The following is a 57,671-nucleotide window of genomic DNA, read 5'->3' on the forward strand; positions in this document are numbered from 1 at the left end:
GGTGCGCGAGCACTCCCTCCAATGGATCTGGAATGAGGCACCATTGTTTCAGCAGTACCGCGGGACCGATTGGATGCCGGATCCGTGCCGAAGCTGTGACCGGAAGGAAATCGACTTCGGCGGCTGCCGCTGCCAGGCCTTTGCGCTCACCGGTGACGCTGCCCGGACTGACCCCGTCTGTCATCTGTCTCCCGATCACGGAATTGTCGAGGCGGCAGTGGAGGCAGCCAACGACCCGCTGCGGCCGCACAACGGACCGTTGATTCCCCGCGCGAAGGTGAGCCGCGCCAAGCGCGCTGCCACAGCCACGCAGGAAAGGCCGGCGCGAACTTCGCTGTCCCTGTCCCCCACCAGATTGAAGGATTAGTCATGGGACATCTGGAGATACGCTGCGTCGATCCGGACGGGGCGCGGTTCTGATGCCGGACACCGATGTCAGCGGCCGGAGAAACGACAGCAAGCGTCCGCCGTGCTACCAGTGCGGTGAGGCCTACACGCCGGAGGACGCGGACCGGCACCTGGAACCGGTCAATTGCACCCGGTGTCCGCGCTGCAAGATGATGCCCGCGTGCTACACGTGCCGAAACATGTACTGCTCGTGTGAAGTGCACCAGCTCTGAGAACCTCGCAGGGCCATGCGTCTTGGTGTGATGCGGATTCGGAATAAGTGGTCTGTTCAGTCCACTGAGCGGCGTGGTCCCGGGATCGGGCGGTTGCCCCTCGTTCTCAGCCTTGAGCGGGGCTACCGTGTCCAGTGGGAGACCAATGACGAAACCATGGCCGCAAACGGAACAGCGGAACCGCCCGGCCCCTTTGATTCCTGCCCATCAATAAGGAGAAAGGAAACCAGAATATGACTGCTAACAACGATCTGCAGAAGTGGGAAGCCCCCACCCTCGCGGAAATCCGCGTGTCGGCCGAGGTAACCGCCTACGTCGCCACCAAGTAAGTGACACAGGCGTTCCACCGGGCCGGATGGCCCGGCGGAACGCCTGCCAAAAGGAGCAGCCATGTCGGGGAACCCGGACGCCTACGTCCACCGAACCTACGATCAGACCGTGAAAGCCCGGCGGCCGGCCACACGCCGGGGACTGCCGGTGGCGGAAAGCGGAAATCCGCAGGACGGCTCAACCCGGACGCTTGATTTGACGTCTCTGGCTCGACCCGGCCGTGCCGCAAATCCGTTGGACAAAGACTTCGACTATGCCACGGAATTCCGCTCCCTGAACCTCGACGATCTGGCACGCGATGTGGACGAGGTCTTGACGACGTCGCAGGACTGGTGGCCCGCCGACTTTGGGCACTATGGACCGCTTGTGCTGCGGATGGCCTGGCACAGCGCCGGCACCTACCGGGTTGGCGACGGACGGGGAGGCGCCGGTGCCGGGATGCAGCGTTTCGCTCCCTTGAACGGCTGGCCGGATAACCGCAACCTCGACAAGGCGCGGCGCCTCCTGTGGCCGGTCAAGAAGAAATACGGCAACAAGCTCTCCTGGGCCGACCTGATGATTTTCGCAGGGAATCGTGCACTGGAGACGATGGGTTTCAAGACGTTCGGGTTTGGCGGGGGCCGTGAGGATGCATGGTCTGCCGACGAGACCTACTGGGGTCCGGAGTCACGGTGGCTCACCGACGAGCGGCACAGCGGCATCCGGGATCTCGACGAGCCCCTTGCTGCCAGCGAGATGGGACTGATCTACGTCGATCCGCAGGGCCCTGCCACGGTGCCCGACCCTAAAGCCTCGGCCCGCGACATCCGTCAAACGTATGCCCGCATGGGGTTGAACGACGAGGAGACCGTCGCCCTGAACGCGGGCGGGCACACCTTCGGCAAGAGCCACGGCGTGGCCGATCCTGCCATCTATCTCGGAAAGCAACCTGATGCCGCACCGCTCGAGCAGCATGGCCTGGGCTGGGCCAACCACTTTGGAACCGGCAAGGGCGCCGATACCATCAGCAGCGGGCTTGAAGGGATCTGGACGGCCACCCCCATCACATGGGACAACAGCTTCCTGGAGACATTATTTGGCTATGAATGGGAAGTAGCACTCAGCCCCGCCGGGCTATGGCAGTGGATCCCCAAGGATGGCGGCGGTGCCGGCACCGTACCGGACGCCCATGACCCTTCCAAGACCCATGTTCCCACCATGCTCACCACGGACCTCGCGTTGCAGGCGGATCCGGCCTACGAAGCGATAGCGCGGCGATTCCTCGAGAATCCGGACCAGTTGGCTGATGCCTTCGCCCGGGCATGGTTCAAACTTACGCATATCGACATGGGGCCAACTCAGCGCTATCTGGGGTCATGGGTTCCATCCGAACCCCTGATCTGGCAGGACCCGGTACCGGACGTGGACCATGACCTCGTTAGTGCCGGCGATATCACTGAGCTAAAGAGCCGGCTGCTCGATTCGGGGCTGACGGTAGGCCAACTTGTTTCAACCGCATGGGCTTCTGCCTCCACGTTCCGGGACAGCGACAAGCGCGGTGGAGCGAACGGCGCCCGCATCAGTCTCGAACCGCAGCGGAGCTGGGCTGTCAACGAGCCCGACGCCCTGGCAGCGGTACTGGACGTACTTGGGAAAATCCGCGATCAGTTCAATGCTTCCCGACGCGGCGGCACGCAAATTTCCCTCGCCGACCTGATCGTGCTTGGAGGGTGCGCGGCAGTAGAACGTGCCGCGGCCGGAGCTGGTCATACCATCGAGGTCCCGTTCCGGCCCGGACGCAATGATGCGACACAGGAGTGGACCGATCCTGAACGATTCGCCGTGCTCGAACCTGCCGCCGACGCCTTCCGCAGTTACCCCGGCGACGGCAACGGGCCGCCGGCCGAGGTTCTCCTCATCGAGCGTGCAGGCCAGCTGACGCTCAGCGCACCGGAAATGGCGGTGCTGCTCGGCGGTCTGCACGTGATCGGCGCCAACTACGGCGGTTCCCGCCTCGGGGTGCTCACCTCAACGCCGGGCCTGCTGACGAACGACTTCTTCGTCAACATCCTTGATATGGACACTGTGTGGGTGCCGGTGGCGGACGATGCCACGGCTGAGATCACCTACGAGGGCCGCGACCGCCACACGGGTGAACCTAAGTGGGCCGCAAGCCGCGTCGACCTCTTTTTTGCCAACAATTCCGAACTGCGTGCACTCTCTGAGGTCTACGCCAGCCAAGACGCGGAAAAGAAATTCCTACGCGATTTCGTGTCCGCGTGGCACAAGGTCATGAACCTGGACCGGTTCGGCCGCTGGTGATTTCGCAGCCGCGGTTCCGCCCTGCCCGCTGACGCAGGCAGGGCGGAACCGCGCAGGTGCCGGTGTCAGAGGGCTTTGACGCCTGCTTCTGCAACGTCCTGGTCCTGGTTGCCGGAACCGCCGCTGACGCCGATGGCGCCAACCACTTCCCCGTCACGGATGAGCGGGATGCCGCCGGCAAAGATCATGATCCGGCCGTTGTTGCTGGCAGCAATGCCGTAGAACTGCTGGTTGGGCTGGGAGTTCTCGGCCAGGTCCTTGGTTTGGATATCGAAGGCCCGGGACGTGAAAGCCTTGTTGATGGAGATGTCGATGCCGCCAAGCCAGGCACCGTCCATCCGGACATGAGAGATGACGTTGCCACCGACGTCGACGACGGCAATGTTCATGGGCTGGCCTATCTCGGTGGCTTTGGCCTCGGCGGCGCTAATGATGTTACGGGCGTCCTCAAGAGTCAGTGCCATAACGTTCTCCTCGATCTAGTGGGCAGGCAGACGTCGTCGTTAATGCCAGCCCATTGAGTTGGAAATTCATGCCGCCGTCCGGGCGGCACTGGTTGGCAGGGTACGGGTTTGACCGTTGGTTTGCCTGCGTAATTGACGGATTATTTATGCGTTCCCAAGCATCCCGGCTTCTCCATTTCCTTGTGATGTAACAGGAGTTACACTTCGAAATGTGATGCAACATATCGACTGGGTCCTGATCCTGCCGCAGCTTCCTTCCGAACCCTCCCGGCACCGGGTCGCCGTATGGCGCCAGCTGCGCAAGGCGGGCGCCGTGCCGGTCTCACCCGGCGTTTGGGCACTCCCTGCCGGACCGGCGTTCCAATCGGAACTGGACCGCGCCGGAGAATTGTGCCGCAAGGGCGGCGGAACTTTGGCCGTTGTTGATGCAACGCCGCGGGACGAGGCCTCGGCCACGATGATCCGGAATGCTTTCACTGCGGTACGCATCGATGAATGGGCTGAGTTCACCGCTGACTGCGGCAAGTTCGAGGTGAAAATTGCCCGGGAAATCCAGAAGCGGAAGTTCACGTTCGCTGAGCTGGAGGAGGAAGAGCAGAGCCTGGATCGGCTGCGGCGCTGGTACCGGGACCTGAAAAGGCGGGACATACTGGAGCTGCCTGAGGCGAGGGCCGCCGATGTGCGGCTGCGTGCCTGTGCAGCCGCCTTGGAGGACTACGCAGAGCAGGTATATCAGGCCGTTCATGGTGCATCCGGAGACGGCGGCCGCCGCCTGGCCGAGCCGACACTGTTGGAGGCTCCGCAGGAACAGGCCGGTTCCCGCTCATGAACGCCCGGCAGAGGCGCAGCAAAGCCGCCGGGGCAACTCCTCCGGCGGTCCCAAAGCCCTCTGCCCGCATCCTGGCACCCCTTTACGCCGCTGGATTCACCACGGCCTTCGGAGCCCACAGCATAGCTGCCGGGCTCGGTGCCGAAAGCGGCGGCATAGGAATGGGGATGCTCACCCTCGGTGTGCTCCTTGCCATTTACGACGTCGCCGAAGTGGTCATCAAGCCCGTCTTCGGTTACCTGAGCGACAGGATCGGCGCCAAGCCGATCATTGTGGCCGGGTTGTTCGGTTTCGCCCTCGCCTCTTTGTTGGGTACGACGTCGGCCACCCCCCTCATGCTTGGGCTTGCCCGGCTGGGGCAGGGCATAGCCGCAGCAGCCTTTTCCCCGGCGTCGTCAGCGGCTGTTGCCCGATTGGCCGGGACGGCCGCGGCGGGCAGCTACTTCGGCAAGTATGGTTCGTGGAAGGGCCTGGGCTACGTGCTCGGCCCCCTGCTGGGCGCCGTGCTTATCTGGGCCGGGGGCTTCCGCGCCCTGTTCCTGTCAATGGCCATTGCCTCGGCCGCGGCCGCTGTATGGGTTTGGATCGCCATGCCTGCGCTGCAGGTTCTCGCCCGCCCGCGCTACACCGTAACCGAACTGGTGCGCCAAAGCACCCGGCGTTCCTTCCTGGTGCCCACGCTGGCACTGGCAAGCACTACGGGAGCTCTCGGCGCCTCCGTCGGCTTCCTGCCGCTGCTGGGCAACAACCTGCACTTGAACCTGTTCGCGAGCATAGCCGTGGTGTCCCTCCTCGCCTTGTCTTCCGCCCTGATCCAGCCGCTGGTGGGCCGATGGTCGGATCAGGGCCGCATCACAGCCCCCGCCGGCATGGGTCTGGGCCTGGCCATGATCGCAGCTGGAGTTACGCTCCTTGCCCTGCTGCCGGTGCCGGTAACGCTGTACCTGGCCGCGGTGGTCATTGGCTGCGGCATTGGCATTACTACGCCTCTGGGATTCGCGTACCTTGCCGTCACCACCCCCGAAGAACGGATGGGCCGCACCATGGGCGCCGCGGAAATCGGCAGGGAAGTGGGAGAAATCGGCGGACCACTGATCGTAGGAGCAGTTGCAACCGCTGCGAGCGTGGCAGCGGGTCTTGGAATGCTGGGACTGATCGTGGCCGGCACATCCGTGCTGTGTCTTGCTTTCCTGCGCAACCATTCCCAACGCTGAATGCTGAATCCAATATTTTGGAAACCCCATATATTTTGGCCATATTCCGTTGCCAGAAGCGCTGCCGCACCATAGAGTCCGTTACCAATTGGACAGTCCGTGACCACGTACAATCCGATGAGCAACCCCAAAGGGGTGATTTCCGATTTTAGCTGAGCAACGGCGCCAGCAGATGCTCCCCCAATCCGCCAAGGATGAGGTGAGAGGCGCATGGGAACGGTTCGTGCAGGGCGACGACGACATCTATGGCGTGCGGCCGGAAGTCGCCATTTCCTGGCAGCGGTCCCGGGATCGCTACCGGGTTGACCCTTTTCTGTCCGAGGTGCCCAACGCTGTCTCGCAGGTGGCCCACTCACCCAATCAGGATGCTGTCTTTGCGGAGCTGGGGTTCTGCGCCGCAGCAATGGCAAACGAGGTGGCCAGTGCCGGGGGCATTGTGACCATTGCGGACGCCTATGGGCGGGTGCTGTCCGCCTGGGGCGATAAAAGCACCCGTTCGATCGCTACCGCGGGTGGACTCGCGCCGTGGCACTGCTGGTCCGAGGGTGCAGTAGGCACGAACAGCATGGGCACAGCACTCGAAACTCACCACGCGGTAATGATCAATCAGTCGGAACACTGGCTGCAGGCCTTCCACGACTGGTCCTGCGGGGCCATCGCGGTACGGGACGTAGTGAGCGGGGACCCCCTCGCCGTTCTGAACATTTCATGCTGGCGCAGTGACCTGCCGCTGTCCACCCGCAAATGGCTGGAGAACTCCGCCGCCCACACTCAGAACACCCTGCGCACCCGCGCGCGGGACAGCGGAAGCGAGTTGGTCGCCGCTTACGTCCAGGCCCGGGGGCGGACAAACGAGCCGCTGGTTGCCGTTGATCTCGCCGGCGGGGTGGTAATTGCAGACGACAGAGCGAGCGTCTTTCTCGGCGTACCCGGAAATGTCCCAGCAATTGACCCCGTGACGCGCTGGGCACCGCAGCTTCCGGCCTTCATCCACGCGGCAGGTTATGCGACGAAAAAGGCCAGCTCAGACCCTGGATGGACCGGGTCCACGAAGATCTTCACCGCTCTCTCCGACGAACCGCTATCGATCGGATTCCGTCCCGTCTTCCTTCACAAGTCTCTGATTGGGCATTTGATCTCGTTTGGTGCATCTTCAGGCGAGGAGTTCCCGCAGACGAAAAAAGGCAGCACGTCCCTAGGGCAATCCCGTCGGATAGTCGCGCTCCGCGGAGAGAACAGAATGGTTCTGCTGGCACCGTCAGAGGTCACAATGGCCGGTTCGGAAGGCAGTGACGTGTGGCTGCTCACGGATGAAGGCAAACTCCCGGCCGCCCAGTCCGGCTTGGAAAAGCTCGACCATGATCTGGCTGATACCGGTAACTTCCTGAGGGTACACCGTCAGTATCTGGTCAACCTCAGCCGTATCCGGGAGGTGGAACGCCGGGAGAAAGGGGAACTTGTTCTGATTATGGACGATGCAGAGAACACCCGCGTTCCGGTCTCCCGGCGTAACACCGGCGCGGTGCGCCGCGCACTGAGCATTTGAGCCTCTGAGTGCGCGGCAACCGGCTCAGTCCATCTCTACCGGTATCTCCCCGAACCCGAAGAAGGTGACCATCCAATAGACGGCGTAGAGACCCAGGAGGACAAAGCCGTGCCATCTGCGCAGGTGGCCTGTCCACAGGAAGTACGTCGCCAGCCAGGTCATCAGCGTCAGTGCCGGCAGGTGCCATGTGATCACCGAAGAGTCGACAATCACGCTGCCGAACAGCAGAAGCACGCCGAGTTTCGCCGTCACGGAGAAAACGGCGCTGCCGATCACGTTGGCGATGCCGATCTCGGGAGCGCCCCTCATTACCGGCCTGACCGTCAGGTACAGGTCTTCGAGAGTGAGCACCAGAGTGGCGATAGTAGCTCCGAAAACCGTCGCTTCCATGCCAAAGTCTTCCAGGATGCCTTCGGTTCCCTCGGCAACCAGATAGGCACCCAGGATCAGCCCGACGAGCGCGACGGCGGCCAGCGCCAGTGCAGGCCAGCCAGTGCGCCGATTTGCCTCCGGAAACGGCATTTCCTTGCCGAAGAACTTGTTGGTCCGGCCAGTTGCAGCTCCACCCTCGCCGCCGGTCAAGGTCAGCGTGTCAACGCTGGAACGGGCTCCGGTGCCGGAAGTGCGGGCGAGCTCATAAGCCTCAAACATCTCCGCATCGCGGAAGACCGGCCGGTTGGCCTTGGATTCCCGGCCGACAACGTAAACGAGGAATGCCAGGAACAGGCCCAGCAGAATGACTCCGTGGATAACAGTCATTGGCCCGGTTAGGAGGAACGGGATGAGGACGAGCGGCGTGAGTGCAAAAATGCTGAGGTAATCCCGCGGGATGCTAACCCGCGTCGGTGCCAGAATCGCCGCGATGGCGAGGACCAAGCCGCTGTACCCCACCGTGGTTCCAAACACGATGCCGACAGCAACCCCGTCCATTTCTTCTAAGTTGAAAACAACGCCAAGGGCTACATCGTCGAACTCAATCCCGGTGAAGATGATGGCGAGCAAAAAGATCGAGGCGGTCAGGCCCCTCGCTGCGCCGACCAGATGAGTGACGAGTTTGTCGGCAGCGTAGATCAGTATCGCGGCCCCAAGAACGAACGTGATCATTGAAACCATATGCCTCTGACCAGCCCTTCCGATATGTGAGTACAGATGGACGCTCTGCCGTGCAGAGCAGGCAGGCCCTCGCTCGTCCGAGCCAGTTGAGAGGTAACCGTATGCTGGCCATGGCAAGACAGCCAGAGACAACCGCCGAACCCCCGCACCGTGCCGCTCACCTGCCCTAACACGCCGTTCAGCCTCAAAACGGGACTGTTACCGGGGTGATCACACAGGTCAGAGTCCGTTGCTGTGTGCCAGGGCGATGGCTTCGGTGCGGGATCCGACGTCGAGCTTTTTGAAGAGGTTCCGCACATGGAACTTGACCGTGTTCTCGCTGATGCCCAGCGTTGACGCGATGGTGCGGTTACGGTGCCCCGCGACAAGCAGCTCAAGGACTTCCAGTTCCCGGGCAGCCAGGTTCCAGCCGGCCGCATCCCGGGCGGGACGGGTGGTCAGGTCCAGTGGAAGCGAGACGAAGACATCGGCACCCCACCCCGGCATGACTTCCATCCGCAACTGTCCGGTCAGCGCTTTTACCCGGCGTTCCAGACCCCTGACACTGGCTGAGTCGGCGGTCAGCACGCCGCCGCCGTCGTCGCGCACGTTGATCAGCAGGTTTTCACCGTCGCAGTCCCAGCGCGTGCGGATTCTGCTGATGTCGGTTTGCTCCATCATGGTCAGCACAAGTCCGCGGACAATGGCCCGTGCTGCGTGCGCGACCTCGCCGGGGAGCGCGCGCCCGTTAAGGGGAGGCTCGATGAACTGGATCTCAATACCGCTGAAGCGGGTGAGCGGCCGCAGCTCCTCCCGCAGGCGTTCAAAAGCCCTGGCTACGGGTTCTTCCACCGCAGTGGTGGTGCGGTCGCTGAGGGCACGGATGCTGATCAACGCCTTGCCGGCGAGGTCAGTGACGGTTGAACGGGCCGCGGCGTCGTTCAACGATGCAGAACGCAGGGCTGCCAGAAGGGTTTCCAGGGTTGTGGAGTGCATATCGGTGAGTTCTGCGGTTACGCGCAGGCGTTCAGCCGAGGCTGCGCGCGACTCCAGCAGGTACGACGGCGGCGCGTCGGCGATTTTTTCCTGAATCCGCCGGGCGGCGATACGCCACAGATACTTGACCACATCCAGCTCGGCACCGTAGCTGCCGGCGCCGGGATGAGGATCGGTAACCACGAGCATCGCACGGCTGGAAACGTGTTCCAGAGCCAGCACGGGCAGAATGCGGCCCGCGATCTCAGCCTCTGTGAAAACGGGATTCTCACCTGAAAGCGCTGGGCGAAGCTTTTCGAGCTCGGCGATGGAAACCCGGGAGATGATCGATTCCTCGCCGGCTTTCTTCTGCGGCCGTCCGGTGCAGTCCTCAGTAAAGATGACCAGCGCGCTGCTTTTTAGGTAGGGAAGCATAGCGTTTCGGAGCCGTTCCGCTATGTCGGTCAAAGGAGCATCCGCCAATGACGCGACTGCGCGCAGAAACAGCCACGGAAGGCTCGACAGAGACTCGGATTCTTCGTCCCGGGGCAGGCTGGTGACAGCACTCATGCGGTGAGTGTACGGGAGCGAAGCGTGTTTACAACCCTTAAGGGTAGTGAGAACCGTTCAAAAACAGTGTTACCCCTACCCGTAAGTTTCTCGATCATGAGTATCAGCCAAGGCATGTGGTGCCGCTACAGGCCCGATGACCGAATCAAGGGAGATACATCGTGAATCCGACAGCAAATGCAACGCTCAATGAGGAACCGGCAACACTGATCTGGACTGAACTCGATCAGCGGGCCGTGGATACGGCTCGCGTGCTGGCCGCTGACGCCGTGGAGAAAGCGGGCAACGGTCATCCGGGCACTGCGATGAGTCTGGCGCCGGCCGCCTACCTCCTGTTCCAAAAACTGATGCGGCATGACCCGTCGGATCCGGAGTGGACAGGACGTGACCGTTTCGTGCTCTCCCCCGGCCATACGTCGCTGACCCTGTACATCCAGCTCTTCCTCTCGGGTTACGGCCTGGAGCTCAACGATCTGCAGGCCCTGCGAGCCTGGGGCTCACTAACCCCGGGGCATCCCGAGTACCGGCACACCAAGGGGGTGGAGATCACCACGGGTCCGCTGGGCCAGGGACTGGCCACAGCGGTGGGCTTCGCCTACGGGCAGCGCCGCCAGCGCGGGATGTTCGACGCCGGTGCTGCGCAGGGTGAGAGCCCGTTTGATCACACGATTTGGGTCATCGCCTCTGACGGCGATCTCCAGGAAGGCGTGACAGCGGAAGCTTCCTCTTTGGCCGGGCACCAGGAGCTTGGGAATCTAGTGGTGCTCTACGACGAGAACCACATCTCCATTGAGGATGACACGAACATCTCCTTCACCGAGGACGTCCTGAAGCGCTACGAGGCGTACGGCTGGCACACGCAGCGTGTCGACTGGACCAGGACGGGCGAATACATCGAAGACATTGCCGAGCTGCACTCCGCGCTTCTGGCTGCCAAGGCAGAGACCTCCAAGCCGTCCATCATCTCGCTGCGCACCATCATCGGCTATCCGTCGCCGAAGAAGCAGAACACGGGCAAGATCCATGGATCCGCGCTCGGAAAGGACGAAGTCGCGGCGCTGAAGGAAGCCCTGGGCTTTGACCCGGAGAAGTCCTTCGAGGTCGCCCCGGACGTCCTGGCGCACGCCCGCGGTGTGCTCCAGCGGGGCATGGAAGCGCACAGCTCCTGGCAGAAGAGCTTCGATGCGTGGCAGGCATCGCATGTCAGGGAGGCTGCCGCGCTTGAACGCATTCAGGCCCGCACCCTGCCTGCGGGCTGGGACGCCGCCCTCCCGGTGTTCGAAGCGGGAAAGGACATGTCCACGCGGGCCGCCTCGGGCAAGGTGCTGAACGCCCTCGGCCCCGTGCTCCCCGAACTCTGGGGCGGCAGCGCCGACCTCGCTGAATCGAACAACACCACCATCGAGGGCGCCGCCTCCTTCATTCCGGCGTCCCGTTCCACCGGCGTCTGGAAGGGAAACCCGTACGGGCGGGTCCTGCACTTCGGCATTCGCGAGCATGCCGCCGCCGCGATCGTCAACGGCATCGTCATGCACAGCAGCACGCGCGCCTTCTCGGGAACCTTCCTGATCTTCAGCGACTACCAGAAGCCCGCCCTCCGCCTCGGCGCCCTCATGGGTGTTCCGGCGATCTACGTCTGGTCACACGACTCAATCGGCCTGGGAGAGGACGGTCCCACGCACCAGCCGGTGGAGCAGCTCGCCTCCCTGCGCAGCATTCCCGGGCTCGACGTCGTTCGCCCGGCGGATGCGAACGAGGTCGCCGTCGCCTGGCGCACCATTCTGGAGAACACGCAGAACCCGGCCGGCATCGTGCTCACCCGCCAGAATGTCTCTGTGTTCCAGCGCGGCGCAGGTGAGGCCCGGGGCGAGACATTCGGGGCGGCGGAGGGTACGGCGAAGGGCGGTTACATCCTTGCAGAAGCGAAGAACGGGCTTCCCGACGTCATCCTGATCGGCACAGGCTCCGAGGTCCAGCTCGCCGTGGAAGCCCGTGAGGGGCTCGAAGCGGAGGGAATCTCCACCCGCGTTGTGTCCATGCCGTGCCTGGAATGGTTCAACGCACAGGATTCGTCCTACCGCGACGCAGTCCTGCCGCGCACCGTGCGCGCCCGGGTCTCCGTCGAGGCAGGCGTCTCGCAGGGCTGGCACGGCGTCGTCGGTGATGCCGGACGCAGTGTCGCCCTTGAGCACTTCGGAGCCTCCGCCGACTATCAAACGCTTTACCGCCAGTTCGGTCTTACGGCAGACGCCGTCGTCGCGGCGGCGAGGGACTCCCTGGCAGCCGTGGCCGCCGAACCCCTGGCGCCCAACGGCACGCCGGCCATGCCGTCCGGCCACCGGGGCACCGAGACCGGCGACCAGCAGAAAAACGGAAAAGGAGCACACCATGACCTCATCACCCACAGCTGATCTCACGGCCGCCGGCGTCTCAATCTGGCTCGATGACCTCTCCCGGGAGCGCATCAATTCGGGCGCCTTCAAGCATCTCATCGAGGAGCGCAACGTCGTCGGCGTCACGACCAACCCCAGCATTTTTGCCGCAGCGCTGAAGAAGGGCGAGTCCTATGCCTCGCAAATCGGCGCTCTCGCACAAGCAGGAGCCAGCGTCGGCCAGGCCGTTTTCGACATCACTACGCACGATGTTGCCCAGGCCTGCGACATTTTTGCCGAAGCCGCCAAGCGCACCAACGGAGCCGATGGCCGCGTCTCCATCGAGGTTGACCCGGGACTGTCGCGAGACACCGCGGGAACGGTTGCCGAGGCCAAGCGGCTGCACGCGAAGGTGCAGCGCACCAATGTCCTGATCAAGATCCCGGCTACCCGCGAGGGCCTGCCTGCCATCTCCACGACACTTGCCGGGGGCATCAGCGTCAACGTCACGCTGATCTTCTCCCTGGAACGCTACCGTGACGTCGTTGACGCCTTCATGCTTGGTCTCGAACAGGCCAAGGAGAACGGCCACGACCTGTCGCAGATTCACTCCGTGGCCTCGTTCTTTGTCTCCCGTCTGGACACCGAAATCGATGCACTCCTCGATGCGGTCGGAACTGACGAGGCGAAGGCACTCAAGGGGCAGGCCGGCGTCGCCAATGCCTGTTTGGCCTACCGGATCTTCCAGGAGCAGTTCGCCACCGAGCGCTGGCAGGCCTTGGAGGCCGCCGGTGCCCATGCCCAGCGTCCCCTCTGGGCTTCAACCGGAGTGAAAGACCCGAACCTCCCGGACACGCTCTACGTCGCGGGCCTCGTCGCTCCCCATGTCGTCAACACGATGCCGGAGAAGACACTCGAGGCCGTGGCCGACCACGGTGTCGTGAGGTTCGATACCATCACCGGATCCTACGAGCAGTCCGAGAAAACCCTCAACGGCCTCGCGGCCGTCGGCATCTCCTACGACGAGGTAGTCCAGCAGCTCGAGACCGAGGGTCTCGACAAATTCGTTGCCAGCTGGGCGGAACTGCTGGCCGACGTCGAAGCTGCCCTCACACACGCCGCTCCCGAAAGGCAGACGCCATGCCCGGTTTCCCTCTGAAATGCTGCATCAACCCAAGCATCCTCTCGGCTGACTTCGCGAACCTGGAGTCCGAGCTCGCGCTCATAAGCAACGCCGATGCCGTTCACGTGGATGTCATGGACAACCACTTTGTTCCGAACCTGACCATTGGCCTGCCCGTGGTGGAGCGGCTGCAAAAGGTCAGTCCCGTACCGTTGGACGCCCATCTGATGATCTCCAACGCAGACCGCTGGGCACCGCAATATGCCGACGCCGGTTTAAACTCGGTCACTTTCCATGTCGAAGCATCGGACGCCCCCATCAAACTCGCCCGCGAACTGCGTGCCAGAGGCACCAGGGCAGGTATGGCCCTGCGCCCGGCCACTGCGGTGGAACCGTACCTGGATATGCTGCCGGAACTGGACATGCTGTTGATCATGACGGTGGAACCGGGCTTTGGGGGCCAGGCATTCCTGGACGTAATGCTGCCCAAGATTCGCCGTGCCCGCGCGGCTGTAGAGGGTTCCGGAGTGGACGTCGCCATCCAGGTGGACGGTGGCATCACGGAAGAAACAATCACCCGGGCTGCGGAAGCCGGAGCCAACGTCTTCGTGGCCGGTTCTGCCGTCTACGGCAGGCCGTCGCCGGCGGAAGCCATCGAGTCACTGCGGGCAAACGGCCAGCGCGCCCTGACCCGTCCTTAAGGGTAGTCAAAACCGTTCAAAAACAGTGTTACCCCTGCCCGGAGTGCTCACCATCATGGATATCAGCCACAAGCGGCCGCAAGGCCGCTACAGGTCGATGACTGCTTTGAAAGGACAAACAGTGAATCCGACAACAGATGCACCGGCCATTGCGCCCGCCACTGAGAGTGACGTGCTCCGCAATATCTCCCTCGTCAGGGACGAAATCACCAACACTGCAGCCAAACTGGATGCCCGCGAGCTGGCCGGCCTCGCGGCTCATCTCAGCCAGGGCGGACGGGTGTTCGTTGCCGGGGCGGGCCGAAGCGGCCTGGTTCTTCGGATGGCCGCCATGAGGCTGATGCATCTGGGACTGACGGTTCATATCGCCGGTGACACCACTACCCCGGCTATCACATCCGGCGACCTGCTGCTGGTAGCTTCCGGGTCCGGAACCACGTCGGGGGTGGTCAAGTCGGCGGAAACCGCGGCGAAGGCCGGAGCGCGGATTGCAGCGTTCACGACCAACCCGGATTCACCGCTGGCCGGGCTCGCCGACGCCCTGGTCATTATTCCGGCCGCACAAAAAACTGATCACGGCTCGAGCGTGAGCCGCCAGTACTCCGGTTCGCTGTTTGAACAGGTCCTCTTTCTCGCCACCGAAGCCATCTTCCAGTCCCTGTGGGACAACACCGATGAACCCGCCGAGGACCTCTGGCTCCGGCACGCCAACCTCGAGTAAGCACAACGTCCGCCGTCACAGCCCAACGCAGTCCCCTACAGAAAGAAGCAGCTCGTGAAACTTCAAGTAGCCATGGACCTCCTCACCACCAAGGACGCCCTCGAACTGGCAGGCCGGGTGGCCGAGTACGTCGACATCATCGAACTCGGCACTCCCCTGATCAAGGCCGCGGGGCTTTCCGTTGTCACAGCAGTCAAGGAAGCCCATCCGGACAAGCTTGTCTTCGCTGACATGAAGACCATGGACGCCGGCGAGCTTGAAGCCGACATCGCCTTCAAAGCCGGTGCAGACCTGATGACCGTGCTCGGTGTCGCCGATGATTCCACCATTGCCGGCGCCGTCAAGGCAGCCAAAGCGCACAACAAGGGCGTCGTGGTCGACCTCATCGGAGTTGCGGACAAGGTCACCCGCGCCAAAGAGGTCCGTGCGCTCGGTGCGGAGTTCGTTGAGATGCACGCGGGTCTGGACGAGCAGGCCCAGCCCGGTTTCGATCTGCAGGGGCTTCTCACCGCAGGCGCCGAAGCCCGCGTTCCGTTCTCCGTTGCCGGCGGGGTGAAGGTGAGCACCATTGGAGCGGTTCAGCAGGCCGGAGCCGACGTAGCTGTAGCCGGCGGCGCCATCTATGGTGCAGCCGATCCGGCCCTGGCCGCCAAGGAACTGCGCGAGGCCATCGCCTAGCTCCCGAAGGGCGCCCCCGTCGAGTGTCCGGGACACTCGACGGGGCGCCCCGGAGCGCTTCGGCATGGGCCCGCCGCTCCGGCGGCACAACAAGCACCAAAGCCTCCCGTTGCCGCCTACCGCCCGGTAACCATAATGTGGGGGAATGGAAAACTGCGTGCAACCCGCCCGAACTCTCCGCTGGCAGGGTCTGGAAGACACCGCACGCCATGACACCGCAGCCGTATCGTTCCGGGACCGGGAGCTGGCTGCCGGCGGCACCTCGGTCGCCGAGGAGTACACCGCCTCGTGGACCCTTTCCACCTCGCCGGGCTGGGTAACCACCCGCTTCTGCATCCGGGTCGAAGCACCTAGCTGGTCGCGTTCCCTGGAGCTCACGCGCTCCCCCGAAGGAAAATGGACTGCCGACACGCAGGTATCAGGGAACTCCGGGCTGCCTGCTCCCGGCATCGAGGACGCCGGCTCGCTGGACAACGCCCAGGACGTTGACCTTGACCTGTGTCCTCTGACCAACACCATGCCCATCCTCCGCCTGGACCTGCTGAACGCCTCAGCTCCTGCGGATGACACCAAACTCACCATGGCCCGGGTGGAAATGCCAAGCTTGCGGGTGCTCCCCAGCGATCAGGTCTATTCCCAGGTTTCGGCCTACGGCGAGGAACGGGGTTACGGTGTGGTCCTCTTCAGTTCCACTTCCCGCGGGTTCACCGCCGAGCTGACCGTGGATTCTGACGGTGTGGTCATCGACTATCCGGGCCTTGCCCGCCGCCTGCCCTAACCCTGCCTTCCCTGGCCCCGGCTTCCGGGTGCACCGGGCTGCCTCCTCCCGCGGCTAGGATTGAAGTACACCATCCGCAATTTTGGAGACCCCATTGAGCCAAATGTTCCTGGACAAATTCAAAGCCCTGGTCCCCAAGTATCTTGAGGACGACTGGCGCGAAGAAGAAGACGGCATCCCCGCCGACATCCTCAATGAGATGCTCGACGCCCACGATTTCGCCATTCCCCTGGTGCTGCGGGAGTTCTACCTTGCCCTGGGCAACAGTGAAGACCTCATGGAGGCCTACCACTTCTTCTGGGATCCGGACGAGCTGGAAATCGAAGACGGTTATCTGCTCTTCCTCGAAGACGAGGACGAGAAGTTTGTCTGGGGCTTCCGTGTGGATCAGCTGGACGTGCCGGACCCGATCGTGTGGCGGCGCAACAACGCCCGCGGCGACTGGCAAAGCGAAGAGGGCACCTTCAGCGAATACGTCTTTGACATGTTCGAGTGGGTCTTCGAGGAAGATCCCAACTAACCCTTCCCGGAAGGAGCCACGCATGCAGCAGCCCGGCACCGTCGATGAGGTGTGGCCCAGCCACGCGCCGGAGAACTACCAGTGCCCGTTCTGCGACATGGCGTCCGGAGAGTTCGCGTTCCCGGACAACCTTTGCGAGCCCGGAGACCTGGTGTATTCCGACGAGCTGGTACTGGCGTTCATCGCGTCCCACGGCTTCGATCCGGAGCCGGGCCACGTCCTGGTGACGCCCCGGGAACATTTTGAGCTGCTGTATGAACTGCCCGACGACGTCGCTGCCCGCCTCATGATTGTCACCCGGGACATGGCTGTGGCCATCAAAAGGGCGTGGCATCCCGACGGCGTCACCACCCGGCAGCACAACGAGCCCGCCGGCAGTCAGCACGTCTGGCACTACCACCAGCACGTGCTCCCCCGCTGGAACAATGACGGGCTCTATTTCACGCCCAAGCGCCCGATTGTGGACCCCGCGGTGCGGGCCCGGAAGGCCGCCGAACTTCGCGCCGTCCTAGAGGGCGGACCGACCCGGCATTGATGCTGCTGCGCCGCGAGTATCTCCGGCTCCGGCCCTACGGCCGTGACCTGTCAGTCTTCTTGGGTTCATGGTCCTGGGTCCAGGCTTGGGAGTAAAGGCCAAGCGCGGCTTCCTCCGGTGGAGTAATGCCAAACCTGTTGAGCAACCTTCTGCTCTGATAAATGGTCAGGAACTCCGCGCTGCGGCTGATTCGGGCCTTATCCGCCTGGTACAGGTAAGAATCCACGGCGCGGCTCCAGCGCTTACGGCAGTTGTCGACGGACGGCTCGGAAGCGATGGCGGACATGATACTGAGTGCGGGAACCACCTGTGTTGCCGTCCGCAATGTCAGGGCTTGGCGTGCGCGTTCTGCCTGGGGTCCAAAAGATTCCGTGCAGCTGCGCAGATGCCTCGTCCAGTAGTAGTCCCAGCTAAGCGCCCGGCGATCCGGCCACAATGCCGAACGGGGTCCGCGCATCATGGCATAAGCCGTGTCGTGGAGAAGCAGGGCCGCAAACGCCGAGCGGGTGCCGGCGGCGGCAAAACGGCCCAGCCCCCAAGCCGCGAGCTCCGAGGAGAGTTCCGCCACTTCGCAGGTGAGCGCAATACCCTTTATACCTCCGAAGGAAGCCATGACTGCCTCGATGTGCGGCGTGGCTGGCCCGCCCTGGGGTGGCGGGTATTCACCGCGGTGTTTCTCGGAAAGGTGCAGCTCCCCCAGCTGGGGCGAGGACTGGAGCGCGAGAGCCTGTGCAAAGCGCTTCAGTCGGCCCGCGATCTCGCCTCGGACCAAAAAATGCACCTGCACGCTCGGTTCCGTGGCATCCAGATGCCGTAAGTAGAAACTCCGCTCGGCCCCCCAAGTTCTGGCTTGAGTAATCAGTGGCGTGACCACATGCCGAACGACGGCGTCACACACCTCTGCACGCGCTGGCTGCACCGTCAGCACCCACCAGCCCGTCATATCAGCCTTCTGCGGCAAGGACCTGGCTGACACCGCCCCGACCTGGTGCACTTCACGGCGTGTGGCCACAACTTGGCTCATGGGCTCTCCCCTGGAATGTACTACAACGTAGTGGTTCACAGCGTGGCACAAACCCGGAAAGCGCCCTCTGACCTGCAGATAATCATAGAAAGTATGCTTACTATGATTGCCGGGGGCGGCGGCGTCCGCTAGGGTGCGCCCTAGACGTCCCGTTCCACCACGGCCACGGCAAAGCTGGCCAGCGCCTGCTTCACCACGGTGTCCGGCAGCGGTTCCAGCGCGGCAACTGCCTCATCGGACCACTGTCGGGCTACCGCCCAGGCTTCTGACGTGGCCCGGTTCTCCCGCAGTGCCTGCACGGCTGCGGCCAGCGCTGCATCGGAGCTCAGGTCCCCGTCCACCAGCTCAAGTACGGCGGCGGCATCGGCGTCGCCCGCAGCAGCGTTGCGGCGCAGCAGCAGCACCGGCAGGGTTGGCACGCCTTCACGCAGGTCAGTACCCGGTGTCTTGCCGGACTTAGCCTGAAGTCCGGTGACGTCTATGACGTCGTCGGCCAGCTGGAACGCGGTGCCCACCTTCTCGCCGTACTCCACCATGACGTCGACGGCCCGGCGGTCTGCACCGGAGAAGAGCGAGCCGAACTCGCCGGCGGCGGCGATCAGCGACGCTGTCTTACCGGAAATGACGGACAGGTAGTGTTCCAGCGGATCCTGTTCCTCGCGCGGTCCCACCGTTTCATGCAGCTGGCCCATGCAGAGCCGTTCAAAGGTGCGGGCCTGAATGCCCAGGGCTTCGCCGCCGAGCTCGGACACCAGTGAGGAGGCACGGGCAAAAATCAGGTCTCCGGTCAGCACAGCCACCGAGTTGCCCCACACCTCGTGGGCCGTGGGCGCACCGCGGCGCAGGGGCGCGGAATCCATGACGTCGTCGTGATAGAGCGTGGCCAGATGCGTCAGTTCAACGACGACGGCGGTCTGGATGACGTCGTCGTTGACCGGGTTGGGGCCCAGATGTGAGGCCAGCAGCGCCAGCAGCGGGCGGATTCGCTTGCCGCCGGCCTGCGCCAGATGCCGTGAGGTGGCGTTGGCAAAGGGATCCGAGTTGGAGATTGCTTCAAGGAGCCGGGCTTCCACCAGCTCCAGGGCGGCGGCAATGGAAGGGCCCAGCTGGGGGTCTTCGGCGATAAGCGCGAATCCTGCCGGCAGTGCGGGCGCGGCGTCGTCAGCGGCAGTATCCGGGCTGGTGTTCGAGGATTCAGTCACGGTGTGAACTAACTTTTCGTCGGAGCGGTTTGGACAGCGGGCGGGATGGATCGTCTTGGTTCGAGGCTGCCGGGACAAGGGCTTCCAGCACGGCAATAACTCTATCCTCCAAACCCTTGTTGCTGCGGTCCGTGAGGTTGGCCAGCATCCGCACCACAAATTTCATCAGCACCGGCAGCGGCATTCCGGTGCGCAGCGCGAGCTTCATGATGGCGGGTTTGCCGATCAGTCCGGCGAAGATCCGGCCCAGGGTGAAGTGGCTTCCCCACTCTGCACGGATATGGTCGGCGTAGCCCGAGAGACGGTAATCAAAGGCTGCCGGGGCAGACAGGATTCCCGGAGTGCGTGCCTCAGCCTCGGCTGCCACGATAAAGTCGGCGGCGAACCGCGCGGATTCCATGGCGTAGGAAATACCCTCGCCGTTGAACGGCGAGACCATGCCGCCGGCGTCGCCCAGCAGCAGGAGCCCCGGTGAGTAGTGCGGGGTGCGGTTGAAGCCCATCGGCAGCGCCGCACCGCGGATCTCCCCCACCTGGTTCTCCGGAGAAAAACCCCACTCGGCGGGCATACCCGCGGTCCAGTCGCGCAGGACCTTGCGGTAGTCCAGCTTTCCGAATTCCTTGGACGAGTTCAGGATGCCCAGGCCCACATTGGACGTTCCGTCGCCCACCCCGAAGACCCAGCCGTAGCCGGGGAGCGGATTTCCGGCGGCGTCGGGAAGTTCCAGCCAGCCTTCCATCCAGTCATCGTTGCTGCGCGGGCTTTCGAAGTAGGTGCGCACGGCCACGCCCAGCGGCCGGTCGTCGCGCTTTTCGATGCCCAGGCTCAGCGCGGTGCGGCTGGAGTTGCCGTCCGCCGCCAGCACCACGTCGGCGAAGAATTCGCGGGTTTCACCGGTGCGCCGGCCGGCGTCGTCGAGCACGTTGGCCACTGCCCCGGTAACCCGGCCGTCATCGCTGCGCAGCGCGGAGGTGACCGAGTGCCGCTCCAGAATGAGCGCCCCGGCCGCCTGCGCGTGGCGGGCCAGCGCCTCGTCAAAGCCCAGGCGGGTGCGGATCAGTCCGTAATCGGGGAAATCGGAGAGCACCGGCCAGGGAAGTTCAACGGTGCGTCCCCCTGCAATGAGGCGAAGGCCCTTGTTGCGGCGCCAGCCCTCTGATTCTTCATGGGGCAGGCCGAGGAGCTGGATCTCACGGACGGCGCGGGGCGTCAGGCCGTCGCCGCAGACCTTCTCCCGGGGGAAGGAGGTCTTTTCCAGGACGGTAACGTCCACTCCGGCGCGGGCCAGGTAGTAGGCAGCGGTGGAACCGGCGGGCCCGGCACCGACAATAAGGACCTTCACTTAGATGGCTGTCCTCCCCGGCTTTACAGCACGGTGGATGGCCACGATGCCGCCGGAGAGGTTGCGGTAGGCCACGTCGTCCCAGCCGGTCTCCGAAATCCAGGCCGCCAGTCCGTCCTGGTTGGGCCAGGCGCGGATGGACTCGGCGAGGTAAACGTAAGCATCGGGGTTGGAGGCAACCTTGCGGGCGATAGGCGGAAGGGCCCGCATCAGGTATTCGGTGTACATGGTCCGCCACACGGGAACGGTGGGAGAGGAGAACTCGGCGATGACCAGACGGCCGCCGGGCTTGGTGACCCGCAGCATTTCGGAGAGCGCCTTTTTCGGCTCGTTCACGTTGCGCAGACCAAAGGAGATGGTGGAGGCGTCAAAGGAGTTGTCCTCGAACGGCAGATTGGTGGCGTCGCCGGCCACGAAGTCGATGTCCGGACGGCGCCGCTTGCCCACCTTGAGCATCCCCAGGGAGAAGTCGCAGGCAACTACGTTGATGCCGGCGTCTGCGTAGGGTTCGCTGGAGGTGCCGGTGCCGGCGGCCAGGTCAAGGACCCGCTGGCCTGGCTGGGCGCCAACGGCGTCCACCACCAGACGACGCCAACGGCGCGTCTGTCCCAAGGACAGCACGTCATTCACGACGTCGTATTTCGGTGCCACGTCGTCAAACATGGCAGCGACTTCATCAGGGCGTTTTTCCAACGATGCGCGCTTCACTCGATCATTGTCTCAAAGAATGTCCACGGGACCGAACGCGCAGTTGCAGGTGTCTTCCGCCTCACGGAGGATGGCCCCGTGCCCTCAGCGGCGTGGAACGCCGCCCGGGACACATCCGCGCGAGGAGTAGGCTGGAGTCATTATGACCACCCTGCGTTCCCTGACCGTGCCCATTGGTGAGCTGTCCGCCACAATCGGGCTGCTGGAGTATCTGGTCCTTAATGACCAGCTTGCCTGGATCCGCAGCGGAGAAGGGCTGGTGGGCTTCGGTGAAAGTGCCCGTTTCACCTCCAGCGGCCCCGAACGCTTCGCGGACGCGCAACAGTGGTGGCTAAAGCTGGCGGACGACGCCGAGATCGAGAATCCGCTGTCGGTTCCCGGCAGCGGCCTGGCCGCTTTCGGATCCTTCGGATTCTCCAAACGCTCTCCTTTTGAATCCCGGCTCATTGTGCCGGAGATCGTGGTGGGTTCACGCGACGGTGTCACCTGGATTACGCAGACCACAGCAGATCCCGATGCCGAGCTGAGCCCGGCCTCCGCCAGGTCGGCCCTGGACCTGTATCTGGATGAAGTTCCGGTTGCGCGCGAGCCGGACCCGGAGGACCGCATCCTGCCCGGTATCCTCAGCGAGGCCGAGTGGAAGAACGCCGTGGCCCGCTCGGTGGCGCACATCAACGCCGGGGACCTCAGCAAGATTGTCCTGGCCCGCGACATTGTGGCGTCCCTCGGTTCGCCCGTGTCTGCGGCGCAGGTGCTGCGCGAGCTGGCTTTGCGGTACCGCAGCTGCTGGACCTATTCGGTGGACGGCCTGATCGGCTCCACGCCCGAAATGCTGATCAAGGTGGAGAACGGAGTCGCCCGCGCCCGCGTCCTGGCCGGCACCCTGGACCGTGCCACGGCGCCGGCGGATGATCCGCACTATCCGCAGCGGGTGCTGGCCGGATCCGACAAACAGCGTCATGAACACCAGATCGCGATTGATTCGCTCACCCGCCAGCTGCAGCCCTTCACCTCCTCCATGACCTCGCACAGCGAGCCGTTTGTCTTGGAACTGCCCAACGTCTGGCACCTCGCGTCCGACGTGGCCGCCGACTTGGCGCCCGGCGCCGACGGCGGAATCCCGACGTCGCTTGCCCTGGTGGAGGCGCTGCATCCCACCGCGGCAGTCTGCGGCTTCCCCACCAGCGTTGCCGGCGAACTGATCAGTGAACTTGAACACATGGACCGCGGACCCTATGCCGGCCCCGTGGGCTGGATGGACGCCGCAGGCAACGGCGAATGGGGCATCGCCCTGCGCGGAGCCGTCATTGAGGACCCCCGCACGGTGCGGCTGTATGCAGGCTGCGGCATTGTGGCCGGATCCAATCCGGCCGCGGAACTGGCGGAAACCTGGAGCAAGTTCCGCCCCATGCTCGAAGCACTGGAACTGGACCGCGCCCGCGGTGCCGTGGCCGGATCCCGGGCTTAGCACTCAGGGCCGCCTGCTCCTAAACTTTAAGCGCCTCCCTTGACGGTGTGACGAAGGTTGTGTATCGCACCGCTTCGGAGTGCGTATAATTGAGTGATCGTGCATATTTATGCATAGCTCAGGCAGCAGCACCGGCCCCTCCGGCCGGTCCCGTCCCTTTCCGATTTCGAGGTTGTAATTCCCATGCTGTACAAAACACGCACCGCCTTGGCCGCCGTCCTGGCTGTCGGCGCCCTGACCGCCACTGCCTGCAGCGGCGGCAGCGGTTCTGCGGAAACGGAATCCGGGATTCCGATCGTGAACGACGGCGCACTGACGGTTTGCTCCAACGTTCCGTTTGAGCCCTTTGAATATGTAGGCGAGGACGGCGAGTACACCGGCTTCGACATGGACCTCAGCCGTGAGATCGCCGCCGGCATGGGCCTGGAGTTGGAAGTGCAGAACGCCAGTTTCGACGGCCTGCAGAGCGGCACCGTCCTGGCCGCCAACCAGTGCGACCTGATCGCCGCGGCCATGACCATCACCCCGGAGCGCGAAGCAAACCTCGCGTTCTCCGATCCGTACTACGACTCGCTGCAGTCACTGCTGGTTCCTGCGGACTCTCCGGCAAAGTCGCTGGAGGACATGTCCGGCAAGAGAATCGGCATTCAGCAGGGCACCACCGGCGAAACCTATGCCCGTGACAATGCACCTTCCGACACCGAGGTTATCGCCTACCAGACGGACGCGGATCTGTTCCAAGCGCTGCAGGCCGGCAACATTGACGGCGTCTTCCAAGACCTGCCGGTAAACCTCAAGCACGCGGATGACAAGAATTTCAGCCTCGCCGGAACTTATTCCACCGGTGAATCCTATGGTCTGGCTGCAAAGAAGGACGGCAGCGAAAAGCTGATCACTGAGATCAACGCCCAGCTCGCCGAGATGCACAGCAACGGCAAGTACCAGGAGATTTACGACAAGTACTTCACCGAATAACGCGTAGGCGGAGCCCAATACGCGAACGGCGCCGTCGTGTTCAGTACCCCGATGAAATGTGACATGCGTAGAATCTAGAGTGCTTTCATCTGTTTATAAAGGGGCAATCGCCACTGGGTCCGTCCATGAAAAGGTTGTAAATCCATGCTGAACAACGCACGCCGAACCGCCCTCGCCACAGTGGCGCTAACCGCCTTGGCCCTGACCGCCTGCGGTGGTGACGATTCATCCGCCGACGGTGCCGCTGACTCGGGACTCGGCCTGGTTTCGGAAGGAACCCTGAAGGTCTGCTCTGAAATCCCCTACGTGCCGTTCGAATATGTCGAGGACGGAGAATATACCGGCTTTGACATTGATTTGATCCGGGAAATCGCCACCGGCATGGGTTTGGAAACAGAGATCCAGCAGTCGGCCTTTGAAGCAATTCAGGGCGGTACGGCTGTCAGCGCGGGAATGTGCGACCTCAGCGCCAGCGCAGTCACCATTACGCCCGAACGCTCGGAGAATCTGCTCTTCAGTGATCCCTACTATGACTCGCTGCAGACGCTCATGGTTCCCGAAGGCTCGGACATTACGGGCATCGACGATTTGGCCGGAAAGCGCGTAGGTGTGCAGCAGTCCACCACCGGTGCCGCATATGCACAGGAAAACGTCGAGGGCGCCGAGATCCTTGAGTACCCCGGCGACGGCGAGCTGTTTCAGGCCATTCAGGCCGGGAGCATCGACGCCATCCTCCAGGACATCGCCGTGAACACGAACCACACGAAGGAGGGCGAGTACGACATCGTAGAAGAATACGAGACGGACGAGTCCTACGGCTTCGCCACCAAAAAGGAAAACACTGCCCTGATCGAAGAGGTCAACGCCCAGTTGGCCGACCTCCGGGAGAACGGCAAATACACCGAAATTTACGACAAGTACTTTGCCGAATAAGCCCTGACAAGCATTGAACGTTCCGCCGTCCCGGTTTGTGACCCACTCCGGGGCGGCGCCACACATATCTTCCGCGGAAGGCTCCACCTTGAAACCCTCCACCCGCAGACGCCTCTTCCGGGGCGTCCTGTACGTCGTCTTCATCCTGGCCGTTCTGGCCATCGTCCTGCTTGCGGACTGGAAAGCTATCGGGGTGAACTTCTTTGACGCCGAAGTGGCCAAGAAGGCTTTCCCGACGATCATCACCGTGGCCGTCAAGAACACCATCATCTACACCGCCATCGCCTTTGCCGGCGGCCTGGCACTTGGCCTGATCCTGGCCCTGATGAAGCTCTCCCCCGTGGCACCCTACCGCTGGGCCGCGACGGCCTACATTGAACTATTCCGCGGGCTCCCGGCTCTGCTGGTCATCTTCGCGTTTGCCTTCGCCGTGCCGATCGCTTTCTCCTGGCAGTGGCCCGGAGGAAATGCCGGAGGCGGCCTCATTGCCTTGATCGTGGTCTCGGCCGCGTATATTGCCGAGACCATCCGCGCGGGCATCCAGGCGGTACCGGCCGGCCAGATCGAAGCGGCCCGTTCCCTGGGCATGGGCCCGGCCTGGACCATGGTGTCCGTGACCCTGCCGCAGGCGTTCCGCATCATCACCCCGCCGCTGACCAACGAACTCGTCATCCTGATCAAGGACACCTCGCTGCTGTTCATTGCCGGAATGGCGCTGGCGGACCGTGAACTGACAACGTTCGCCCGCGACGCAGTGTCCCAAAACGCCAATTCCACTCCGCTGGTGCTGGCTGCACTGATGTACCTCATCATCACGCTGCCGCTGACGCAGCTGGTAGCCAAGCTTGAGCGCCACAACCAGAGAGGCCGGTGACTGCCATGAGTACTGCAGCATCCAGCTCCCCCGCCGCCGCCAGCAAAGCGGTTCCCGCCATCCAGGTTCAGAACCTGCACAAGAGCTTCGGTTCCAAAGAGGTGCTCAAGGGCATCGACTTCCACGTGGACCAGGGCGAGGTGGTGTGCGTGATCGGCCCGTCCGGTTCCGGCAAGTCCACCCTGCTGCGCTGCGTCAACCGCTTGGAGGAGCCCACCAGCGGCACCATCCTGGTGGAAGGCGTGGACATCACCGATCCCGAGACGGATCTGGACAAGGTCCGCACCCGGATCGGTATCGTGTTCCAGCAGTTCAACCTCTTCCCGCACCTGAACGTGCTGAAAAACCTCACTCTCGCCCAGCGCCGGGCCAAGAAGCGCGGCAAAGTCGAGGCTGAGGAAATCGCCAGAACGAACCTGGCCAAGGTGGGCCTGGCCGACCGCGGCGACTCGTTCCCCGCGCAGCTTTCCGGCGGCCAGCAGCAGCGTGTGGCCATTGCCCGGGCGTTGTCCATGGATCCGGACATGATGCTCTTTGACGAGCCGACCTCCGCCCTGGACCCCGAACTGGTGGGCGACGTCCTCGCGGTCATGCGGAAGCTGGCCGAAGAGGGCATGACCATGATGGTGGTGACCCACGAGATCGGTTTTGCCCGGGAAGTCGGTGACCGCGTGGTGTTCATGGACGGCGGCGTCGTCGTCGAGCAGGGCCGCCCCAGCGACGTGCTGGATAACCCGCAGCACCCGCGCACCCGTGAGTTCCTCTCCAAGGTGCTCTAGCGTTCCACAGCAAAGCAGCCCTCCCGCACGCCACGTGCGGGAGGGCTGCTTTTGTTGGTGCCCTGGAAAGTTACCTGAGCACGTTCTGCACGGCGCCCTTGACCGCCGCGTGCAGTTCCCGGAGGGCGTCCCGGCGCACCGGAACCTCCAGGATGGAGCGGCCCGTGACGGGGGCGTCCAGGGCGGCGTCGAGCTCGTCCGCCGTGCGGACCAGCGTGTGCGGCACACCGTAGGCGGCGGCCAGGGCGGCCATGTCCACGGTGTGCGGGGTGCCGAAAAAGCGCTCGACGACGGCGGCATACTCTTCGCGCTCCCCCAGTGCCCCGTGCTCAAGCGTGGAGAAGATGCCGCCGCCGCCGTCGTTCAGCACCACCAACTGCAGGTCCGGCTCAGGTTCGTCGGGGCCGAGCAGGAGGGCGCCGGCGTCGTGCAGGAAGGTGAGATCGCCCAGCAGCACCCGGGTGGGGATGCCGTTGGCCAGCGCAATGCCGGCCGCCGTCGCAATGGTGCCGTCAATGCCGGCCAGGCCGCGGTTGGCGTAGACGTCCAGCGGATGCCAGTCCGGGGCCGCCACCAGGTCCATGTCCCGGATGGGGTTGGAAGAGCCCAGCACCAGGTTGCCGTCCGTGTGGTCCCACACCAGATCCGCCACGTGCAGGCCGTTTAGTTCGCTCTCCCCGTCGAGCAGCGAGGATACCGCGGCCATCGCCGCGGCGGAGGCGGTTTGCCAGCGCTCCAGCCAGCCGGGAGTGCCTCCGCCGACAAAGTCGAACAGTCCGGCCAAGTCGGTGATGAGAGTTTCGGGGCGGCGTCCGGCGGTAAACCAGTTCACCGGGCGCGGTACGTAAATGGCCTTCTCCACGTCCCTGCGGGCGAGCAGTCCGGCGACGGGTCGGGACAGGGTTGGCCTGCCGAAGACCACCACGCGCTCGACCTCCGGACCCAGTTCCTCCAGCAGCAGGCGGTAGGCGCCAATCGCGTTCGGGCCGAAACGGGCGTTCGAGGACGGTTCGGCCAGCAGAGGCAATCCTGCGCGGCGGGCAAACAGTGCGGCAATCTCGCCGGCGCCGTCGCCGGCGATGACCACGGCGCGGTGAGTTCCGGGGTGGTTGGCCAGGGCCGCTGCCTCGCGGCCGGTGGCGACGGGTTCTGCCGGGAGTTCGGCTGGAGTTTCGGCGTCGGGGACTGCCAGTTCGGCGGTGTCGCTGTCCTGCGGGATCAGCGGGTCACGGAACTGCAGGTTGATGTGGATCGGCCCCACCGGGCTGCCGGCGCCGACCGCCGCTAAGGCTGCACCGATGGCTCCGGCAGGGTCATCTCCCGCGCGGACGTTCGCCGTGGAGGCCGGAAACTCGGCGAAGATCCCGGGCTGGACGGTGGTCTGGTTGGCGCCGGTCCCGTGCAGCTCCGCGGGCCGGTCGGCGGAGAGCACCACCAGCGGCACGCCGGCGTGGTGGGCTTCCATGACGGCGGGCATCAGTTCGCCCACCGCCGTGCCGGAGGTGGTGACGACGGCGGCCGGACGGTGTCCGCCGCGGGCCAGGCCCAGCGCAGTGAACCCGGCAACGCGTTCGTCGATCCGCACGTGCACCTTCACCCGTCCCTGCACCTCGGCCTCCGCCAGCGCGTAGGCCAGCGGGGCGCTGCGCGATCCCGGGGCAATGACGACGTCGGTCACCCCTGCCGCGGTGAGTGCGGCCACCGCGGAGCGGGCGGCCTGCAGCGAACTGAGATTGCTTCCCGCCTTCGGGTCGGAGGATGCGGCGGAGGCCGACGGGCTGGGAGATTTCGAGGTTCCGGTCACCTCTCCATCCTAGGGTTCGGGGGCTGGTGTGTATCGTCAGCCGGTCGATACCGGCTTGAAAGGCAGGCAGCCGTCGTCGTCTGCTCCGGTTTGGGAAATCCCCTCCGTTTTGGGAGATCCCTGCCGTTCCGCAGCGGCAGCAAAATCCCAAACCGGTCGCCTTTTCCCCAAGTAGAGGGATTTGGCAGGGCGCAGCCGCAGCGAGATAGCCGCGGACAGCCGACCCCTTCCTCAGTACGCTCAGTACGCCTTCACGCGCTGCTCGACAACCAGGTGGATGAGCGCAAAGGTCTTGTCCTCATCGATAGCCTTCAGCGCAGCCTCGATGGCCGCGGGAATATCGGCGTCGTTCTCCACTTTGATGCCGAAGCCCCCAAAGGCCTGGGCCATGAGTGCAAACTCGGGGTTTTTCAGCTGGGTGCCGGAGACCCGCTCGGGGTAGTGGCGCTCCTGATGGGTTCGAATGGTGCCATATTCCTGGTTATCCATGACGATCACCAGCGGGGTGGCCCCGTACTGGGCGGCCGTGGCCAGCTCCTGGCCGTTCATCAGGAACTCGCCGTCGCCGGCGATGGTCACCACGCGCCGGCCCGGGTAGGTCAGCGACGCAGCCACCGCCGACGGCACGGAATAGCCCATGGAACCGTTACGGGCGCTGACCATGGAGGCGTATCGCTTCGTGGGGAAATAGCGGTGGGCCCAGTTGGTGTGCTCGCCTGCGCCCAGGGTGACCATGGCGTCATCCGGCAGCGTCGGCACCAGATGCGCCATCAGGGTGTCCATCCGTGCCTGCCCGGTCTGCGGTCCGGCGGGCGGCAGGGCGGCGAACGATTCCTGCTCACCGCGCATGCGGGAGGTCCAGGCCTTCCACTCGTCCTTCACCGGCAGATCCATCAGCACCAGGTCACGGACAAAGACATCCGGCTTGGCGACGATCTGGTAGGAAACCGGACCGGAACGGCCGCGCAGCGAGGGATCGATCGTGACGAGGAAGTTCTTCTTGCCCCAGTCCTGCCTGGCGACAAAACCATCGGTGAGCACGTCACCGGGCACGGTACCGACAAAGACCAGCAGGTCCGTCTCTTCGAGCAGGTCGTACGTGGGCTTCGGCCTGCCGTACCCGATCGGCCCGACGTAGGAGGGTGAGTCGAAGGGTACGATTCCCTCGCAGCGCCACTCAGCGGCGGCGGGGAGGTGGTGTTCCTCCAGCCACCGGGTCAGGGCGTCTGCTCCTTCCTGCGTCCAGTCATTGCCGCCGGTGACAAACAGCGGTTTGTCCGCTTCCTTTAGCGCAGCCTGCAGCGCTTTCCAGTCCGTCACTGTCATGCCGCCGGGGGCAACCGGAATCGGCGGATGCAGGTCGGCGCTGATTTCCTTGCGGATAATGTCCTCGGGAAGGCCGACGACGACGGGGCCCGGACGGCCGCTCATCGCGGCAAAGATCGCCTCGGCCACAATCTCGGACGCCCGCTCGGCGTGGTCCAGGACCATCACCCGTTTGGCGCCGGTGTCGAACCAGGCCTTGATATCGAATTCCTGAAACGCCTCACGGTCCCGGTGCTCGAACGGAATCAGGCCCACAAAAAGCACCATGGGCGTGGAATCCTGCCAGGCCGTGTGCAGGCCGACGTGCGCGTTTGCCGCACCCGGACCGCGGGTAACCATGGCGATGCCCGGAAGCTGCTGCATCTTGCCTGCGGCCTCGGCCATGTAGGCGGCCCCGCCTTCATGCCGGCATACGACGGTTTCAATCGCTGACTGGTGCAGTCCGTCCAGCACATCCAGAAAACTTTCGCCGGGCACCACGTAGGCCCGCTCCACCCCGTGAGCAGCCAGCGAATCAACAATCACGTGGCCGGCGGACTTGGTCGCGGAACTGGTTGCTGCCGTGGAGGGAGCGGATACTCGGGGAAAGGAGGATGCCTGAGGCAGCTCTGACGTCGTTGTCATCTATTCACTTTCGTTGCTCGGATTCATCAATGCGCCGTCGGACTGTCAATGTCCGTTCGATTTCCGTTAGCAAAGCACTTGCTTGGTTTCGAGGTGGGATCATCCTAACCGCACCGGGCCGATATGCGGCGTAGTGTGACGAGATCCGGTCCCCGTGTCCGGAGCGATACCTTCCGAGGCACCGTTAACCGCGGAAGCGGGAACCAAGATGGCTCCCGCTTCCCTTTCACCCGGGCAGCAACGGCTCACCCCGGTCCAGGCGCTAGTCGGCGGTGGCGGCTTTTACCTTGTCCGGCTGCTCCTCCGGACCCTCCACGACGTCCGGATCCTGCACGGCCTCCGTGTACCACTCGGTGAGCGCGGGGTCATCGCTCTCAAAGTCGGCGCCGGCTCCTTCGTCCTCCGACACGGGAGCGGCACCGAAGACAAAGTCGTCACCGTGCTCACCGATACCCCGGCGCACTCCTCCCCTAATGGCCTCCAGTGCATACCGGCGGCGAATCATGTAGGGATCATTGCGCAGCTCCTTGCCCCACGACACCATCACGCCGATCAGGATGATGGTGAAGGGCAGGGCACAGGTCACCATGATGGACTGCAGCCCCGAGAGTGCGTTGCGTCCGCCGGCCAGCAGCAGGGCCATGGAGATCAGTCCAAGCGCGGAAGCCCACACGATGGTCACCGATTTCGAGGGGACCGGCCGCCCCGACTGGGACATGGACCCCATGACGTTGGCTGCGGAGTCCGCGGCGGTGACAAAGAAGACCAGAATGGCCACCAGGCAGACAACCGATGTCACGGTACTGAAGGGGAGATTGCCCAGCAAATCGAACATGACGTTCTCCCCGGCACCCACCACCGTCATGTCCCTGCCCTCCAGGTTCATCCAGATGGCGCTGCCGCCGAAGACCGTGAACCAGACGATGGAGATGGCCGAGGGAACAAACACCACCACGGTGACGAACTGTCGCAGGGTCCGGCCCTTGGAAATCTTCGCAATGAACATTCCCACGAACGGGGACCACGAAATCCACCAGGCCCAGTACAGCGTCGTCCAGGCCGTCAGATACGCCTCCTCCGTGGCGCCCTGGCCGGCAAAGACCGTGAGCATGTTCGGCAGGTTGTCGAAAAACGCGATGAGTGAAACCGGCAGCAGATCCAGCACGAAGAAGGTCGGTCCTGCCAGCAGGACAAAAGCCGCGAGCAGGATGACCAGGGTCATGTTGGCGTTGGACATCAGCCGAATGCCCTTTTTAATGCCGGCCACTGCGGAGATGGTGAAGACAACCGTCAGAATGGTGATGGCCACGACGACGAAACCATTGCCCAGTTCCTTCCCGGTGATCATCGAAACGCCCGTGCGGATCTGGAGTGCGCCGATACCCAGCGACGTCGCTGTGCCGAACAGGGTCACCAGCACGGCGAAGACATCGATGATCTTGCCCAAAACACGGTTGTTGCCGTCCGGAAAAACCGGTTCAAAGAGTGAGGAAATCAACGGCAGGCGGCCGCGCCGGTAGGAGGCGTAAGCCAGTGCCCCGCCCACCAGGGCGTAGATGCACCAGGCGATGGACGCCTGGTGCAGGAAGGCGTCAGTCATGGCGGGCAGGATGGCGTCGGAGGTCCCGGCCTCGGCATCCGTCGACGGCGGAGGGCTAAGGAAATGGCTGAGCGGCTCCATGGGTCCGTAGAAAATCAGGCCAATACCCAAACCGGCGGCGAACAGCATGGAGATCCACGACAGAGTCGAGTATTCCGGGGTGCTGTCGTCGGCACCCAAGCGGATCTTGCCGGTGGGGCCAAAACCCACCAGCAGCATGAAGATCACGATGCCCACCACGGTTGCATTGAACAGCCACCCGAAGCGAACCACCACCCAGCCCTGCATGGTGGTGCCGACCAGGTTGAGGTTGGCCGGCGCAAGTGTTGCCCACGTCAGGATTGCCAGGGAAACAGCCAGCGCGACAATGAACACGCTGCGCCGGGTTGGAAAACCAACCCCGGTGTCCTCAACGCTGATTCCCGGCACAAGTCCGGGGTGAAGACCGAACGTTGGTTCGGAAGCGGCATGGCGCAGTGCCTTTTTTACCCGTTCGACCGGCCGCCCGCCCGGTTTCTGTCCCTGCAAACCGGGCGCAGGCGGCCTGTCCGTGCTGTTTGCCGCTCCGTCAAAATGTAAAGGGTCAGAATTCATAACGCACGACTTTAGTGCATTTACCTGCAACTGCTCCAATTCATAACAATTGGACCACTATTGGAAGGAAAGTTATTCACTGCTTAAGTAGCAGTTAATTCCAACTAATGCTAATTTCATTTCGGAACGCTACTTTGTTCCCTACCCCGCAGCTGCCGCGGCAAGGATGTGGGCCATGCTTTCACGCATATAATCGGCCACCTCGCTCTGCGTGACGGCAACATCGAGCACAAACAGGCCCTCGGCACCGTCGGCAAGCCATTCCTTCAGCTCCGTGAGGTCACTCAGGGAACGCATTTTCACGCCGCGCGCACCCATGGCACGGCCCAGCGCACTGAAATCGACTTCGGGGATCTGCATGGCTGTGTCGTCGAGGCCCCGGGCTGCATACTGGTGAACCTCGGCGCCGTAGGCGGCGTCGTTGAACACCACCATCACTCCGCTGGGAATGGCGCGGACGGCCGATTCGAGGTCGGCCAGCGCCATCAGGGCTCCGCCGTCGCCCGCGATGAGCACGGTGGTCCGGTCCGGACGGGCCACCGCCGCGCCCACCGCTGCCGGGATGCCCAGGCCGATGGACTGAAACGCTGTGCCCACCATCATTAGCCCCTGCGGGTCAGGTGCCTGGCAGTACATCGGGATCCAGCCGCAGAAGTGCCCGCCGTCCTGGACGATGGTGCGGTTGGCGGGCAGGACGGCGTCGAGCTGCTGCGCCACGGCGCGGGGATTCAGCCGCCCATCGGCCGCAAATTCGTCCGCGGCAGGGTCAGAGGTGAACGACGGTGCGGTCACTTCCGGATGCTGCGTCCGCCACCCGCCCTGCACAGCGGAAACTGCTTCCGTGAGTGCTACAACGGTTTCCCGGGCATCGGCCTGAATGAAGCTCGAAACCCGGGGGTTCGTGGGCGCATCGGCTTCATCAATCTGGATGACCTCGGCGTCTTCAGCGAAGAGGGATCCGTAGCGGGCCTGGAAGGCGTTCAGGCTGGCACCGGCAACGATGACGAGGTCGGCGGAGCGCATGATCTGCAGCGGAGCCCTTCGTGCGAAGCCCCCCGCTATACCCAAATCCCAAGGCGTATCGAGGTAGTTCCGCGCCATGAGGGAAGTCGCAAACAGCGCACCTACCTTGTCCCCCAGTTCCACCAGGGCAGTTCCCGCATCGGAGACCACGGCACCGTTGCCGGCCAGGATCAGGGGGCGCCTGGCACGGTTTATCAGTGCCGCGACGCGTTCCACGGCAGCCGGGTCCGGCAGCACCCGCGCGGCAGGCTGCGGATGCGCTGCCGGCTCCTGGGTCCCGGCAGCTTCATTGGCGAGGTCGTAGGGAATGGACACGATCACGGGACGCCGCTCGTTGCGGGCCGTGGACCAGGCTTCTTCAGTGAGACGCTCCGCGTTTCCTGCTGCGACGGTGAGGGTGAGCACCCCCAGACCCCGGGCAACCGTCAGCTGGTCGATGTCCCACGGCCGGGCTCCGGTTGTGGGAGCTTCCCCTACAACCAGCACCATCGGAATCCGGGCTTTGGCAGCTTCGGTCAGCGCTGTCAGGGAGTTGGTGAAACCGGCTCCGTAGGTCACCGTTGCCACTGCAATCCTGCCCGAGGCACGGTAATAGGCGTCAGCCATGGCCACGGTTCCGGCCTCGTGCCGGGCGCTGACATAAGGCAGGCCGCGGGCCGTGAGATTGGAGGTGAAAAAGGCGTTGCCGTTGCCCATCAGGCCAAACACGACCTCGGAGTGACGCGCACACACTTCCGCGACGACGTCGGATACGTTCAGTTGTTCAGTCATGTCGGTTCCTTGAGATCAGTGCTGTGGTGCCAGCAGGGCCGCTGCCTGACGGGCGACGGTGAGAATCCTGTTGTTGGCAACAGGTGCACCGATGGTGATGCGGATGCCCTCGTTCGGAAAGACGCGGACGGAAAGGGCGTTCTCCTCAAAGAGCGCGGCGAGAGCGCCCGTCCGGTCCCGGCTGTCGAGCCAGAGAAAGTTGGCTTCCGACGCAAGCACCGGCAGCCCGGCAGCCAACAGGGCGTCGTACACACGCCGGCGTTCAGTGACGAGCACATCAATCCGCTCCTGAAGTTCATCTTCGGCCAGCAGGGATGCCAGCCCGGCCTGCTGTGCCAGCGACGTGACTCCGAACGGAACAGCCACCTTTTGGAGATTTACAACCAGCTCCGGGCCGGCAATGGCATAGCCCAGGCGCAGCCCGGCGAGCCCGTAGGCCTTGGAGAAGGTGTGCAGAACAGCAACGTTGGGATACTTGCGGAACATTTCGATCCCGACGGCGGTGTCGGCATCGCGGTTGAAGTGGACGTAGGCCTCGTCCAGCACCACGAGGACATCCGCGGGGACGGATGAGATAAAGCTGTCCACCGCTGCGGCGCTGAGGACCGTGCCCGTGGGATTGTTCGGATTGCAGAGAAAGATCACCCGGGTTCTTGGGGTGACAGCGGAGGCCATCGCGTGGAGGTCGTGGCCGCCGTCCTCGGCCAGCGGAATGGGCTGCGGTTCCGCCCCTGCCGTGGTGGCCAGAAGCGGGTAGGCCTCGAAGGACCGCCAGGCGAACATCACCTGGTCCCCCGGATTGGTCACGGCGAGGATGATCTGGCTGGCAACCTCCACCGACCCGGCGCCGAGCGCTATGTTGTCCGGTGAAACCGCCCAGCGGGACGCGATCGCACCGCGGAGTTCTTCCGCGGCGATCTCCGGATAGAGGTTGATGCTGGACACGGCGCCGGCAACGGCCTCCACCACGGAAGGCAGAGGCGGGTAGGGATTCTCGTTCGAGGAGAGTTTGAAGGCCTCCAGGCCGTCAACGGCCCGGGGAGCTTTTCCCTGGCGGTACGGCGGGAAGTTTTCAAGCCCGGCGCGGTGCGTGATGTTCATGATTCTCCTGATGGGCCGGAGCGAAAGATAAGCTGCAGCGCCGGCGCGCCGCCCAATGAGGCTAAGTAATACTGGTCACGCAAAACAAGCTGCACAGCAAACACTTCACAGAGTGCCACCTTTGGCCGGAGTTCGCCGTGTATCTGCTGTACAAATTGCACAACCTTTCTCCGCGAATTTGCTCATGACCGCTTTTGTGATTAGCGTCACTCCGAGGCTGCCGCGTTTGGACCCCACTCATTGACGAGTGTGCCGCCGGCCCGCCCCCGATTTCTTTTTCGATGCGGAGCACCTCCGCACCTGACGCTTGTGAGGCACCTGCATGACCACTGCTGATCTGACAACCAGCTCCGCACCACCCGAGAACCGGTCCGGTCTGGGACGGTCAATGAATTCCCGCCAGCTGACCATGATGGGGCTCGGCAGCGCAATTGGCGCCGGGCTATTCCTTGGATCGGGGGTGGGTGTCCAGGCGGCCGGACCCGCCGTACTGATTTCCTATCTCGTGGCCGGCGCCCTGGTCATCATCGTGATGCAGGCCCTGGGCGAACTCGCTGCGGCCAATCCGAGCTCGGGTGCATTTTCTGTCTATACCGAGAAAGCCTTTGGCAAGACGGCCGGATCCGCTGTCGGCTGGCTCTGGTGGTTCCAGCTTGTTGTGGTGATTGCCGCCGAAGCCATCGGCGCCGCCGGTCTCCTGGCGTCCGTTTTCCCGGACCTGCCCGTCTGGCTCATGGCCTTGTTCTTCATTGCGGTTTTCTCGCTCATTAACGTCACCGGTGTGAAGAACTACGGTGAATTCGAATTCTGGTTTGCGATCCTAAAGGTTGCCGCCATTATTCTCTTCCTGGCGATCGGCGCCGCCCTCATCTTCGGCTGGCTGCCCGACACCACCTCCCCCGGGCTGAGCAACCTCTTCGGGAACGACGGTTTCGCCCCGACCGGCATGGCAGGCATTGCCTCGGCACTGCTGGTGGTGATCTTCGCGTTCGGCGGGACCGAGATCGTGAGCGTTGCCGCAGCCGAGACCGCCGACCCCGCCCGCAGCGTGGGCAAGGCCATCAAGACCGTTGTCTGGCGCATCCTGGTGTTCTACATCGGTTCACTGGCCGTCATCGTCACTGTTATCCCCTGGGATTCCGAAGCCCTCGATTCACCGTTTGCCGCTGTCCTGGCAACGGCCAAGATCCCGGGGGCAGAAACCGCCATCATCCTCGTGGCGGCCGTTGCCCTGCTGTCGGCACTGAACGCCAACCTGTACGGCGCCTCACGGATGGTCTATTCGCTGGCCGAACGCCGTGATGCGCCCAGGGCGTTGCTGCGGCTCAACAAGGCGAAAGCACCTGTTCTTGCCGTGCTCATCTCGGTGGCCGTGGGGGTTGTCTCCACTGTGCTGGAGCTCTTCTTCCCGGACCGGGTGCTCCCCGCCCTCTTGAACGTCGTCGGATCCACCGTGCTCCTGGTCTGGGCTTCGGTTCTGCTGTCCCAGTTTGTGCTTCGCCGCAGGGCCGACCGTGCCGGCCAGGCCCTCAAACTGCGGATGCGCGGCTTTCCGTACCTGACGGTGGCCGGCATGGTCCTTCTGGCAGCCATCCTTGTGCTGGCCTGCCTGGATCCGGCTGCACGGACACAGCTGCTTTCCACCGTTGCGCTCGTGGCCTGCATCGCCCTCGCATGCAAACTGGCACATACCTCCCGCACCCGGCGAAGTGCCGCGGCCGACAGCTAAGCGGAACAAAGGAGGATGTCCCCTAAGGCGCCGCCGGCCGCCTCCGGCGCCGTGCCCCGCAAGTCGCGGCCGCCCCGGAAGAGTCCGGCTGTCCCCCGCTAGTTTGTGCCGCCGGTCTTTGCCTTATCCGGCCCCTCTGCCGTCGCACCCTCAGGATCCCCGGAAGCTTCAGGATCAGCCGGGGCCGGTTCCTGCACGTTGTCCGTGTACCAGTCGGTGAGGGCGGGGTCGTTGCTCTCGAAGTCGGCACCGGCGCCTTCGGACTCCGGCACATGGGCAGTGCCGAACACGAAGTCGTCACCGTGCTCGTCGATGCCGCGGCGCACGCCGCCGCTGATGGCCTCCACCGCATACCGGCGCCGGATCATCAGCGGGTCGTTGCGCAGGTCCTTGGCCCAGGAAATCATCACGCCGACGAGGATGACGGTGAACGGCAGCGCGCAGGTCACCATGATGGCTTGGAGCCCCGAGAGGGCGTTGCGGCCCCCGGCCAGCAGCAGGAACATGGCGATCAGCCCGAGCGCGGCCGACCAGATGATGGTCACCGATTTCGAGGGCACGGGCCGGCCCGACTGCGACATCGAGCCCATGACGTTGGCGGCCGAATCGGCGGCGGTGACGAAGAAGACCAGAATCGCGAGCATGCACACGATGGGCGTCACGGAGCTGAACGGCAGGTTGGCCAGCAGATCGAACATGACGTTCTCTCCGGTGCCCTTCACGGCCAGGTCCACCCCGTTCCGGTTCATCCAGATGGCCGTACCGCCGAAGACCGTGTACCAGCAGACAGAGATGGTCAAGGGAACGAAGACGACGACGGTGACGAACTGGCGCAGGGTGCGGCCCTTGGAGATCTTGGCGATGAACATTCCCACGAACGGCGACCAGGAGATCCACCAGGCCCAGTACAAGGTAGTCCAGCCGGTCAGGAATTCCTCCTGCTCGGCGCCCTGGCCGGCGAAGACGGTCAGCATGTCCGGCAGGTTGCCGACAAACGCGATGAGCGAGGCCGGCAGCAGATCGAGCAGGAAGAACGTCGGCCCGGCCAGCAGGACAAAGAGCGTCAACAGAATGACCAGGGTCATGTTGAGGTTGGAGAGCAGCCGAATGCCCTTCTTGATGCCGGCGACAGCGGAGATGGTGAAGACAACCGTCAGGAGGCTGATGGCGACGACGACGAAGCCGTTACCCAGCTCCTGGCCCGTGATGATCGAGACTCCGGTGCGGATCTGGATCGCGCCGATGCCCAGCGACGTTGCGGTGCCGAACAGTGTCACCAGCACGGCGGAAACGTCGATGATCTTTCCCAGCATCCGGTTGTTGCCGTCGGGGAACACCGGTTCAAACAGCGACGAAATCAGCGGCAACCGGCCGCGCCGGAACGAGGCGTAGGCTAGGGCGCCGCCCACCAGAGCGTAGATGACCCAGGCGAGACTGGCCTGGTGCAGGAAGGTGGTCGCCATGGCCGGCAGGATAGCGGCGTAGGTGCCGGCCTCGGCATCGGTCGAGGGTGGCGGGGAGAGGAAATGGCTGAGCGGTTCCATCGGCCCGTAGAAGATCAATGCAATGCCCAGACCAGCTGCGAACAGCATGGAGATCCAGGACGCCGTGGAGTACTCCGGCGTGCTGTCGTCGGCCCCAAGCCGGATCTTGCCGGTCGGCCCGAAGCCAACCACCAGCATGAAGATCGCAGCGGCAACCATGGTGGCGTTAAACAGCCAGCCGAAATGCACAACCACCCAGGCCTGTACGCCGGCGCCCACGGAACTGAGGTTGTCGGGCGCAAAAATCGCCCACGCCAGAACGGCGAGGGAGATGGCCATGGCAGAAATGAACACACCGCGCCGGGTCGGATAACTGACACCTGTGTCCTCGACGCTGATGCCCGGGACCAGCCCGGGGTGGATGCCGAAAGCCGGTGAGGCAACGTGTTGCAGGGCCTTCTTGACCCGTTCAACGGGTCCGCCGGCGGCGGCAGCTCCCGTAGCCGGACCGGCGGCAGTTGACCTGTCAGTACTGCCTGGGACGCGCTGTGGCGGTGAAGGGTCTGTATTCATGATGAGAGAAATTATTCCATTGGGGATGGCTGCTCCCATTTCCGGAAGACTGCCGGCCGAGTGCAAAACTCCGTCGTTACTAGGGCTGCCGCTTCCCTCTGTGACGAAACTCGCACCCGCAGGGACCGCACACAGTTCACTCCTGCCACATAGTTGACTCTCCACCGGCTGCTTTCTAGGCTGACGGGCAAGCCGGAGCAGCACAGCTTGTCCCTCCATGACCGCTCCTGCAGATGCCCGAAGGGATATGACATGCCGCTCTATGCCTACCGTTGCCCGGACTGCTCAGACTTTGAGATTTCCGTTGCTATGGGCAAAGCGGCCGGTTCCCTTCCCTGCCCTGCCTGCGGAACCCCCTCCGCCCGGCGCTTCACCGCACCCAACCTCTCCCGCGCTTCTTCCAGCGCGTACCGGTTGATCGAAAGCACCAAGCGCTCGGCAGCGGAGCCCGCCGTCGTCCGCTCTCCCGGGCCGGCACCCCGCAACGCCGGCGGGAACATCACCACCAATCCGCTCCACCGAAAGCTTCCCCGCCCCGACTGATTCCCCAGGTTCCCCGCCAGCAAAAGGAGCAATCATGCCAAAGGCCGTCTTTCCACTCGATTCATCGAAGAAATTTGAGGACCAGGAAAAGCTGGGCCACAACCGCTGGCATCCGGAGATCCCGCCGGTGGAGGTGCTCAAGCCCGGGGAATCCTTCCGGGTGGACTGCCGGGAATGGTTCGACGGCGCCATCGTCAATGATGACTCCGCCGAGGACATTCTCAACGCTCCGCTGCTGACCGTACATAAGCTCAGCGGTCCGTTTGCGGTGGAGGGCGCCCGCCCCGGTGACCTGCTGGTGGTGGATATCCTCGACGTCGGACCCATCCCGCAGGAGGACACCGGACCGCTGGCCGGTCAGGGCTGGGGATACACCGGCATTTTTGCACGGGAGAATGGCGGAGGATTCCTCACCGAACAATTCCCTGACGCTTACAAGGCAATCTGGGATTTCACCGGCCAGACGGCCACTTCCCGGCACGTACCCGGAGTCTCGTTCACCGGGCTGATCCATCCCGGGCTGATGGGAACCGCCCCGTCGGCCGCACTGCTGTCCAAATGGAACAAGCGCGAAGGTGACCTGATTGCCACCGACCCGCACCGGGTACCGCCGCTGGCGCTGCCGCCCGAGGCAGAACATGCAGTGCTCGGCGGGGTGCCCCGGGACCAGTGGGGGCGTGTCGGCGCCGAAGCCGCCCGCACCGCGCCCCCGCGGGAAAACGGTGGCAACCAGGACATTAAGAACCTCTCCAAGGGCAGCCGCATCTTTTATCCGGTGTTCGTGGACGGCGCCAACCTCTCCGTCGGGGACCTGCACTTTTCCCAGGGCGACGGCGAGATCACCTTCTGCGGCGCCATTGAGATGGGCGGCTTTATCGACCTGCGGGTTGATCTGATCAAGGGCGGCATGGACACGTACGGTGTCCACGAAAACGCGATCTTCATGCCCGGCACCGTGGAACCGCAGTTCAGCGAGTGGATCGCCTTCTCCGGCACCTCGGTCACGCTCGACGGCGAGCAGCGCTACCTGGATTCGCACCTGTCCTACCAGCGGGCCTGCCTGCACGCGATCGACTACCTAACCAAGTTCGGTTACAGCCCCGAGCAGGCCTACCTGCTGCTCGGCGCTGCCCCGATCGAGGGCCGGCTCTCGGGCGTGGTGGACATTCCGAACTCCTGTTCCACCGTCTACATACCCACCTCAATCTTCGACTTTGATATCCGTCCTTCGGCCTCGGGACCGTTCCAAATCGATCCGGGAATCGGAGCGCCAAGGGCAAGTACGGCTGGGTGAGCGCGGTCCGCCCAAGCGCTGACGGTGCCTTCGCAGCTATGGGGCGTGCACTTCTCGGCTGGATTGTCCTGTGCGCCGGAATCGGCTTGGCGATCAGCACCGCCCGCTTTGCAGCAGGGCTCACAAGTGCACCAGCGGCAGCGGTCCCCCTGCTGCAGGCCCTTCTGGTAACCGCACTGGTGGTACCCGTCATCCTCCTGCTGCGCAGCAAAGTGGACCGCAAATCGGCGGCTGATCTCGGGTTGTCCCGCCGCATGCTGACACCTGTGATCTTTGGCCTCACCGTTGGTGTCGCCTCAGGCGCTGCGACTTGGCTGCCCGCACTGTGGATGGGATGGATCAGTATTGAGCGCGTGGATTACGGCACGCTCATGTCTTTCCTGGTGATCAATGCCTTTGTGCTGCTGCTGTACGAAGCGCTGCCGGAGGAACTGGCGCTGCGGGGTTATGCCTGGGCGAACCTCCGAAGCCGCTGGTCTCCGCTCATCGCGACGTGGATTGTCACCGTGCTGTTCATTTTCAGCAGCTCACTCATCAGCATTTTCCAGTTCGGGTCGGCCCGGCTGCTGGACGTGGAGCCGGTAGGTCTCGGCTGGGCTCCGGCAGGCACCGATCCGGTGGCCTATGTCCTTCAGCTGGGGTTGTTTGGCCTGGTGCTTTGTGCTGCCCGGCGGGCTGGGCTGGCTCGACTCGGGAATCGACGTCGAGTTCACGGCCCCGGACGCGATTGCGCTGGTACTGGTGCATATATGTTTGGGCGGGTTCATGTTCATCCTCACCCGGAAGTGGCTTCAGCGCCGCGATACGGTAACGGAGGGGAACGCTCTCATGCACCGTGCAGGATCATAGCGGCCGCGTGAGCAGCCTCAGTATTTGGTCGAGTCGTCCAGCAGGGCCGCGATGGCGTCCAGTGTTTCGCTGTCCACCTCGGACAGAGTGCGGGTGGCAAATTCGCGAACCTTAGCCCGGCGCATCGCCGCCAGCAGCTCCAACTCACTCTGGATACGCTCTGGAACTTCGCCGTCGGCCTCCAGCAGGTAAGAAGGATTGATCTGGAAAAACTCGGCCAAGCCCGTGACCACCTCTACGGGCTGGCGGACCGTGGCATCCCCGGATTTCATGTGGTGCCAGCGGGTGCGTGAGAGCTTGATCCCCTTCTCGGCAAGGGCTGACTGAATGTCGTGGAATTCAAATGGCTTGCCCTCGGATGTCTGGACGACATCCAGCAGCAGGTCGATTTTGCGGGCGAGAATTTGGGATTCCCTCAGGTTGCGCTGGGCAGCGCTTTCAGCGGCCACGGTTATTTTGCCTCCGAAACTGGGTCGGTCAAGTCAACAGGTGTCTCCAGGTCCAGGCGCCGGCACCAGGCCTGGACGGATTCATTCCACAGTTGTGGAGCAGAGTTCCACTCCAGCGTGTGGTGGGCGCCGTCGAACTCCACGAATCCCACAGGCTGGCTTTGCCGGGAAACGAATGCCCGGGAAAGCTGTACTGGTACGGAGTGATCATCAGTACCGTGAAAAATCATAGTCGGGATACTTGGATGTTTCTGCATGTAGGTCGCAGGCATTTCGCGCCACCTGATGACGGGTTCTCCCCGGGGGCGAAGGAGATTGACGGTATGCGGCAGCCACCGGGCCAGGAACCCGGGACAGCCCGCACGCCGCAGCCGCACCGAAATGATCGCCGGCCAGTCCAGCGCCGGAGACACCAGCAGCACGCCTGCGGTGCTCGGCGCCGGGCACCGCCCGATGGTGCGGAGCACAATGGAAGCACCCAGCGACCAGCCCACAAACAGGATCCTCCGGGCTCCGTGATCCAGCGCGTAGCGTCTGGCCGCCTCGATGTCTTTCCATTCGGTGAGCCCCAGATGGCTGCGGCCCGGCGTTTGGCCGAGGTCCAGGGATGTGCGGTACGTGGGCAGCAGCGAGGTATAGCCGAGGTCTGCGAAGGCTGCCACGCCACGCAGGCACTGGCTTCGTGAACTGCCCAGCCCATGGACGTGGATGACCCACACACCGCTGCCTTGAGCCGGCGGGATGATCCATGCCGGAAGCCCGCCAATGGTTGCCTCCTCGGCGGCGAATCCGAAATCCGCCGGGGTATCGCCCAGGTGACCGCTGAGGCGGCCTTTGCCATCCCGGATTATTCGGCCGGGGTCACCGCTCTCCACCGTCCGCCGTACCGCGGTTCCGACGGCGGGCGGCCCCAGCACCACTAACCCGCCGCCCGAGGGCGCACGCATGCTGAGCCGCCCGGGATGGGCGGCAAATCCGTTCGGTTCAAAGTCAAGGTACTGCCGGTTCCCGATCCTCCCGTGTCCACGGACCGGCGCCAGCGTCCTGCCCGGGCCCGCATCCGTGACCTTTGCGCGGATCAGGGATCCGGCCAGCGCCGGCAGACAGGCGGCGGCCGCGACAGCCAGCACCGTGCGCACGGTTGGCCACGCCATCAGAGCGGCCTCCCCTGTTTCAGGCACAGCGCCTCTGCCTGGTTCACTACGCTTCTGTCCGCCGGTGACATCTGCTGCCCGCGGTTCTCAGAGAGGTCCATCCAGTCGTGGATTTCAATGACCAGGCGGTGAATGGTATCGGCGGTGTTCCGCGCGCGCTTCCGGTGCCCTTCGGTGACGGATTGGGCGGTGGTTCCCACCAGGCTGACGGCGGGTGTCTGAGCGACCGTGGAGAGCCACACTGCCCGGAGCCGCGGCTCCAGCACGCGGATCTGCCGCCGGACTCTGAGGTCGCTGAGGATCCGGCCAATCGGTGCCACCGCCAACCCAGCGGACAGCAGCACCACCGTCAGGGGATTGGACACGTCATACACGGTTCCGGCGGCACGCCTCAGTTCCTCGTTGCCGGTCACGTTTGCCATGTCCATAACAAGCACGGAGATGCAGAGAACAATGCCCGCAACACATCCCAGCGCAATAATCCGAAACCCCACGCGAAAGCGCTTGCGCCTCATATGCGGCACGTTCTTCAGGCAGGTGGCCAGGGTTCCCACCATGACCGCCAGTATGTACAGGTATTGAATCCCCGAGTAAAGGGCTGCCGCCGGCTGGCTTCCGTAATCCAGCATGAAGGAGAATGACGGGACAGGATCGTCGATCAAGGCAAAGCTCACCGCCATGATGACAACCGTGATAACTGCCGCGCGCCGCAGCCAGAGGGTTTCCCTGCCGCTTACCGTGTCACCGGCTCTGGCACCGTGGGCGATGGCCCGCGACAAATAATAGACACCAAAAATCAACAGGACGTTGGCGGCCAGATCCAGCCCGTTGGGCCAGGGCATTTTTTCTGCTGCCCAGAGATAGAGCCCGTCGATATTCGTGGTTAAGGACGCGGCGATGACTATTGAGGCTTTCAGCATTGTGTTATCCGGGCGGGTGCGCGCCCGGAGCGCCAGTGTCAGCACGAGCAGCCACATGAAAATCACGACAATCAGGTTACTCATTCGAAGTACGCCTCGTACCGGTAGATTTCATGGCTGGATTCCCGGATGGCTGCGGCCAGAAGATCGGCGAGATGTTCTGCCGCCGCTTCCAGATCAGAACGGAAGTCACCGCGGGCCAACGCTTTGGCCACCACCTCGCCCGAGAGTTCCTGGAAGACTTTGACCCCCTGCCATGAGGCCTCAACGCTTTCATCATGGCGGAGGACCATGTGCGAGAGTTCGTGGAGAATCAGCTGCTGGCGATGAAGAGTCCCCTTCGTCGCGGAGTGATAGACCACGTCCGCGTCCTCCCGTGGAATCCACAGCCCGCAGATTTTCTTACCCGTGAGCTTTTCGCTTTGAACAATGACGATGGGACGCCGGCGGATTGTCTCGACGTGCCGGATAAGGGATTCCAGTGTGACGCGTACAGGCAGCTGAAGTCGCTCGAACGCATCTTTTGCCGTTTGTCGAACGTCTTTATCCATGGGGTTCCTCATTTTTAGTGGGGCCTCACGCTAAAGTGTAGTTCGGAACATGTTCCAATCATGTATTATTGGGTCACCGGCCCGGTGCCGAGCATTGTGAAGATCGTTTTTTCGGAAGTTGGGGGACTTTCGGATCTTTCGCAGACATGCTCGGCCCAGGCCGGTTTTTCATTGCGGGGCCGCCGCCATACCCCGCACTTCACAAAGGCACTTATCCAGGCGAGGCTTCTCTTTCGCTGGTTACTTTTGTGCCACCCAGGCGGCGTAGCTGCCGTCCAGTTCGACGACGTCGTACCCGGCGCGGCGCAGGCCGCTGGCTGCCACGGAGTTCCGCACTCCGCTCTGGCAGTAGGTCACAATGGTGCCGCTCTCCGGAAGCTCATCCAGGTGCCACAGCACACGCCCGCCGCTGAGCTGGTACGAACCGGGAATGTGCCCGGCCGAGTGCTCGGTGCGGTTGCGGACGTCCAGCACCATGGCGGCGTCGAAATCCGGAAGTTCGGACGGCTGGATCAGCGGCGGAGTGAACGGCGGCAGACCGTCGATGCTGGTGACGTAACCGGCAACGTTGTCGATGCCCACGCGGACCAGGTGGTCCCACATTTCCTGCGCCTGCTCCTGACCCTCGGCCAGCAGCACCAGCGGGTTCTGGTCCTTTTCCGGATCCACGACCCAGGCACCGAAGCTGGCAACGGACTTGCCGGCGGGAATGTTGAGGGATCCGGCAACAGTGCCCTCATGGACACGGGCGTTAGAGCGGGTGTCCACGAAAATCGCACGGTCGGCGGCGAGATCACGGACGACGTCGTCCGGGGACAGTTCCTGCAGCGGCGCCCGCTCGCCCATGACTGCCGGGCCCTGCCGGTTTTCGCGCTTCATGCGGCCGAAGTAGGCGTGCGCGTCGGGCTGCCCGTCGAGCAGTTCGTTGATGAACCCCTGCTCGTCGTTGTTCTCGAGGTACGGGCCCCACCAGGCGTAGCGGCGTTCGTAGCCGACGGTGGAGGACGGGATGGCCCCCAGGGCCTTGCCGCAGGCGCTGCCGGCGCCGTGGCCCGGGTGCACCTGGACGTAGTCGGGCAGGGTCAGGAACTTGTCCCGCAGGCTGGCGAACAGCTGCTTGGCACCTGCAAAACGGGTGTCGACGCCGCCGGCGGCTTCGTCCAGCAGGTCCGGACGGCCGAGGTCGCCGGAGAAGATGAAATCGCCGGACAGCAGGTAGCCGGGTGAATCGCTGAACGCGCCGTCAGCGATCAGGAAGGACAGGTGCTCCGGGGTATGGCCGGGGGTGTGCAGAGCCTGGACGGTGATGTTGCCGAGCTTGACGGTATCCAGGTCATGCAGGCGTTCACCGTCGAAGTCATACTGCCAGTCGGGTCCGCCTTCACCGGAAACGTAGACGGTGGCACCGGTGGCCGCAGCCAGTTCCCGGGTTCCGGAGAGGAAGTCGGCGTGGATGTGGGTTTCGGTAACGGCCACGATTTTCATGCCGTTCGCGGCGGCGAGGTCCAGGTAGCCGGCAATGTCGCGGCGGGCGTCAACGACGATCGCCTCGCCCTTGGCCTGGCAGCCGATCAGGTAGCTGGCCTGGGCCAGGTCTTCATCATAAATGCGTTCGATAAGCATGGGGGTGCTCCTTCTGTTGTGAAGTGGAAGGTTTGTTGTCTGTGGAGCTAGGCCGGCAGGTGCCGGGACGCGTCGCCCCGGTGCCGGTTGGTTTTGCGCAGCGGGCAGGAAGGGATGAACAGCCAGCAGACGGCCGCCGCAGCCAGTGCAAGTGCCGCAACGCCCCCGGCGAGAATCAGCTGGAGATCCGCCGGTGCCTGCTGTATGAGCACGAAGGCGCCCATGACCAGGACAAACCAGCCAAAGCCCTTGCGGAGCGCGGTCTCGGGGATCCGGCCGGTGAGCTTGGCGCCGATCAGGCTGCCGACAATCGCAGCGGCCGTGACGGCCAGGACCAGGCTCCAGTCCAGCTGGACCGTGGTGAGGTAGCCGGCGAGTCCGGCGAAGGACTTCATGCTGATGACCACCAGGGAGGTACCCACGGCAATGGACATCGGCAGTCCGCCGAGCAGAGCCAGGGCGGGAACTACAAGGAATCCGCCGCCGGCACCCACCAGTCCGGTGACCAGGCCCACAATGAGGCCCTCGACCAGGATTTTTCCGAGCGGCATCCGGCGCGGAGCACCGTCACTGTCAGTGCCTGCCGCCTGTTTGTTCTTACGGCCGCGGATCATGGCGGCCGAGGTGGCGACCATCATCAAAGCGAAGGCAACCAGCAGAATCTCGCCGGGGATGAAGCCGCCCAGCAAGCCGCCGGCAAAGGCGCCAAGCATGCCGGCGGCACCGAAGATGAGGCCGGTGCGCCACATCACCCGGCCGCTGCGGGCATGGCTGATCACGCTGACCGCGGAGGTGACACCGACGACGAACAGCGATGCCGCAATGGCTTCCTTGGCGTCGAAACCGGCCACATAAACCAGGATCGGAACGGTCAGGATGGAGCCGCCGCCGCCGAGGACACCGAGCGAGAGCCCGATGAGAATGGACAGCGCCAGAACGAGGACCAGTGCCGGGGTCATGATGCGGCCGCGGTGTTCCCGGCTCCGCTCAGCGGCAGGCTGGCGAGGACGTCTTCAGGGGTGGGTTCAACGGCGGCCTTGTTCCACGGCATGACGGAAAGCGCCTTGCCCATGGCGCAGGTGTTGGTTGCCGCGGAGAAGGTCAGGCCGGCGCCAATGACGCCGGCCAGGGTCCGGACCTTGGGCGAAGCGAAGCGGCCGCCGGTCAGGCCGGCCAGCACGAGGGACCCGGCTGCCAGGCGCACCTGGCGCTCCAGGTCCCAGCGTTCCTTGCCGCGGACAACGTTGCCGCCGGCCGCCGCATAACCCGGTACGCCTCCGGTAAGGACGGTGGCGGCATCGACACCGGCTGCGCCGAGCCGCTGCCGTGCCTGCTCGGCACGGACACCCGACTGGCAGACCAGAACGACGCTGCCGCCGAGGCGTGTTGCCACGGAATCAGCGTGGTCCTTGAGCAGCGGAAGGGGCACATTGACGGAACCGGCAATGTGCAGGGACTCGAATTCAGCTGCGGAGCGGACGTCCAGCACGATCAGGTCCGGGCGCTCACGCTGCCAGGCCTGCAGGGTCTGCGCATCGAGTGCAGTGACGGCCGATGCGGGGGTAGGCGAGCCGGGAGATGAGGGTGTTGCGGAAGCCATGGGGTCCTCTCAGGACGGGGAAGATGAATACCCCACCGAGTATTACTTATACCCCCGGGGGTAGTCAAAACACCCACCGGGGTATAAGCTGGGACCTCACCTAACTTCGGAGACACTCCATGGAACTTGATGCAACAGAGCTCACCCCGGTCATCAACCGGCTCAAGCGTGCGCAGGGCCAGCTGAGCGCTGTCACCCGCATGCTGGAGGAAGGCCGCGACTGCAAGGACGTTGTCACGCAGCTGGCCGCCGTCTCCAAGGCGCTGGACCGGGCCGGCTTCCTCATCATTGCCACCGGGCTGCAGCAGTGCCTGACCCAGGAAGACAACGCCATGGACAAGAAGGAACTGGAACAGCTCTTCCTGTCCCTGGCCTAACTCCGCCCTCCCCTCTGACTCAACGGCTGCCCTTTTTGCCGCGTCCCTTGTGCCCGGGCCGTCCGGGGTTGGCATCCTCGCGGTACACCTGCACCACGGCCGGCCGGGGCGCCCGGACTTCCCCGGCAGCCGGCACGGCGCCATCGGGCACGTAGTCCGGAAAGAAGGACGTGTGCGCGCCGTAGCTGCCGTCCTCCCCCGGATGCTGCACGGCAACGAACACCATGGATTCCTCGTCATGGATCACCGGTCCGCAGGTCTCTCCGTCACGGGGCACGGAAAGGAACTGCTCCACCTTGCCGCGGTCGCGTCCGGCAAGCGCCACTTTGAACAGTCCGTCGTTATAGCCGATTCCGGACGGAGCGCCGTCGGTGGAAATCCACAGGTTGCCGGCGGAATCAAAGGCCAGGTTGTCCGGGCAGGAAATGGGGCTGACCAACTCCCGCGGATAACCGCTGAAGTAGGTGGCATCCCCCTGCGCCGGATCCCCGCAGAGCATCAGCAGATTCCAGCGGAAGCTGGTGGCCGTGGCGTCGTCGCGGTCCTCGATGATTTCCACAATGTGCCCGTCACGGTTTTCCCGCCGGGGATTCACTTCATCGGCAGCTGCGCTGGCGCCGACGCCGCGGTTGGAGTTGTTGGTGCAGGCCACATAGACCCGCCCCGTGGCCAGGCTCGGCTCCACGTCCTCGCAGCGGTCCATCTTGGTCGCCCCGGCCTTGTCCGCAGCGAGGCGGGTGTAGACCAGCACCTCCGCCACGCTCATGCCCGGGATGGCCGATTTGCCGCGCACCACCAGCGGAAGCCAGGTGCCCCGTCCGTCGAATCCGCCGTCAGCGGGAACAGCCCCGGTACCGTCGATTTCAGCCGCGGGCGAGTTGCCGGCAAACCGGGCAACGTACAGGTCCCCCTCGGCCAGGAGCGTCATGTTGTGCCGCTTGTCGTTCTTGCGGTACTTGTTCTTCGAGACAAACTTATAGAGGTAGTCGAAGCGCTCATCGTCCCCCGAATACGCCACGGCCTTGCCGTTGCGGGCGATGATGACGTTGGCACCCTCATGTTTGAACCGGCCCAGACTGGTGTGCTTGCGCGGCACCGACTCCGGGTCCTCGGGGTCAAGCTCCACGATGTAACCGAACCGGTTCGGCTCGTTGCGGGTTTCCGGGGTGCGCGCATCGAAGCGCGGGTCCTCCTGCTCCCAGCCCATGGCCGTCGCGGCGCTGTCCAAGCCATACCGCTTGTCCTCGGCGCTGGTGCCGTCGGCGCGGAAGAAGCCGTTGAAGTTCTCCTCGCCGGAGAGCACCGTTCCCCACGGAGTGCTGCCGCCGGCACAGTTGCCAAGCGTCCCGAGCACAAACCGCCCCTCCGGATCGGCTGCCGTTTTGAGCAGCTCCGTTCCGGCTGCCGGTCCCGTGAGTTCAAAGACGGTGTCCAGGGTGATGCGGCGGTTGAGCCGGGCGCCGCGGACATAATTCCAGGGTGTGCCCCGGGAACTGCGTTCCAGTTCCACCACCGACATGCCGACGGCGTTGCGGAAGATGGCGCGCCGCTCGGCTTCCTCGGCGGCGGAGGCCGGGGCAGCCGGGAACATGATCTCCGGGTTTACATACTCATGGTTGCAGACGAGCAGTCCCTTCTTGCCGTTGGGCTGGCGAAGGATCTCCAAATAGTCGTTGTTGTAGCCGAACTGGCGGGCCTGCGCGGCCGCGTTCTGGTCACGGAAATTGAACTCGGGGGAATCGGCGAACAGTGGATCTCCCCAGCGCAGCAGCGGTTCCCACTCGTATCCAGCCGGGACGTCAAAGCTGTCCACTGCCGCGTCCACGGGTGCGATGGGGGCGAAACCCAGGGATTTCCGCGGACCTCGTCCGCCGCCCGGCCCGGCCGGTGCCGCCGTCGCCGGAGCTGCACCGCCGAGGGCCAGCACGGCGGCTCCCAGAGCACCGGCTGCTCCGACCCCCAAGGCTGTGCGCCGTGAAAACTCTGCCGACACGATGTCCCGGAAATAGTGGTTGGCGGAAGTGTTGCAGACTGCTTTGCTGCAGGCGTTGTCGCACTTCAGCGCGCAGGTGACAGCACTGCGCTTGCCGCGGGTATGCCCGAGCATGGGCAATAGCCGTCTCTTCGGGGCGGCGCCGGCAAGACTTGACTCGGCGTTCACGGCGGGCTCAGAAGCGGACGGCACAAAATTGGACAGGTCGGTCAAGGGTCGGGCCTTTCTCCGGCGGATGTGTCGCTGCCCACGTTGGCAGTGAAAAGCGACGCGCAGGAGGCTGCCGGTTGAACGCCGGGTTAACAACTCCAGCAGGTGCCCTACCGTGCGGCTGCGACCAGGGACCGGACTTCGGGGGCCACTTCCTCGCCGTAACGCTGCAGGTCCCGGGCATTGTCGCTGGCCAGTAGGAATCCGGAGATGCCGTATTCCAAGGCGATGTCCGCGAGTTCCCGCGCCCACTGGGCGGCCGGGCCCTGCAGCAATCCGCCGCCGGTGGTTTCGAGGGAACCGCTGATGTTCAGCAGCCGCTGTACCGCTGCCGGATCACGCCCGGCGGCGACCGCAGCGTCGTCAATCCGCGAGTTCATCGCTGCCAAATCGGCGGGACCGCCGCGGAGATAGCTGAGCGTGGGCACCCATCCGTCAGCCGTTTCCCCGGTGAGCCGGAGCATGCGGGGTTTGTAGGCACCCAGCCAGATGCCGACGTCGTGCGCCGGAGCGGGCCCGCGCTTGGCGCCGTGGACCTGGTGGACCGATCCGTCCACCCGCAGCGGCGTGCGGTCACCTACAGCCCAGACACCGCGGATGATCCGGATCGCCTCCGCCAGCGCGGTGACTGCCTCACCCGGTTCCAGCCGCTGCCCGCCCACAGCCTCGATCGCGTCCCAGAAGGCGCCGGCACCCAGTCCGAGTTCGAACCGTCCGCCGCTGAGCAGGTCCAGGCTGGCCGCGCTGCGCGCCACGATCACCGGCTGGCGCAGCGGCAGATTCAGGACATTGGTGGCGAGGGTGATCTGCTCAGTTCTGGCAGCCGCGTAAGACAGCAGTGTCCAGGTGTCCAGGAACCGCGGCTGATAGGGATGATCCTGGAAGGTGGCCAGGTCCAGCCCGGCCCGTTCCGCCGTGACGGTCAGCTCCACCGCCTGCTGCGGCGGTGAGGCCGCAGGCGTGAGGAATGCTCCGAAGAGCAGGTTCCGGCCATAGTCGGGCATGGGGCGCTCCTAGTCGTTCAGCCTAGGGCCTCGGTCCCAGCCTGAGGGCACAGACTTTTGGAAGACCGCTAGAGGAAGAGTTTGAACCCCACATGCGACGGAGTAAAGCCCAGACGCTCGTAGAACCGGTGGGCGGCACCGCGCGCCCTGTCGCTCGTGAGCTGAACCATCGAGGCGCCGCGCCGCCGCCCTTCTTCGACCGCCCAGGCCATCATCGCCGAGCCCAGTCCGTTGCCGCGCAGCCCGGCATCCACCCGCACCGCCTCCACGAGCAACCGGGTGGCACCGGCACGAGCCAGCCCGGGGATAACAGTCAACTGCATGGTGCCGACAACCTTGTCCTGCTGGTTTGCCGCAACCACCAGCAGCTGGGCGGGGTCGGCGTCAATCCGCCGGAAGGCCTCAACGTATGCTCCGTGGCGCTCCGGTTCCGCGGAATCCTCACCCTGCCGCAGCTCATCTGCGGCCAGCAGTTCAACGATCGGCCCGACGTCGGCGGCATCTGCCCGGCGCAGGCGGTAGCTCTGCTCGGACAGGGTAAAGGTGGCCAGCGTCATGGGTTGATCCTTGCACGTTGCCTTCAGCCAACGGATCCGGCGGACCCTACTGCCGGGTGGCGCGGATTGCGTCGGCGATGGTCGTTCCCGGATGCTGCGCCCGGTACTCCTTCACCCGTGCCGGGTCGGCATCGCCGCCGCTGTTGTCCGTTCCCAGCCGGCCAACAATGCCCGGGGCAACAGCCCCCAGAAGCAGTGCCAGAGCCACCAGGCCGAGCCCCAAAAGAAGGTTGTCCGCAAAGATCCACACGGCCAGCCCGGCAGCCGCCATCAGAACCGTCAGTGCCGGAAGTACGTACTTCATGCTGTCCTGTCCCCTCTCATCAGCTGTCCATAAACCCGTTCCAGCCGGTCCAGCCACCACTGCCGGCGCTCCGGCGCCGCCGCGTAGCACTCCAGCAATTCCCCAGACACCGCCACGTTCCGCACTGCCAGGGCGCCGCCGTCGGGCAGCAGGGGTTCCTCGGCGACATCCCCCGCCATCAGCGACAGGGTGCCCAGCCCGCAGGCATACGGCAGTTCGGGCAGCGAGGCCGCCAGCGCGACGCCGGCCCTGATTCCCACCGAGGTGTCCAGGGCAGAGCTGACGACGGCGGGAAGCCCGGCCGCGGCCACAATCTCCAGGGCGCGGCGGACTCCGCCGAGCGGAGCCACCTTCACCACGATCAGGTCCGCAGCGTCTTCCCGTGCCACGCGCAGCGGATCGGTTTCCTTGCGGACGCTCTCGTCGGCGGCAATCAGCACCGGGATGTCGCGGCGTGCCAGTTCCTGCCGCACCTCCCGCAGCCCGGCAATGTCCGGGACCGGCTGCTCGGCGTATTCCAGTCCCGCTTCGGCCAGCGCTCCCAGGGCGGCGACGGCGGTGGGCACGTCCCAGCCGCCGTTGGCATCCACGCGTATGCCTGCGTTGGGCAGCAGCCGCCGGACTTCTGCCACCCGGGCCAGATCCTCGGCCACGGACTGGCCCCGCTCGGCTACTTTAACCTTCACGGCACCTACCGCTCCAAACCGGGCGAGGACTCCTTCAACCCGGTCCACGGCCACCGCCGGCACGGTTCCATTGACCGGAACGGAGGTCCGTACCGGTTTCGGATACCCCTCCCCCGCTGCTTCCAGGGCGGCCGCGAGCCAGGGCGCGGCCTCGGCGTCGCCGTATTCGGGAAACGGGGAGAATTCACCCCAGCCGGCCGGGCCGGGAATCAGGAGGGCCTCACGGTGCAGGATCCCGCGGAAACGGACGCGCATGGGAATCGAGACGACGCGGGCTCCGGTGAGCAGGACGGACAGGTCCGGCCGGGACCCGGAAGCGGAGGAAAAGTCAGGGGTAGCCACTCAGCCAGCCTAGCCCGGGATCGGTTCGGCACGGCATGACGGCGCTCACGGCGGCCATTCAGCCAAGTGCCAAGATCCAGTGGCAGACTAGGAGGCAATGAATACCCGCGATCTCCTGAACCGCCGCGCTCCGACTCGGCGCCCGCCTGCCTCCAATGCAGCCCTGTTCCTGTTCGGGGCACTGCTGTGTGCGGCTGCAGTGGCACTGACGTACTGGGGTTTTGTCCGAACCACCACCGGCCAGCTGGCCGATGAATCCGCCTGGCGTGAGGCTGAAGTGGCGATGCCCGGAACAAAGCTGCCGGTGCTGGAGTTCCTGGACAATCTGCCGCTGCTGTCCGTCTTCATTGCGGGGGCCGTGGTGCTGGTGATGACCGTACGACGACGGCGGCTGGCACCGGCGGTGATTGCGCTGGCAACTTTTGCTGCGGCGAACATCAGCAGCCAGCTGCTTAAGCGGCTCTTCTTTGACCGCCCGGACCGGGGCGTCATCACGCTGGACTTCAACTCGCTGCCGTCAGGCCACACCACGCTGGCTGCCTCGGCGGCCGCCGTCGTGTTCCTGCTGGCCTCCCCCCGCTGGCGTCCGGCTGTTGCCCTGGCGGGCGGAAGCTACGCGGTGCTCGCGGGGGCGTCCACCTTCGTTAACCTGTGGCACCGGCCGGCCGACGTCGTGGCGTCCTTCCTGGTGGTGGCTACGTGGACACTAATTGGCGGGCTGGTCATGCTGCGTACCACCCCGGAGTGGAATTACTGGCCGCCCGGCGGCCGGGGCCGCGGTTCAGTTCCGGTGCTGGCCGCGATGTGCTGGATCCCCGGGCTGCTGTCGCTGCTGATCAGCGTGGGCGCCTACCTGTACGCCATCAGCGGCACCACGGTGCTGGGCAGCAGCGAGTCCATGCTGTTGTATTTCTGGTCCGGTCTGGGCCTGATCGTTGGTGTGGGTTACGTGCTCAGCGCGCTGGCCTGCTGGGTCTTCTCTATGCAGGCGGGAGACCCGGCCCGCTGACCTGTCCGCGCGCCTGGCCCTTGGGCTGGCCGTAGCCGGGACGGCCTTTAGGCACCCATTTCCACAGTGCGGCCGCTCCCAGCAGGCCCAGGACGGCGGTGGCACCGATGCCTGCTGACAGTGACACCAGCGCCGTCACCGCCGAGAGGAGCGCTGGCCCGGCCATGGTGCCGGTGTCCGCCAGCAGCCGCCAGATGCCCAGGAACTGCGGGCGGCCGGGCGAGGGCGAGAAATCCGCACCCAGGGTCATCACGATGCCGGAACCGATCCCGTTGCCGAAACCCAGGACCAGGGCCACCAGCAGCAGGCCGGTCCGGTCGGTGGCGAACGGCATCAGCGCCAGTCCCGCAGCCATGGTCAGCATGCACGGCACAGCCACCCAGCGCCGCCCCCACAGGTCCATGGCTTTGCCCGCGGGATAGAAGATCAGCATGTCGATGGCACCGGACAACCCGTAAATCAGGGCGGTCTGAGTGGGGTCCAATCCGATGTGCTGGGCCCAGAGCGGAATGACTGCCTGCCGGGAGGCTCGCACGGCCGCGATCAGGAGGATGCCCAGGCCCAGTGTGCGGAACACCCTGCCGTGGCTGCCGAGGACGGAGCGAACGGTAGGCGCGGGAACAGCCGGTTCGCCGGCGCTGCGGCGCCCTCTGCCGGCGGAGCCTGGACCGGGGGCTCGTCCCGGGCCCGCCGGGATGGGCACCCGCAGTTCAGGGACCCGCAGGCTGATAATCGCTGCCAACAGGGCGGCGGCGGCACCCACCCAGTAGGCTCCGGAGATTCCGGCGAAATGGATGACGCCGGCGGCGGCAAAGGGGCCGGCAAAGACACCAATCCGGTTTACCCCGCCCAGGGTGGACAGTGCCCGGGCCCTGTAATACAGCGGTACGGCTTCGGTAAGGTAGCTCTGCCGTGCCAGGCCAAAGACCGAGCCCGCCATCCCCACCATGAACACGGCCAGGGCAAAGATCCACAGCACCGGTGCCAGAGCTGCCGTGGCCATCGCTGCCGAACACCACAGTGCAGCGATCACCAGCGCCCATTTTTCGCCGAACCGGGTGGTAAGCACCGTGGCCGGCACGTTGGTGAGCAAAGAACCGATGCCCGTCAGGGTGATCACCAGAGCAGCCAGGGCCACGGTGGCTCCAAGGTCCCGCGCTGTCAGCGCGATCACCGGCAGGATGGCCCCGGTGGCCAGGCCGTACAGGAGCGTGGGCCCAAACGCGGGAATGGCTATGGATTTGAGGCTAAAGGATTCTGCGGGCACCGGTTCAGGGTACGCCCTTATTGCTTAAGCCACTTCCAGCGTGCCAGGGTCCGCAGCCGCATCAGCAGGGCCCGGGACTGCTCCGGCCCGTACGGCAGAATAGGGATGGCCTTGGTCATATCGGTGGAGGCCTGGTCCATGGCGCTGCGGGTGACGGCAACGGCGGTGCGCATCTTGTTCATCTGCGTAGTCACGAAGTCCACGGCCACCGGTTTGCCGTGGCCCGGCACGAAGACCGAATACAGGTCCTCCAGCGCGGTCATCTTGCCCAGCGTGCGGATCCACTCCTTGGGAAAGGAGTCCTCAAAGGACGGATCCGCGCCCTCTTCCACCAGGTCTCCGGTGAACAGGACATCGCCGGCGCCGACGAGCAGGTCATGGTCGGTGTGGCCCCGGCCTAGATGGAAGAGCGTCACGGAGATGCCGCCCAGATCCAGGTCCACCGGGGAACCGTCCACCAGGCGGTTGGGTGCCAGAATCTCCGTGTGCACGCCCTCCCCGGCGGCCATCTCGGCTTCCACGCCGGCGACGGCGGGGCGCTGGGAATCGCCCTGCTCGCGGATGGCTTCGGCGCAGCGGCTGGTGGCCCAGATGTCCTGGACGCCGTTCGCCGCCAAGACAGCGTTGCCGAAGAAATGATCAAAGTGCGCGTGGGTGTTCACGGCGATCAGCGGCAGATCGGTGCGCTCACGCACTGCCGTCAGGATGGCGCAGCCCTGCCGGGGACCGGCACCGGTGTCGATGATCAGCGCCTGCTCATCCCCGATGACCAGACCGGTGTTCATGCCGAAGCCGGGATTGCGAAGCACCAGCACCCGCGGCGCCACCTCCAGCCACTGCTCGGTTTCCTGGCCGGTTGCGTGGGTCATGGGTCCGTCCTTTGTGGGGTCCGTAAGCTGCCCGGAGCCTCGGGTGCACCGGCGGTGAATTTCTTGTTCCAACTTCTGGTTCCAAGGTATCGCGGCCGCGGCGGCCGGACCACGACTGTCCGCAAATGTTGCGGCGCGGGTCCGGCCGGGTTCGCGGTGCCCCTGGTCCGTCAGAGGTCCGCGAGGACGCTGCCCGGGTTCTCGATGGCATCAGCCACATAGCGCAGGAAGCCGCCGGCGGTCCCGCCGTCGCAGATCCGGTGGTCGAAGACCAGGGTCAGCTCGGTCATTTTCCGTACGGCCAGTTCGCCGTCCACAACCCACGGCTTGTCGATGATCCGGCCGATCCCAAGGATGGCCGACTCCGGATAGTTGATGATCGCGGCGCTGCCGTCCACACCGAACACCCCGTAGTTGTTCAGCGTGAAGGTGCCCGACGTCAGCTCGACAGGCGTGGCCTTGCCATCGCGTGCCGACGCTGTGAGCCGGCGGATTTCCGCGTCCAGGCCGCGGGCGTTCATGGTGTCGGCACGGCGGATGGAAGGAACAACCAGGCCGCGGTCGGTCTGCGCTGCGAAGCCCAGGTTGACGCCGTCGTAGGCTGTGATGCTTGCACCGCCGTCGGCGTCCTCGGATGCCGGATCAAACCGGGCATTGAGTTCGGGGAACTTCGCCAGCCCGGCCAGCACAAAGCGGGCGAGGAACGCCATCAGGCCGGGGGTGTTATCCGGGTGCCGGCGCTTGAGGTCCGCGCGCAGTTCCAGCAG

52 protein-coding genes and 1 pseudogene (2 of these 53 running past the window's edge) are annotated in these 57,671 nt (G+C 64.4%); 25 read left to right on the plus strand and 28 right to left on the minus strand.

The features are described 5' to 3' along the window. From pqqE to katG, 3 genes are all read left to right on the plus strand, one after another. A protein-coding gene (gene pqqE / locus KG104_RS15010; protein ID WP_207347828.1) for a pyrroloquinoline quinone biosynthesis protein PqqE crosses the window boundary here: on the plus strand, positions 1–367 show its final stretch. Its footprint begins 809 nt before the window's first position; the window shows 367 of its 1,176 coding nt (coding positions 810–1,176); the start codon falls outside the window, past its left edge; the stop codon is at positions 365–367. Positions 368–853: 486 nt separating this feature from the next. Next, positions 854–949, plus strand: coding sequence for a pyrroloquinoline quinone precursor peptide PqqA (gene pqqA / locus KG104_RS15015; RefSeq protein WP_104052918.1), 96 nt, complete (start codon positions 854–856; stop codon positions 947–949). Between the two features lie 61 nt (positions 950–1,010). Further along, entirely contained in the window at positions 1,011–3,251 is a 2,241-nt protein-coding gene (gene katG / locus KG104_RS15020; protein ID WP_207347827.1) for a catalase/peroxidase HPI, read from the plus strand. A gap of 65 nt (positions 3,252–3,316) precedes the next feature. Here the strand turns inward: katG and KG104_RS15025 are convergent, their stop codons facing one another. Beyond that, complete coding sequence (locus KG104_RS15025; protein WP_104052933.1) at positions 3,317–3,715, minus strand: GlcG/HbpS family heme-binding protein; 399 nt, start codon at positions 3,713–3,715, stop codon at positions 3,317–3,319. A gap of 214 nt (positions 3,716–3,929) precedes the next feature. Here KG104_RS15025 and KG104_RS15030 point away from each other — a divergent pair, with 214 nt between their 5' ends. From KG104_RS15030 to KG104_RS15040, 3 genes are all read left to right on the plus strand, one after another. Continuing rightward, the gene (locus tag KG104_RS15030) at positions 3,930–4,544 is read left to right on the plus strand and encodes a Chromate resistance protein ChrB (RefSeq protein WP_237687124.1); all 615 of its coding nucleotides are present in this window, start codon (positions 3,930–3,932) and stop codon (positions 4,542–4,544) included. Further along, a complete protein-coding gene (locus KG104_RS15035; protein WP_207347826.1) occupies positions 4,541–5,758 on the plus strand; it encodes an MFS transporter in 1,218 nt (405 codons plus the stop codon). Before KG104_RS15030 ends, KG104_RS15035 begins: the two co-directional genes overlap by 4 nt. A 199-nt stretch (positions 5,759–5,957) precedes the next feature. Next, positions 5,958–7,304, plus strand: a complete 1,347-nt coding sequence (locus tag KG104_RS15040) for a DNA-binding protein (protein ID WP_207347825.1) — start codon at positions 5,958–5,960, stop codon at positions 7,302–7,304. A 24-nt stretch (positions 7,305–7,328) separates the two neighbouring features. Here KG104_RS15040 and KG104_RS15045 read toward each other — a convergent pair whose 3' ends face one another. Further along, positions 7,329–8,408, minus strand: a complete 1,080-nt coding sequence (locus KG104_RS15045) for a sodium:calcium antiporter (protein WP_207347824.1) — start codon at positions 8,406–8,408, stop codon at positions 7,329–7,331. A gap of 228 nt (positions 8,409–8,636) precedes the next feature. Beyond that, the gene (locus KG104_RS15050; protein ID WP_207347823.1) at positions 8,637–9,941 is read right to left on the minus strand and encodes a helix-turn-helix transcriptional regulator; all 1,305 of its coding nucleotides are present in this window, start codon (positions 9,939–9,941) and stop codon (positions 8,637–8,639) included. A gap of 161 nt (positions 9,942–10,102) precedes the next feature. Here KG104_RS15050 and tkt point away from each other — a divergent pair, with 161 nt between their 5' ends. From tkt to KG104_RS15090, 8 genes are all read left to right on the plus strand, one after another. After that, a complete protein-coding gene (tkt, locus tag KG104_RS15055; protein WP_207347822.1) occupies positions 10,103–12,352 on the plus strand; it encodes a transketolase in 2,250 nt (749 codons plus the stop codon). Then, positions 12,330–13,472, plus strand: coding sequence for a transaldolase (gene tal / locus KG104_RS15060; RefSeq protein ID WP_207347821.1), 1,143 nt, complete (start codon positions 12,330–12,332; stop codon positions 13,470–13,472). The genes tkt and tal overlap by 23 nt, the downstream gene beginning before the upstream one ends. Beyond that, a complete protein-coding gene (gene rpe / locus KG104_RS15065; RefSeq protein WP_207347820.1) occupies positions 13,454–14,137 on the plus strand; it encodes a ribulose-phosphate 3-epimerase in 684 nt (227 codons plus the stop codon). Before tal ends, rpe begins: the two co-directional genes overlap by 19 nt. Positions 14,138–14,258: 121 nt before the next feature. Further along, positions 14,259–14,858, plus strand: coding sequence for a 6-phospho-3-hexuloisomerase (hxlB, locus tag KG104_RS15070; protein WP_372434165.1), 600 nt, complete (start codon positions 14,259–14,261; stop codon positions 14,856–14,858). A 54-nt stretch (positions 14,859–14,912) separates the two neighbouring features. After that, positions 14,913–15,536, plus strand: coding sequence for a 3-hexulose-6-phosphate synthase (hxlA, locus tag KG104_RS15075; protein ID WP_104052951.1), 624 nt, complete (start codon positions 14,913–14,915; stop codon positions 15,534–15,536). 157 nt (positions 15,537–15,693) lie between these two features. Continuing rightward, on the plus strand, positions 15,694–16,314 hold the full coding sequence (locus KG104_RS15080; protein ID WP_237688606.1) for a putative glycolipid-binding domain-containing protein: 621 nt from the start codon (positions 15,694–15,696) through the stop codon (positions 16,312–16,314). A gap of 94 nt (positions 16,315–16,408) precedes the next feature. After that, the gene (locus KG104_RS15085) at positions 16,409–16,834 is read left to right on the plus strand and encodes a hypothetical protein (protein ID WP_104052956.1); all 426 of its coding nucleotides are present in this window, start codon (positions 16,409–16,411) and stop codon (positions 16,832–16,834) included. 22 nt (positions 16,835–16,856) lie between these two features. Continuing rightward, positions 16,857–17,369 carry an HIT family protein gene (locus tag KG104_RS15090; RefSeq protein ID WP_207347817.1) on the plus strand — a complete coding sequence of 171 codons (513 nt, stop codon included), beginning with the start codon at positions 16,857–16,859 and terminating at the stop codon, positions 17,367–17,369. 34 nt (positions 17,370–17,403) lie between these two features. Here KG104_RS15090 and KG104_RS15095 read toward each other — a convergent pair whose 3' ends face one another. The 4 genes from KG104_RS15095 to KG104_RS15110 all read right to left on the minus strand — a co-directional run bounded on the left by KG104_RS15095 (position 17,404) and on the right by KG104_RS15110 (position 21,645). Next, positions 17,404–18,393 (minus strand): lantibiotic dehydratase C-terminal domain-containing protein, encoded by a 990-nt coding sequence (locus KG104_RS15095; RefSeq protein WP_337925683.1) that lies wholly within the window; start codon positions 18,391–18,393, stop codon positions 17,404–17,406. Between the two features lie 140 nt (positions 18,394–18,533). After that, positions 18,534–19,595, minus strand: coding sequence for a polyprenyl synthetase family protein (locus tag KG104_RS15100; protein ID WP_207347815.1), 1,062 nt, complete (start codon positions 19,593–19,595; stop codon positions 18,534–18,536). Then, positions 19,588–20,937 (minus strand): geranylgeranyl reductase family protein, encoded by a 1,350-nt coding sequence (locus tag KG104_RS15105; protein ID WP_207347814.1) that lies wholly within the window; start codon positions 20,935–20,937, stop codon positions 19,588–19,590. The genes KG104_RS15100 and KG104_RS15105 overlap by 8 nt, the downstream gene beginning before the upstream one ends. Then, a complete protein-coding gene (locus tag KG104_RS15110) occupies positions 20,938–21,645 on the minus strand; it encodes a demethylmenaquinone methyltransferase (RefSeq protein WP_104052963.1) in 708 nt (235 codons plus the stop codon). A 142-nt stretch (positions 21,646–21,787) separates the two neighbouring features. Here KG104_RS15110 and KG104_RS15115 point away from each other — a divergent pair, with 142 nt between their 5' ends. From KG104_RS15115 to KG104_RS15135, 5 genes are all read left to right on the plus strand, one after another. Continuing rightward, positions 21,788–23,113, plus strand: a complete 1,326-nt coding sequence (locus KG104_RS15115; protein WP_237685637.1) for an isochorismate synthase — start codon at positions 21,788–21,790, stop codon at positions 23,111–23,113. A gap of 183 nt (positions 23,114–23,296) precedes the next feature. Then, positions 23,297–24,088 (plus strand): basic amino acid ABC transporter substrate-binding protein, encoded by a 792-nt coding sequence (locus tag KG104_RS15120; protein WP_104160366.1) that lies wholly within the window; start codon positions 23,297–23,299, stop codon positions 24,086–24,088. 144 nt (positions 24,089–24,232) lie between these two features. Beyond that, positions 24,233–25,021: a transporter substrate-binding domain-containing protein gene (locus tag KG104_RS15125; protein WP_104101755.1), complete on the plus strand. Its 789-nt coding sequence runs from the start codon at positions 24,233–24,235 to the stop codon at positions 25,019–25,021. An 88-nt stretch (positions 25,022–25,109) separates the two neighbouring features. Next, positions 25,110–25,895 carry an amino acid ABC transporter permease gene (locus tag KG104_RS15130; protein ID WP_104101756.1) on the plus strand — a complete coding sequence of 262 codons (786 nt, stop codon included), beginning with the start codon at positions 25,110–25,112 and terminating at the stop codon, positions 25,893–25,895. A gap of 5 nt (positions 25,896–25,900) precedes the next feature. Further along, complete coding sequence (locus KG104_RS15135) at positions 25,901–26,674, plus strand: amino acid ABC transporter ATP-binding protein (RefSeq protein ID WP_104160365.1); 774 nt, start codon at positions 25,901–25,903, stop codon at positions 26,672–26,674. Between the two features lie 70 nt (positions 26,675–26,744). Here KG104_RS15135 and menD read toward each other — a convergent pair whose 3' ends face one another. The 5 genes from menD to hisC all read right to left on the minus strand — a co-directional run bounded on the left by menD (position 26,745) and on the right by hisC (position 35,517). Next, a complete protein-coding gene (gene menD, locus KG104_RS15140; protein WP_207347813.1) occupies positions 26,745–28,478 on the minus strand; it encodes a 2-succinyl-5-enolpyruvyl-6-hydroxy-3-cyclohexene-1-carboxylic-acid synthase in 1,734 nt (577 codons plus the stop codon). Positions 28,479–28,718: 240 nt separating this feature from the next. Further along, positions 28,719–30,428, minus strand: coding sequence for a thiamine pyrophosphate-dependent enzyme (locus KG104_RS15145; RefSeq protein ID WP_207347812.1), 1,710 nt, complete (start codon positions 30,426–30,428; stop codon positions 28,719–28,721). 262 nt (positions 30,429–30,690) lie between these two features. Then, on the minus strand, positions 30,691–32,457 hold the full coding sequence (locus KG104_RS15150) for a BCCT family transporter (RefSeq protein ID WP_237688607.1): 1,767 nt from the start codon (positions 32,455–32,457) through the stop codon (positions 30,691–30,693). A 306-nt stretch (positions 32,458–32,763) separates the two neighbouring features. Further along, positions 32,764–34,416 carry a thiamine pyrophosphate-binding protein gene (locus KG104_RS15155; RefSeq protein ID WP_207347810.1) on the minus strand — a complete coding sequence of 551 codons (1,653 nt, stop codon included), beginning with the start codon at positions 34,414–34,416 and terminating at the stop codon, positions 32,764–32,766. 15 nt (positions 34,417–34,431) lie between these two features. Then, a complete protein-coding gene (hisC, locus tag KG104_RS15160; RefSeq protein ID WP_207347809.1) occupies positions 34,432–35,517 on the minus strand; it encodes a histidinol-phosphate transaminase in 1,086 nt (361 codons plus the stop codon). Positions 35,518–35,839: 322 nt separating this feature from the next. Between hisC and KG104_RS15165 the strand changes: the two genes are divergently transcribed. Continuing rightward, a complete protein-coding gene (locus KG104_RS15165; RefSeq protein WP_207347808.1) occupies positions 35,840–37,246 on the plus strand; it encodes an amino acid permease in 1,407 nt (468 codons plus the stop codon). Positions 37,247–37,344: 98 nt separating this feature from the next. Here the strand turns inward: KG104_RS15165 and KG104_RS15170 are convergent, their stop codons facing one another. Beyond that, on the minus strand, positions 37,345–39,303 hold the full coding sequence (locus KG104_RS15170; RefSeq protein WP_207347807.1) for a BCCT family transporter: 1,959 nt from the start codon (positions 39,301–39,303) through the stop codon (positions 37,345–37,347). 252 nt (positions 39,304–39,555) lie between these two features. Between KG104_RS15170 and KG104_RS15175 the strand changes: the two genes are divergently transcribed. From KG104_RS15175 to KG104_RS15185, 3 genes are read left to right on the plus strand one after another with little or no spacing between them, the layout of a single operon-like run. After that, a complete protein-coding gene (locus KG104_RS15175; RefSeq protein WP_104160357.1) occupies positions 39,556–39,846 on the plus strand; it encodes an FmdB family zinc ribbon protein in 291 nt (96 codons plus the stop codon). 34 nt (positions 39,847–39,880) lie between these two features. Then, complete coding sequence (fmdA, locus tag KG104_RS15180; protein ID WP_104052991.1) at positions 39,881–41,140, plus strand: formamidase; 1,260 nt, start codon at positions 39,881–39,883, stop codon at positions 41,138–41,140. Between the two features lie 38 nt (positions 41,141–41,178). Then, the gene (locus KG104_RS15185) at positions 41,179–42,000 is read left to right on the plus strand and encodes a CPBP family glutamic-type intramembrane protease (RefSeq protein WP_207347806.1); all 822 of its coding nucleotides are present in this window, start codon (positions 41,179–41,181) and stop codon (positions 41,998–42,000) included. A 6-nt stretch (positions 42,001–42,006) separates the two neighbouring features. Here the strand turns inward: KG104_RS15185 and KG104_RS15190 are convergent, their stop codons facing one another. From KG104_RS15190 to KG104_RS15220, 7 genes and pseudogenes are all read right to left on the minus strand, one after another. Continuing rightward, complete coding sequence (locus KG104_RS15190; protein ID WP_104101778.1) at positions 42,007–42,438, minus strand: hypothetical protein; 432 nt, start codon at positions 42,436–42,438, stop codon at positions 42,007–42,009. Positions 42,439–42,440: 2 nt separating this feature from the next. After that, positions 42,441–43,592: an alpha/beta hydrolase gene (locus KG104_RS15195; protein ID WP_207347805.1), complete on the minus strand. Its 1,152-nt coding sequence runs from the start codon at positions 43,590–43,592 to the stop codon at positions 42,441–42,443. Further along, positions 43,592–44,596 carry a hypothetical protein gene (locus KG104_RS15200; protein ID WP_207347804.1) on the minus strand — a complete coding sequence of 335 codons (1,005 nt, stop codon included), beginning with the start codon at positions 44,594–44,596 and terminating at the stop codon, positions 43,592–43,594. Before KG104_RS15200 ends, KG104_RS15195 begins: the two co-directional genes overlap by 1 nt. Next, the gene (locus KG104_RS15205) at positions 44,593–45,063 is read right to left on the minus strand and encodes a hypothetical protein (RefSeq protein ID WP_207347803.1); all 471 of its coding nucleotides are present in this window, start codon (positions 45,061–45,063) and stop codon (positions 44,593–44,595) included. The genes KG104_RS15200 and KG104_RS15205 overlap by 4 nt, the downstream gene beginning before the upstream one ends. A gap of 240 nt (positions 45,064–45,303) precedes the next feature. Continuing rightward, complete coding sequence (locus tag KG104_RS15210) at positions 45,304–46,686, minus strand: rhodanese-like domain-containing protein (RefSeq protein ID WP_207347802.1); 1,383 nt, start codon at positions 46,684–46,686, stop codon at positions 45,304–45,306. A gap of 54 nt (positions 46,687–46,740) precedes the next feature. After that, positions 46,741–47,645, minus strand: a pseudogene (locus KG104_RS15215) (sulfite exporter TauE/SafE family protein); the annotation flags it as partial. Then, on the minus strand, positions 47,642–48,286 hold the full coding sequence (locus KG104_RS15220; protein ID WP_104160341.1) for a rhodanese-like domain-containing protein: 645 nt from the start codon (positions 48,284–48,286) through the stop codon (positions 47,642–47,644). The pseudogene KG104_RS15215 and the gene KG104_RS15220, both read right to left, overlap by 4 nt. 119 nt (positions 48,287–48,405) lie before the next feature. On the opposite strand from KG104_RS15220, the gene KG104_RS15225 reads away from it, so the two are divergent. After that, positions 48,406–48,663 (plus strand): metal-sensitive transcriptional regulator, encoded by a 258-nt coding sequence (locus tag KG104_RS15225; protein ID WP_104053005.1) that lies wholly within the window; start codon positions 48,406–48,408, stop codon positions 48,661–48,663. 19 nt (positions 48,664–48,682) lie between these two features. Here the strand turns inward: KG104_RS15225 and KG104_RS15230 are convergent, their stop codons facing one another. The 5 genes from KG104_RS15230 to KG104_RS15250 all read right to left on the minus strand — a co-directional run bounded on the left by KG104_RS15230 (position 48,683) and on the right by KG104_RS15250 (position 53,672). Beyond that, a complete protein-coding gene (locus KG104_RS15230; RefSeq protein WP_207347800.1) occupies positions 48,683–50,770 on the minus strand; it encodes a PhoX family protein in 2,088 nt (695 codons plus the stop codon). A gap of 206 nt (positions 50,771–50,976) precedes the next feature. Next, a complete protein-coding gene (locus KG104_RS15235; protein ID WP_207347799.1) occupies positions 50,977–51,870 on the minus strand; it encodes an LLM class flavin-dependent oxidoreductase in 894 nt (297 codons plus the stop codon). Between the two features lie 68 nt (positions 51,871–51,938). Continuing rightward, on the minus strand, positions 51,939–52,427 hold the full coding sequence (locus KG104_RS15240; protein ID WP_207347798.1) for a GNAT family N-acetyltransferase: 489 nt from the start codon (positions 52,425–52,427) through the stop codon (positions 51,939–51,941). Positions 52,428–52,473: 46 nt separating this feature from the next. Continuing rightward, positions 52,474–52,731 carry a hypothetical protein gene (locus tag KG104_RS15245; protein WP_207347797.1) on the minus strand — a complete coding sequence of 86 codons (258 nt, stop codon included), beginning with the start codon at positions 52,729–52,731 and terminating at the stop codon, positions 52,474–52,476. Beyond that, positions 52,728–53,672: an o-succinylbenzoate synthase gene (locus KG104_RS15250; protein WP_237687118.1), complete on the minus strand. Its 945-nt coding sequence runs from the start codon at positions 53,670–53,672 to the stop codon at positions 52,728–52,730. The genes KG104_RS15245 and KG104_RS15250 overlap by 4 nt, the downstream gene beginning before the upstream one ends. Before the next feature lie 184 nt (positions 53,673–53,856). On the opposite strand from KG104_RS15250, the gene KG104_RS15255 reads away from it, so the two are divergent. Then, complete coding sequence (locus tag KG104_RS15255; RefSeq protein ID WP_104053010.1) at positions 53,857–54,768, plus strand: phosphatase PAP2 family protein; 912 nt, start codon at positions 53,857–53,859, stop codon at positions 54,766–54,768. Here the strand turns inward: KG104_RS15255 and KG104_RS15260 are convergent. The 3 genes from KG104_RS15260 to KG104_RS15270 all read right to left on the minus strand — a co-directional run. Further along, on the minus strand, positions 54,740–56,035 hold the full coding sequence (locus KG104_RS15260; protein WP_207347796.1) for an MFS transporter: 1,296 nt from the start codon (positions 56,033–56,035) through the stop codon (positions 54,740–54,742). The genes KG104_RS15255 and KG104_RS15260 overlap by 29 nt on opposite strands. Before the next feature lie 17 nt (positions 56,036–56,052). Continuing rightward, a complete protein-coding gene (locus tag KG104_RS15265) occupies positions 56,053–56,904 on the minus strand; it encodes an MBL fold metallo-hydrolase (RefSeq protein ID WP_104053012.1) in 852 nt (283 codons plus the stop codon). Positions 56,905–57,074: 170 nt separating this feature from the next. Then, on the minus strand, positions 57,075–57,671 hold the final stretch of the coding sequence (locus KG104_RS15270) for a dihydrolipoamide acetyltransferase family protein (protein WP_207347795.1). It continues 843 nt past the right edge of the window; 597 of the gene's 1,440 nt are visible here — the last part of the coding sequence; its start codon lies off the right edge, out of view — the gene reads right to left on this strand; its stop codon occupies positions 57,075–57,077.

It is taken from the genome of Arthrobacter sunyaminii (assembly GCF_018866305.1).
Lineage (GTDB): Bacteria > Actinomycetota > Actinomycetes > Actinomycetales > Micrococcaceae > Arthrobacter_B > Arthrobacter_B sunyaminii.

Excerpts from the sequence above, each read along its gene's own strand:
- pqqA (WP_104052918.1), top strand. The coding sequence starts at position 854 with ATGACTGCTAACAACGATCTGCAGAAGTGGGAAGCCCCCACCCTCGCG.
- katG (WP_207347827.1), top strand. The coding sequence starts at position 1,011 with ATGTCGGGGAACCCGGACGCCTACGTCCACCGAACCTACGATCAGACC.
- KG104_RS15025 (WP_104052933.1), bottom strand. The coding sequence starts at position 3,715 with ATGGCACTGACTCTTGAGGACGCCCGTAACATCATTAGCGCCGCCGAG.
- KG104_RS15030 (WP_237687124.1), top strand. The coding sequence starts at position 3,930 with ATGCAACATATCGACTGGGTCCTGATCCTGCCGCAGCTTCCTTCCGAA.
- KG104_RS15035 (WP_207347826.1), top strand. The coding sequence starts at position 4,541 with ATGAACGCCCGGCAGAGGCGCAGCAAAGCCGCCGGGGCAACTCCTCCG.
- KG104_RS15045 (WP_207347824.1), bottom strand. The coding sequence starts at position 8,408 with ATGATCACGTTCGTTCTTGGGGCCGCGATACTGATCTACGCTGCCGAC.
- KG104_RS15050 (WP_207347823.1), bottom strand. The coding sequence starts at position 9,941 with ATGAGTGCTGTCACCAGCCTGCCCCGGGACGAAGAATCCGAGTCTCTG.
- tal (WP_207347821.1), top strand. The coding sequence starts at position 12,330 with ATGACCTCATCACCCACAGCTGATCTCACGGCCGCCGGCGTCTCAATC.
- rpe (WP_207347820.1), top strand. The coding sequence starts at position 13,454 with ATGCCCGGTTTCCCTCTGAAATGCTGCATCAACCCAAGCATCCTCTCG.
- KG104_RS15090 (WP_207347817.1), top strand. The coding sequence starts at position 16,857 with ATGCAGCAGCCCGGCACCGTCGATGAGGTGTGGCCCAGCCACGCGCCG.
- KG104_RS15095 (WP_337925683.1), bottom strand. The coding sequence starts at position 18,393 with ATGAGCCAAGTTGTGGCCACACGCCGTGAAGTGCACCAGGTCGGGGCG.
- KG104_RS15115 (WP_237685637.1), top strand. The coding sequence starts at position 21,788 with ATGACCACCCTGCGTTCCCTGACCGTGCCCATTGGTGAGCTGTCCGCC.
- KG104_RS15120 (WP_104160366.1), top strand. The coding sequence starts at position 23,297 with ATGCTGTACAAAACACGCACCGCCTTGGCCGCCGTCCTGGCTGTCGGC.
- KG104_RS15125 (WP_104101755.1), top strand. The coding sequence starts at position 24,233 with ATGCTGAACAACGCACGCCGAACCGCCCTCGCCACAGTGGCGCTAACC.
- KG104_RS15135 (WP_104160365.1), top strand. The coding sequence starts at position 25,901 with ATGAGTACTGCAGCATCCAGCTCCCCCGCCGCCGCCAGCAAAGCGGTT.
- KG104_RS15145 (WP_207347812.1), bottom strand. The coding sequence starts at position 30,428 with ATGACAACGACGTCAGAGCTGCCTCAGGCATCCTCCTTTCCCCGAGTA.
- KG104_RS15155 (WP_207347810.1), bottom strand. The coding sequence starts at position 34,416 with ATGACTGAACAACTGAACGTATCCGACGTCGTCGCGGAAGTGTGTGCG.
- hisC (WP_207347809.1), bottom strand. The coding sequence starts at position 35,517 with ATGAACATCACGCACCGCGCCGGGCTTGAAAACTTCCCGCCGTACCGC.
- KG104_RS15165 (WP_207347808.1), top strand. The coding sequence starts at position 35,840 with ATGACCACTGCTGATCTGACAACCAGCTCCGCACCACCCGAGAACCGG.
- KG104_RS15170 (WP_207347807.1), bottom strand. The coding sequence starts at position 39,303 with ATGAATACAGACCCTTCACCGCCACAGCGCGTCCCAGGCAGTACTGAC.
- KG104_RS15175 (WP_104160357.1), top strand. The coding sequence starts at position 39,556 with ATGCCGCTCTATGCCTACCGTTGCCCGGACTGCTCAGACTTTGAGATT.
- fmdA (WP_104052991.1), top strand. The coding sequence starts at position 39,881 with ATGCCAAAGGCCGTCTTTCCACTCGATTCATCGAAGAAATTTGAGGAC.
- KG104_RS15185 (WP_207347806.1), top strand. The coding sequence starts at position 41,179 with ATGGGGCGTGCACTTCTCGGCTGGATTGTCCTGTGCGCCGGAATCGGC.
- KG104_RS15195 (WP_207347805.1), bottom strand. The coding sequence starts at position 43,592 with ATGGCGTGGCCAACCGTGCGCACGGTGCTGGCTGTCGCGGCCGCCGCC.
- KG104_RS15200 (WP_207347804.1), bottom strand. The coding sequence starts at position 44,596 with ATGAGTAACCTGATTGTCGTGATTTTCATGTGGCTGCTCGTGCTGACA.
- KG104_RS15205 (WP_207347803.1), bottom strand. The coding sequence starts at position 45,063 with ATGGATAAAGACGTTCGACAAACGGCAAAAGATGCGTTCGAGCGACTT.
- KG104_RS15210 (WP_207347802.1), bottom strand. The coding sequence starts at position 46,686 with ATGCTTATCGAACGCATTTATGATGAAGACCTGGCCCAGGCCAGCTAC.
- KG104_RS15220 (WP_104160341.1), bottom strand. The coding sequence starts at position 48,286 with ATGGCTTCCGCAACACCCTCATCTCCCGGCTCGCCTACCCCCGCATCG.
- KG104_RS15225 (WP_104053005.1), top strand. The coding sequence starts at position 48,406 with ATGGAACTTGATGCAACAGAGCTCACCCCGGTCATCAACCGGCTCAAG.
- KG104_RS15230 (WP_207347800.1), bottom strand. The coding sequence starts at position 50,770 with ATGCTCGGGCATACCCGCGGCAAGCGCAGTGCTGTCACCTGCGCGCTG.
- KG104_RS15235 (WP_207347799.1), bottom strand. The coding sequence starts at position 51,870 with ATGCCCGACTATGGCCGGAACCTGCTCTTCGGAGCATTCCTCACGCCT.
- KG104_RS15240 (WP_207347798.1), bottom strand. The coding sequence starts at position 52,427 with ATGACGCTGGCCACCTTTACCCTGTCCGAGCAGAGCTACCGCCTGCGC.
- KG104_RS15245 (WP_207347797.1), bottom strand. The coding sequence starts at position 52,731 with ATGAAGTACGTACTTCCGGCACTGACGGTTCTGATGGCGGCTGCCGGG.
- KG104_RS15250 (WP_237687118.1), bottom strand. The coding sequence starts at position 53,672 with ATGCGCGTCCGTTTCCGCGGGATCCTGCACCGTGAGGCCCTCCTGATT.
- KG104_RS15255 (WP_104053010.1), top strand. The coding sequence starts at position 53,857 with ATGAATACCCGCGATCTCCTGAACCGCCGCGCTCCGACTCGGCGCCCG.
- KG104_RS15265 (WP_104053012.1), bottom strand. The coding sequence starts at position 56,904 with ATGACCCACGCAACCGGCCAGGAAACCGAGCAGTGGCTGGAGGTGGCG.